The sequence below is a fragment of the Parasaccharibacter sp. TMW2.1890 genome, assembly GCF_023337645.1.
In the GTDB taxonomy this organism is placed as follows: Bacteria; Pseudomonadota; Alphaproteobacteria; order Acetobacterales; family Acetobacteraceae; genus Bombella; species Bombella apis.
This window is the reverse complement of record NZ_NWUV01000003.1, coordinates 1-55,463: the sequence shown is the minus strand read 5'-3', so window position 1 is coordinate 55,463 and position 55,463 is coordinate 1. Positions and strand designations below refer to the sequence as shown.

The window sequence follows — 55,463 nt, the reverse complement described above, 5'->3', positions numbered from 1 at the left end:
CCATCCATCTCCAGGCCCGGCGAGAGCCTGATCGATCATGACTGCCAGATTGAGATGCAGCTCACCCAGAAGTGGTGCCTGTGGCAGAATGTCATCACAGACCAGCTCAAGAAGCTGAAAAGCCTCTGGGGAAAGATGTTTCCTCTGGCCCTGTTCCTGTTCCATTCTTTCGAGCAGGGCAGTGCGTGTCCGAGAGGATATGTGGTCTGACTGAAGAAAAGCGGGCAGGGTTCTGGTCATGAAAGGTTTCCTGCTGGAAAAGTGAAAAGACAAAGAGAAGGCTTTACCCTATAGCCTCATAGGGAGATATAAGGCTAATGAGAGGCCGGGTCTCTTCCGGGAGGTGGGAGGCCGGGACCATGTTTCAAGTTCTGGAAGGACAGGAGTCACGATGACGGTTGAGATTAAAGTCCCTGTGCTTGGTGAAAGCCTGAAACAGGCAACCGTGATGCGTTGGCTCAGACAGTCTGGCGATTACGTGAAGGCTGGTGAGACGGTTCTTGAGCTGGAAACGGACAAGGTCACGCTGGATGTGCCGGCTCCGGCAGCCGGGGCACTGAGCCATGATCTGCCGGAAGGAACGGATGTTGAGGTCGGGCAGGTCATTGCATTCGTGGATGATCAGGCAGCAGCCCCTGCGGTTGAGGAAAGCAGGCAGCAGGACAGCCAGGACGTGGTGCAGGATGTGACGGACCATGGTCCAGCTGCTTCAGCAGAGGGAGAGCAGCCCGTGGTGACGGGAGGAGCTGTCACTCATCCGGCTCCTGCTGTGGCTGAACCGGTGGCCTCCCTTCCCGAAGACAGGGGAACGGGGGAGCGGCGTGTGCCGATGAGCCGCCTGCGTCAGACCATTGCCCGGAATCTCAAGGCAGCCCAGAACAGTGCCGCCATTCTGACAACGTTCAATGAAATTGACATGAGTGCCGTCAAGGCGCTGCGGAGCCAGTATCGGGAGCTGTTCGAGAAGAAGCATGAGGGGGCCCGTCTGGGTTTCATGTCGTTTTTTGCCCGTGCTGTCGTAGGGGCCCTGAAGGATTTTCCGGTGCTGAATGCCCGGATTGAAGGACATGAGATTGTTTATCAGGATCATGTCAATCTGGGCATTGCCGTGGGGACGGAACGGGGACTGGTCGTGCCCGTGCTGCGGAAGGCCGAGACACTTGGTTTTGCCGAGCTGGAGCGCCGCATTGCCGATTATGGCAAACGGGCTCGTAAGGGTGGCCTTGCCCTGAAAGAACTGGAAGGTGGCAGCTTTACCATCACCAATGGCGGGATTTTCGGGTCCCTGCTGTCCACGCCCATTCTCAATGCACCGCAGTCCGGTGTGCTGGGGATGCACGCCATCCAGGACCGGCCCGTGGCCCGGGATGGGCAGGTTGTCATCCGGCCCATGATGTATGTGGCCCTGTCCTATGATCATCGTCTGGTGGATGGACGGGAAGCGGTCAGTTTTCTTGTGAGGCTCAAGGAGCTGATCGAGGACCCCCGTCGTCTGCTGCTGGATATCTGACAGGTATCAGGTACGAAAAAACCCCTCCGCCCATGATTTGGACGGAGGGGTTTTTCATCTGGTCAGTTACAGGGATACCGACCAGATATGGACTCAGTGGCCCCAGCCAGCAGGGATCTTGCCGCCATTGTTGGCAAGCTCGGTATAGACCTGCTTGATGAGCCAGACATTCATCGTGGCCGTGTCGTTCTTGTCCCCGGTATAGTGCAGATCGTCAGCAAGGCTCTGACGGGCCTGCAGGGAGCTGTCGAGGCCCAGGAGCTTGAGCAGATCGACGATGGATTCCTTGTAGTTCAGAGGCTGGCCAGCCTTGGCGGCCAGTTCCTTCAGAACGGCATCCACATCCACCTGTGCGATGGACGGAGCCGCAGCACCGGCAGCTGGCTGTGCCGTATCCGCCGCCTTGGCAGAAGAGCCGAACAGGCTCGTGGCGAAGCTGGAAACCTTGGAAACGATGTCGTTGAAAAGACCCATGATATGTTCCTTCCCTGAAAGCAGGAATGACTGGTCGGTTATGACCCTGCCATCGGAAATGATGGCAGGGAACAGTGACAGAAAGGATCAGTAACGGTACAGGTCGTGCTTGAACGGCCCGTTGGGGGACACCCCGATATAATCCGCCTGAGCCTGTGTCATTCTGGAGAGCGTGGCGCCCACCTTTGCAAGATGGAGAGCGGCAACCTTTTCATCAAGGATTTTTGGCAGAGTATAAACTTTTCCTGCCTCATACTGGCCCGGTTTTGCATTCCAGAGTTCGATCTGTGCCAGCGTCTGGTTGGTGAAGGAGGCGGACATCACGAAGGACGGATGGCCTGTGGCGTTGCCCAGATTGACCAGACGGCCTTCGGAGAGAAGGATGAGGCGGCGGTTCGGGGCCAGCTCGATCTCATCAACCTGCGGCTTGATGTTGGTCCATTTGTGGTTGCGCAGGGCGGAGACCTGAATCTCGCTGTCAAAATGCCCGATATTGCAGACAATGGCCCGGTCCTTCATCTCACGCATATGTTCGATGGTGATGATGTCCTCGTTGCCGGTACAGGTCACGAAGATGTCGCCACGGGGAGCGGCATTTTCCATCGTGACGACCTCATAACCTTCCATGGCAGCCTGAAGGGCGCAGATCGGGTCAACTTCCGTCACCAGCACGCGGCAGCCTGCGCTGCGGAGGGAAGCGGCAGAGCCTTTGCCCACGTCACCATAACCGGCCACAACAGCCACCTTGCCGGCCATCATGACATCGGTGCCACGGCGGATGGCATCCACGAGGCTCTCACGGCAGCCATAGAGGTTGTCGAACTTGGACTTGGTCACGCTGTCATTGACATTGATGGCAGGAACCTTGAGCAGCCCCTTGCGCTCCATGTCCCAGAGGCGATGCACGCCCGTCGTGGTTTCCTCGGAAATGCCACGGACCTCCTTGAGGAGCTCGGGGTATTTCTCATGCATGAGGGTTGTCAGGTCACCACCATCATCAAGGATCATGTTGGGGGTCCAGCCATCCGGCCCCTTGATGGTCTGCTCGATGCACCAGATGAATTCTTCCTCGTTCATGCCCTTCCAGGCGAAAACGGGAATGTTGGCGGCGGCAATGGCGGCAGCTGCCTGGTCCTGGGTGGAGAATACGTTGCAGGAGGACCAGCGGACTGTGGCACCGAGGGCGATCAGCGTCTCGATCAGCACGGCGGTCTGGATGGTCATGTGCAGGCAGCCGGCAATCCGGGCGCCCTTCAGCGGCTGGCTGGCGCCATATTCCTCGCGGAGGGCCATCAGGCCCGGCATTTCGCCCTCGGCAATGGAGATTTCCTTGCGGCCCCAGTCGGCCAGGGACATGTCACGAACCTTGTAGTCCTGCGTAGCCATATGTGTTTCCTTGGTTTTTGGCAGTTGATGATCATGGATGGAACAGCAGGCAGGCGAGGCCTCCATGCGGTTCCTGCACCGGGAAACTATAGAGCCTTGCCGTAAGGCTGGAAAGAAGAACGGACCAACAGTTTTCCGTTACAAAATGGTGTCATCCATATTGCGTCCCATCGGGCAACGTGTCAGAGAACGGGCGGTATTCATGTGTCTGGAGCCTTGGCTCTTCCCGGTGCAAAGGGATGTCCTGCCGCCTTCAGTCCGGGCAGGAAAACTGTAATGGGGGGTGGCTGTGCCCGACAATACTGTTCCGAATTTTCCTTTTACAGTGCTTGACCCGTCCCTGAAGGAGGCCCACCCCATGGCCCGGATCAAGGGGCTTGTCTGGGCTGTCCGTGCCGTGCCGGGGCAGGGGATCATGCCGCTGGATGCCGAGGACGTGCAGCGTATCCTCCAGTCTCCCGGGGAAGAAGGCTATGAGGCGGCGTCCGGAGAGAATGGCTGGTGCTGGCTGCATTTCGATACGGTTCACAGTTCTGCCCGTACCCATGTGGGGCGGCTGCCGGGGATGCCGGAAGATGTGGGGACCATGCTGGCGGAAACGGATTACGGCATTGCCCTTGAAGCTGCCGATGATACGGTCTGGGGGGCCCTGCCCGCCTTTGACGATGCCCTGGCGGAGGAAGACCGGGAGATTTGTGCCTGGCGCTTTGCCATGCGGCAGAATATCCTGATCACGACACGGCGCACGCCCATTCCCGTACTGGGGTCGGCCTACCGGTCTCTCCAGACACAGGGGGTACCCCGCAATCCGGCTGGGGTGATAGACCGTGTCCTGCGGGATTTTACCGGAACGGTCCGCCGCCAGCTGGCCCAGCTTGATGACGAGCTGGACAGGGCGGAAGATGTTCTGCTGGCCATTGTCCACGGGTCCGATCTTGGGCATCTTGGTGGTATCGTGGGTAAGGTGAGGCGCCGCTCGACAGAGCTGCGGCGTGTTGTCATGCCGATCGACCGTGTCCTGCGGGATGAAGACCTCGAGCTGCCGGAATGGGCCGAGGATGACCTGCGGGACCGGGCTGAACGGCAGATTCACGCAGCCCTTGATGATCTCATTGCCTTGCAGGATCGGGCCCGTTCCCTACAGGATGAGCTGGCTTCCAGCCAGGCGGAAGAAACAAACCGCCGTCTGTGCATCGTGTCCATCGTGACGACCCTCATGCTGCCGGCCACGCTGGTCACGGGGTTCTTCGGCATGAATACGGGGGGCATGTTTCTGGCCTCTGGTGGGTTGGGGACCATTTTTGCTGGTGGGCTGTGTGTGGCTGCCATGGCCGTGACCTTCATTTTCATGAAAATGGCCCGACTGTTCTGAGGAAGCTGACTGGTCCTGCTGATGACTGAAATAAACAGGAATACGTTATTGCATATCATTCTCATAAACTGAGGTGATGTCTCTGTTCAATGACATTGATCAAATAGAACTTCACATTCTTTTTGAAGAAAGAGGGGATGGACACTGTCCGAAAACCTGCCTACTTTCCCTAATCGAGGGTTGATATCGGACTGGATCAGGACTGTTTATTAGTGAAACAGGATCAATCATTTTCCTTTTCCTCCGGATGTTACCTATTTTCCATGGTCAGATAAAAGGTAGGAGTCCTTGAATGTCTGATAAGAATATCATTCGCACGACCGCTGGTGCCCCTTGGGTCAGCAACCAGGACAGCAAGTCTGCCGGTCCTCGCGGACCGCTTCTGCTGGAAAACTATCAGCTGATAGAGAAGCTCGCTCATCAGAACCGTGAGCGCATCCCGGAGCGTACCGTGCACGCCAAGGGCGTTGGTGCTCATGGAACGCTGACCATCACCAAGGACATCACGAAGTACAGCTGCGCATCCATCTTCTCCGAGGTCGGCAAGAAGACGGACATGTTCCTGCGTGCATCCACCGTGGCCGGTGAGCGTGGTGCTGCCGATGCCGAGCGTGACGTGCGTGGCTGGGCCCTGAAGTTCTACACGGATGACGGCAACTGGGACCTGGTGGGCAACAACACCCCGGTCTTCTTCATCCGTGATCCCATCAAGTTCCCGGACTTCATCCATACGCAGAAGCGTCATCCCCGCACAAACCTGCGTTCCGCAACGGCAGCCTGGGACTTCTGGTCCCTCAGCCCGGAGAGCCTGCATCAGGTGACGATCCTGATGTCCGATCGTGGCATCCCCAAGGGCATCCGCAACATGAACGGGTATGGCAGCCACACCTATTCACTGTGGAATGCCAAGGGTGAGCGCTTCTGGGTGAAGTTCCACTTCAAGACCCAGCAGGGCCATGAGTTCTATACGACCGAGGAAGCTGCTGAGGTCGTGGCCAAAACCCGTGAGTCCACCCAGGAAGACCTGTACGAGAACATCGAGAAGGGGAACTTCCCCAAATGGACGTTCTACATCCAGGTGATGGAAGAGGAAGAGGCCGAGCGCGTCAACTTCAACCCGTTTGACGTGACCAAGGTCTGGTCTCACAAGGACTATCCGCTGATCGAAGTCGGTGAGCTGGAGCTGAACCGCAACCCGGATGATTATTTCTCCGAGGTTGAGCAGGCTTCCTTCTCCCCGTCCAACATCGTGCCGGGCATCGGTTTCTCTCCGGACAAGATGCTTCAGGGCCGTATCTTCGCCTATGCGGATGCTCACCGCTACCGTGTCGGCACACATTACGAGTCCCTGCCGATCAACCGTCCGAAGTTCAAGGTGAAGAACTATCATCTTGATGGTGCCATGCGCTTTGATGAGCCGAAGCGTGGCGATGGCGACTTCTACGAGCCGAACTCCTTCGGTGGTCCGGTTGAAGACAAGGCTGCGATGGAGCCGCCGCTGCGCGTGAGCGGGGACGCCACCTACTACGATCACCGTAGCGATGGTGATGACTTTGCACAGCCGCGTGCTCTGTATCATCTCTTCGATGATGCCCAGAAACAGCGCCTGTACAACAACATTGCCGGTGCCATGGCTGGCGTGCCGCAGAACATCGTCGAGCGTCAGCTGGGTCTCTTCGAAAAGGTTGACCCGGCCTATGCTGAAGGTGTCCGCAAGGCACTGAAGGGCTGAAACCGCTTTTCGCTTCCTCTTCCGGTATGACCGGAAGGGGAACAGTTAAAAGGCTCTCCGGATATCATGCCGGAGAGCCTTTTTTCATGTCGGATCAGTCTGCCCGGCGGAAGGTGAGATGGTCCTGCCCGAAGGAATGGGAGAGTTCCTGCCCTGGCGGAAGCCTGCCAAGCTGGATGAGCGTCTCCAGATGGTCAGCCAGACATGTCGTGATGGGGCCGAGTGCCAGCCCGTGAGGTTTTTCCGAAAGGAAGGAGGCTGGGCCGATCATCGTGCCATCAGCTGTCCGGACGCTGGCCAGGCCCCGGTCAAAGAGCATGGCAAGTCCGAGCAGGGCCTCACCTGTCAGAGGCAGGAAATACCCCAGTGGGGTCATTTTCGGTGCATCGAAATGAATCTCATGGAGATCGGTGCCAATGCTGATCCACCCCTGGTTGCCGTCTACGCAACGCAGGGCGATGCTGTCCTGCAATGTGGAGAAAACGTCAATTTCCGGCAGGGGAAAGGGCAGGGACGCCTGTTTCCTGAAACGGGCCCGGATGGGGGAGGAAGCATAATTGCGCCGTGTCAGGGGGGACTGTAGATGGAGGCTCAATCCTGGCACGGCCCGGGTATCAAAAAGCTGCCGGATGATCCTGTCATTGAGGGTATCATGGCCTAGCATCTGCCCTGTTGCATCCAGCAGCCACAGGGGCGGAGAGGTGGTCTGGTCCGTGTGATCAGTGTTCATGCAATGTGGCTCCCTGCCCGGATTCCCTACAGGCTTATATGTTTCACGGGAAACATGCCAGATGGAACATCCTTCTTTCCGGGCAGGGAGCTGTCAGATCATGATGTCGTATCTACCAGAATGATTTCCGAATCTTCCAGCGCTTCAAGCGTGATGGTGTCTTCCCCTGCAATGGCCGCTCCACTGCGTGCCGTGATGGTCTGCCCATTCAGCAGCAGGGTGCCTTTTGCAGGAACAAGATAACCCAGTCGGCCAGGTATGAAGGCGTAACTGGCCTGCTGTCCTTTCTGGAGGGAAAGCCCCAGAACACGGGCATCAGTATGGATGGGCAGGGCATCTTTGTCATCGGCATGACCAGACGCCAGAACGGTGAACTGGCCTGTCTGCTCTCCTTTGGGGAAACGCCGTGTCGCCCAGGATGGTCCGTGCCCTTTGTCTGTCGGGATGATCCATATCTGGAATATCTGTGTGGGGATGGGTTCATTATTGTATTCGCTGTGGAAAATGCCCGTTCCAGCGGACATGACCTGCACATCTCCAGCCTCGGTCCGCCCCGTGTTGCCGAGACTGTCCCGGTGCGTGATGGCGCCCTGGCGGACATAGGTGATGATCTCCATGTCCCGGTGGGGATGGGTGTCAAACCCGGTGCCGGGGGCGATGGTATCATCATTCCAGACACGCAGGCGCCCCCAGCCCATGCGGTCATGATCCAGATAATGGGCGAAAGAGAAATGGTGCCGGGCATCCAGCCACCCATGTGAGGCATGGCCGAGCTGGTCAAAGGGGCGAATATCAATCATGGTGTCATTCCTTGCTGGTTCAGCTCACCCACCATGTAAGGCGTGAAGAGAGCGGATCACACAGGCATGAAAGAAAGACATTCTTTCCATATTTTGCATCATGACCTGTCAGCAGCCAGAGGCTGGCAGGAGGGGACGGAATTATGAAATTGCCGGATTTCGAGGCGTGGGCCATTTTTTCCAGGGTGGCCGAGCATGGGTCTTTCTCGCAGGCTGCCAGGGAACTTCATCTTTCACCCCCCACTGTCTCAAAAGCGATCAGTCGGTTGGAGCAGTCTCTTGGTGTCGCCCTGTTCAGCCGCAATTCCCGGCATATGTCCCTTACACAGACAGGGCAGCTTGCGCTGGAGCGGGCCAATCGCATGTTCATGGAGGCGGAAGCGGCAGAGAATGAGGTGCGGGGTGGCCGTATCCGTCCTTCCGGTCTGATCCGGATGACGGCTCCAACTACCTTCGGGCTTCGGTATGTTTCCGCAGCTCTGCCATCTTTCCTGAGGGCCTACCCGGAGATTGATATTGCCATCACGTTTACGGACAGTTTCGTGGATCTCGTTTCAGAAGGTTATGATGTGGCGATCCGCATTGCGGCTCTGGAGGATTCGGCGCTCAGGGCCCGCAGGGTATGTACGGTACGACGCCTGCTTGTGGCCTCCCCGGACTATCTGGCCCAGCAGGGTGAGCCTGCCCATCCGCGGGAACTGGAGGGGAGGAAGAGCTTTGTCTATGTCAACGGGTCATCATGCGGGGCCATCCGGCTGATGGAAAAAGCGACAGGGGCAGTCCATACATTGTCCCAGACGGCACGACTCCAGTCCGACAATGCGGAAGGATTCCTGCCAGCGCTGGAGGCCGGGCTTGGCTTCGGACTGATGCCGGATTTCATGGTGAGTGAAGCCATGCAGGAGGGCCGGTTGCAGGAAATGATGCCGGGCTGGAGGGCGGACGACATTGCCCTTTATCTCGTCACATCCGCCACAAAGCTGCGGCCTCAGAGGGTGAGCCTGCTCATGGAGCATCTCATCCGCCAGTTCAGCACACCGCCATGGCGGCTGTCCGACTGAAAGCGGACTGATGAAATCCGAAAAGCATCCTTTCCCGATTTTCTATATCCAGTCTGGAAAGGTGGCGTTACCTCTTGTGAAGGTTTCAGTGTTCCCGGTAGCGGGAAAGACCGACAGATCAAGGATGTATCGTCATGTCAAAAGTGCTCGTGCTTTATTATTCATCTTACGGTCACGTGGAGACCATGGCCCACAGCATTGCCGAAGGTGTACGTGCAACGGGCGTAGAGGCCGTTGTGAAGCGTGTGCCAGAGCTGGTGCCGGAGGAGGCTGCCAGAGCGCATCACTTCAAGCTGGAACAGGACGCACCTGTTGCAACGCCGGCTGAGCTGGTCGAGTATGATGGTATCATCATCGGGGCTCCGACCCGTTTCGGGCGTCTGCCGGCACAGATGGCCAATTTCTGGGATCAGACCGGTGGTCTCTGGGCCAAAGGGGAGCTGATCGGCAAGGTGGGGGCTGTCTTCACCTCCACGGCAACCCAGCATGGTGGGCAGGAAACGACACTCTATTCCCTGATGTCCAACCTGCTGCATCATGGCATGGTCATCAGCGGTCTGCCCTACAGTTTCCAGGGGCAGATGCGTAATGACGAGATCGTAGGTGGCGCTCCTTATGGGGCCACAACCATTGCCAATGGTGACGGCTCCCGCCAGCCGAGCGAGACAGACCTGGAGGGGGCCCGTTTCCTTGGCAGGCATGTGGCCGGACTGGTCAGGAAGCTGGCCTGAGTTTTTCCGAAAGTCTTTATTCACGCACAGAAGAGACGGACATGGGGGCCGGGTTGCGGCCCCCATGTCTGTTTTCAGTGTTTCATGTGAAACATGATCAGCCCGGGACAGGCCTGTGCCGGTCGCCAACCAGCAGGCATTTCTTCATCACGCTGGAGAGAACTGCCTCCTTCAGGAAGCGGAACCGGCCATGCTTCGGAGGAATCGGATAATTGCTCTGTGCTGGTATCGTGCAGCCATAGATGCGGACAAGCAGCGTAAAATGGCTGAAGATGTGTTTGACCTCTCCACAATCTTCCCACTGTGCCTGCAAGGGGGCGTAGCGGGTAAAGGCCGTTTCGGCCAGCCGGGCAGGCGAAGGCGTGCTTTGGCTTTCGGACCATGGTGTGCCGGGAAGGTCGTCCGTTCCTCCCAGCAGACCTTCCGGCGGTCGTGAGCGGAGCAGGACACGGCCTTCCGGATCGATGACACGGAAAAGAATGGCATGACGGGTCGGGCGGGCTTTCTTCTTCTGTCGGGCAGGGAGAGCTTCAGCCATGTTGCGGGCTCGGGCGAGGCAATCGTCCCGCCATGGGCACGTCAGACAGGAGGGTGAGCGGGGCGAGCAGAGGCTCGCCCCAAGGTCGAACAGGGCCTGAGCAAAATCGGAAGGGCGGGCCTGTGCTGCCGGATCGTCATTCAGATGGCTGGCAAGACGGGCCAGCAGGGGGCGGGCAGCGGGCAGCGGGTCTTCCACGGCATTGAGGCGGGCCGTGATGCGCTCCACATTGCCATCAACCGGAACGGTCGGAATATTGAAGGCAATGGCGGCAATGGCCCGGGATGTATAGGCCCCGATTCCGGGGAGTGTCTGCAATCCTTCGACCGTACGGGGAAAGGCTCCCAGCTTATGAACGGCCTGAGCACAGGCATGAAGATTTCGTGCCCGTGCGTAATAGCCCAGCCCGGCCCAGAGCTGGAGCACCTCTTCCTGCGGCGCTTCCGCCAGAGCATCAACTGTCGGAAAGCGGGCCAGAAACCGCTGGTAATAGGGAATGACCGTCTGCACGACTGTCTGCTGGAGCATGATCTCGCTCAGCCAGACATGGTACGGGTCTGCCTGCTGGCCAGGTGCGGCACGCCAGGGCAGGGTACGGCGATGATGGTCATACCAATGGAGAAGGAGGGAAGCATCAGGTGTCACGCCGGTGTCTATGACGAAGAAACAGCATCGGGGCAAGGGCTGGCCTTGCTGAAACGTTTCCGTCTGCTCCCGTGATGATGGTATGGAGAGTCCGTACGCAGCATATTGGGATGGGTCGGATGGCAGATGAAACAGGAATGAAAAAAACTGCCCGTTCATCAGCATCGGGGCAGGACCGGAAAGCGGATGGCAAGGGCTGGAGCGATTACCGTCGAGGCAAGGGCCGGATGATCGGGGCCCTGCTGCCCCCCCTGACAAAACCCATTTTCCGCAAGAAATCACCGCTGTTCGTGCGTCTGCTCATGGAGTGGGAGACGCTGGTCGGTCCAGCGCTGGCGGAGGTGAGCGAACCCTGCCGCCTGCGGCCCGGCGTGTTGACCATACGCTGCTGTGGTCCGGCAGCGGTGGAGATGCAGTACGCAGCGCCCCGTCTTCTGGCCAACATCAATACAGCCTGTGGTCTTTATGGAGATGAAGCGCTGAAACAGATCAAGCTGTTACAGGATCGGCCTGTCCAGCGTAAACCGTCCCACAGGCCCCAGAAGAAATGGAAGGATGCGGCGCCAGTTTCCGTAAATGGTATCGAGGATGCCGGCTTGAAAGAAACGCTGGAGCGTCTTGGTGGGCATATCCGGGCCAAAAAACAGGGGACAAAAAAAGCCCGCCGCTTTTGAGGGCGGCAGGCCATGCCCGTGTCATTGGCCCGAGGCCGAAGACACGGGGACAATGGGAGGATATGTCAGTCGGTCACGATATCGGCAGCCGTGTAGCCCTGCGCAAAGAGGTGCGTCCGCATCCCGGTAAAGTTGACCTGCTGTTCAATCACCTGCCGGACATTCGGCTTGGCGTGATAGGCAATGCCAAGACCTGCTGCCTTGAGCATGGGGATGTCGTTGGCACCATCACCTGTTGTCAGGCTGGCAGAGAGCTTGACGCCCCGCTCGGCACAGATGGTCTCCAGATGTTCTTTCTTGGCATCCGGGCCGAGGATTTTGCCGATCAGCTGGCCGGTGATGATGCCGTCCCTGATCTCAAGCTGGTTGCCGTAATGTTCATCAAAGCCGAGCTTCCTGGCAGCCCGCTCGGTGAACCAGTCGAACCCACCGGAGATGAGGGCCGTGCGTGCGCCATTGGCCTTCATGGTCTGCACCAGCTCCCTGATACCATCAGTGAAAGGCAGATGTTCCAGAACATCCTTCAGCAGGGATTCAGGATGGCCCTTCAGGCCGATGGTGCGCTTGCGGAGGGATTCATCAAACTCCATCTCGCCATTCATGGCACGCTTGGTGATTTCGGCTACATAGTCGCCCGTGCCTGTTGCCTTGGCCAGATCATCCAGCGTTTCGCCATCGAAGATGGTGCTGTCCATGTCGGACACCAGCACGGCTTTGCGGCGGCCACGGGTCTTGGTGAGAATGGCATCAACCTTGTAGGGAGCCAGGGCGGCACGGATTGTTGCAGGCGTGGCATCGCCGGGCCCGGGTGTCGGGCAGAAAATGTCAACGGCCTCGCCTTCGGACAGAACGACCGGCGGCTCACCTTTGACAAGATTGCGGGCAATGTCGATCGCCTCTTTGGGAAGGGTCCCATGGCGGCGATTGGCAACAAGAGTCAGAACACAGGGAAGGGACATGACATCTCTCGCTAAAAGATCAGAAGATATGGCAGGATAGGTGTATGAACTCTTCTGAAAACGCCCTCATTGTGGCGGGACCGACCTGTTCGGGCAAGTCGGCTTTGGCCTTTCATTTGGCAGACCTGTATTGTGGTACGGTCATCAATGCAGATTCCATGCAGGTTTACAGGGAGCTGCGCATCCTCACTGCCCGCCCCGGGGAGGAAGAGGAAGCAGCCATTCCCCATCGTCTTTATGGGGTATTGCCCGCAGCCACACCCGGCAGTGTGGCCTGGTGGCGGGAGCAGGCCCTGGCAGAAATCGCCGCCTGCCGTAGCGCCGGGCGGCTGCCCATCCTCTGTGGTGGCACGGGCATGTATCTCCGTGCCCTGACGGATGGCCTCGTGGAGGTCCCCGACCCCGGAGAAGCAGCCCGGCAGGAGGCCCGGACCCTGCTGGAGGCGATTGGCCCGGAGGCCCTGCACGAAAAGTTGATGCAGGCTGATCCGCAGACAGCCTCCCGTCTTCATCCACAGGATTCCCAGCGTATCAGCCGGGCCTGGGAGGTTCTGGCAGGAACCGGGCGAGGGCTGGCCTCATGGCAGGAGGATAGGGCACTGCCAGCGGCACCCTGCCGTTTCATCTCACTTCAGCTTGATCCCCCCCGGGACGAGCTGCGGGTTTCCATTGTCCGGCGTTTTGATGACATGGTGGCTGCTGGTGCGCTGGATGAGGTGGCGGCCTTGCGGGAGCAGAATCTGCCCGCCAGCCTGCCCGCCATGCGTGCCCATGGTGTGCCGGAGCTGGGACAGGTGCTGGAGGGGCAGTGCAGCCTGGAGGATGCCCGGCTGGCTGCTACCCGTGCCATTGGCCGCTATACCCGTCGGCAGGCTACATGGTTCCGGCACCACAGGCTGAGCCGGGAGGGAGATGGCGAAATAATATTTCAAAGAACCAGTGGAAGAGAGTTCTTTTCGAGTAAAAAAATGCGTGAAATTGAATATTTTATATCATCCAGAATTGACGGACCCGCTCCGGAACGATAGAGCAGAAGCGTTGCGTTAAACGGCGAAAGGACAGACGCCATGCCTGCCAGCGAGACAGCTCCCATGATGGCAACAGGTGCTGAAGTCATTCTGCGTGTTCTTGAGGAAGAAGGCGTGGATGTCATTTTCGGGTATCCCGGCGGTGCGGTCCTTCCCATTTACGATGCTCTCTTCAAACAGAAGAAGATCCGGCACATTCTGGTCCGGCACGAGCAGGCGGCAACCCATGCGGCCGAGGCCTATGCCCGTTCCACCGGCAAGGTCGGTGTGGTGCTGGTGACATCCGGCCCTGGTGCGACCAATGCCGTGACCGGCCTGATGGATGCGAAGATGGATTCCATCCCGCTGGTCTGTCTGGCCGGACAGGTGCCCGTGCCGCTGATCGGCAAGGATGCGTTTCAGGAAGCGGACATGGTGGGCATCACCCGGCCTGCGACCAAGAAGAGTGTTCAGGTGCGGGAGGCCGAGGCTCTGGCCCCAACCATTCGGGAAGCTTTCGCTCTGGCCCGTTCCGGCCGTCCCGGTCCGGTTCTGGTGGACCTGCCCAAGAACATCACGGTGTCCGAAGCACCCCTGCCGCCCCGTCCAGCGGAAGTGGTAGAGGAAAAGGCGGCTCCGGCTCTGGATGCTCAGGCGGTCAGCCAGGCCGTCGAGGCCATGAAGAAGGCCCGCAAGCCTCTGCTTTATGTTGGTGGTGGTGTCATCAATGCCGGGCCGGAGGCGGCAAAGCTGCTGCGCCAGCTGGCAGAGAAGACCGGTTTCCCCGTGACATCCACCCTGATGGGGTTGGGTGCCTATCCGTCTTCCAGTGATCATTTTCTGGGGATGCTGGGCATGCATGGTGCCGTGGAAGCCAACATGGCGGCCCATGACTGCGACGTGCTGGTCGCCTTGGGTGCCCGGTTTGATGACCGGGTGACGGGCCGTGTTGACGGGTTCTCTCCCCATTCCTTCAAGATACAGGCGGACATTGATCCCCGGGAATTCGGCAAGATCATCAAGGTTGATGTGGCTCTGAAGGGGGATCTGAAGGCCACGCTGCACGCTCTTCTGGAAGGCTGGGGAGACAGTGCAGCCCCGGACCTGTCCGGCTGGTGGCAGGAGATCGACCAGTGGCGGGCTGTTGACGGTTTCGGGTTCGAGCAGGACAGGGCCGCCACGGCCACCATCAAGCCGCAATATGCCATCAGCCGCCTGTATGAGCAGGTGAAGGCCAGCGGGCGGGACTGCTTCGTTTCCACCGAGGTGGGGCAGCATCAGATGTGGGCCGCCCAGCATTTCGGGTTTGATGAGCCCAATCACTGGCTGACATCCGGTGGTCTGGGCACGATGGGTTACGGTCTGCCTGCTGCCGTGGGGGCACAGATCGCCCACCCTGACGGGCTGGTGATTGATATTGCCGGCGAGGCATCCACCCTGATGAATATTCAGGAGCTGGGAACCATTGCCCAGTACCGCCTGCCGGTGAAGATATTCATCCTGAACAACCAGTATATGGGCATGGTGCGGCAGTGGCAGGAGCTGGTGCATGATTCCCGTTATTCCCAGTCCTACAGTGCAGCCCTGCCGGATTTCGTGAAGCTGGCGGAATCGTTCGGCATCTGTGGTCTGCGGGTCGAGACGCTGGGCGGGCTGGATGAGGCCATCGAGACCATGCTGACCCATGAGGGACCGGTGCTGGTGGATGTGCATGTGGAGCAGGAAGAATGCTGCTTCCCGATGATCCCGTCCGGGGCCAGCCATGACCAGATGCTTCTGGGGCCGGGGCGTGTTTTCGGTGGGGCCGAGCTGACAGAAGAAGGCAAACGCCTCGTCTGAATGAAGTTTTGCCGGTCATCCTGCTCCTGTTCCGGGGCGGGAAGGCTGGATGGAGTGTTTCATGTCCGGGGAGTGTCTCCCCATCTGGGGCAGGATGATTGAGGGGCCTGCACCCGTTGTGAGGAAGGAAAAAAGTCATGCGTGTTTATTATGATCGTGATGCAGACATCAATCTGATCTGTGAAAAGAAGGTCGCCATCATCGGGTATGGCAGCCAGGGTCATGCCCATGCCAACAACCTGCGTGACAGCGGTGTGAAGGATATCGTTGTGGCGCTGCGCCCGGAATCCAAGGCAAAGGCCAAGGCGGAGGCAGCGGGTTTCCGTGTCGTTACCCCGGCCGAAGCCGCAGCCTGGGCTGATGTCGTGATGATCCTGACACCGGATGAAGGCCAGGCCGCCCTGTACAAGGAACAGCTGGCCCCGAACCTGAAGCCCGGCACGGCTCTGGTGTTTGCTCATGGTCTGGCCATCCATTTCCGTCTGATCGAGCCGAGCCCCGAGATGGACGTGTTCCTGATCGCTCCGAAGGGCCCTGGCCACACTGTGCGTTCTGAATACCAGCGTGGCGGTGGTGTGCCCTGCCTGGTGGCCGTGCATCAGGATGCTTCCGGCCAGGCCAAGGATGTAGCTCTGGCTTACGCTTCCGCTGTTGGCGGCGGCCGTGCTGGCGTGATTGAGACCAGCTTCCGTGAGGAAGTGGAAACAGACCTGTTTGGTGAGCAGGCTGTGCTGTGTGGTGGTACGATCGAGCTGATCAAGGCCGGGTTTGAGACACTGGTGGAAGCAGGCTACGCACCGGAGATGGCCTATTTCGAGTGTCTGCATGAGATGAAGCTGATCGTGGACCTGCTGTATGAGGGCGGCATTTCCAACGTCAACTACTCCATCTCCAATACGGCGGAGTATGGTGAGTATGTCAGCGGGCCGCGCGTTGTGACCCCGGCCGCCAAGGAGGCCATGCGTGAGGTGCTGAAGGACATCCAGAATGGAACCTTCGTGCGCAACTTCATTCTGGAGAACCAGTCCGGTAATGTGGGCTTCAAGGCGTCCCGTGCCCGTGATGAACAGCATCAGATTGAGCAGGTTGGCGCAAAACTGCGTGAGATGATGCCGTGGATCGCCAAGAACAAGCTGGTTGACAAGACCCGCAACTGAGGTTCGATGACCGGTCTTTACGAATGGGGAGGATTTTCCTCCCCATTTTTTATTGTGGCTTCATTTGGGCATTTTCTGTTCAGAAAGAAAGAATAGAGTTGCGTTGAGGGTTATATTCCCCTAGAGGTCAACCCTTCCGCTCCTTCATTGGGGGAGGATGCGGCAATCTGCTGGTTCAGGGGTACGTTATGGACGCACTTGCTCGACTGGGGATGGAATCGGACCTTCCGAGAGATATCCAGAATACTGAGGCAATCGATACAATCGCTGATTGTAAGGACTTTTTCATCAAGCGTGATGGGATCACCTACGCAGGGAACCATCTCCTCATCGATTTCTGGAATGCCAGAAATCTGGATGACCCCGATCAGATCGACGCCACTCTGAGGCGTGCTGCCGAGGCAGCCGGGGCGACCATTCTGCATGGTCATTTCCACCATTTCACACCCAATGGCGGTGTATCTGGTGTGCTGGTACTGGCCGAAAGCCATATTTCCATCCATACATGGCCCGAGCGTCATTTCGCCGCTGTCGACATTTTCATGTGCGGTGTGTGCGATCCCAACATGTCCGTCCCTGTCATGCAGGAGCTGTTTCAGGCAGGACGTGTGGAGATTGATGCTTTCAGGCGTGGACGTGTCAGCTCGACACGGCATACGGGCCGGTAAGCCGGATAGGGAAAGGCCAGGGGGTTTTTCCCTCAATTTCCAATGGATTCCATGGAGTGTTCCTGTTCGCTGGCCAGCGTCCATGCTGGAGGGGGAGCAGGGGTAAGGAGCGGCGTCTGTGCCGGCCTCCCCGTGATGGAGGGCGGCAGGCGTCGTTGATTGAAGAAAGGATGCCGCCATGACATCTGGCACGTCTTCCGGGACCTGGTTCAACGAGGCCCTCTATCCCGATTGGGGCCAGCGTTTCAGGGTTGTGAAAGAACTGGCCCACAGGAAGTCCCCGTTTCAGGACATCCGCATTTTCGAGAGCAGCAGCCATGGCCGTGTGCTGGTGCTGGACGGTATCGTGCAGATCACTGAGCGGGATGAGTTCATCTATCAGGAGATGCTGGCTCATGTGCCGCTCTTCATGCATCCGAACCCAAAACGTGTTCTCATCATCGGGGCCGGTGATGGTGGTGTGCTGCGTCGTGTTCTCCAGCACAGGACGGTCGAGAAAGCCGTCATGGTGGAAATTGATGGTGACGTGATCGAACTCTCCAAGCAGCACCTGCCGATGTTTGGCAAGGATGCGTGGAATGACCCGAGGGCTGAGGTCATCGTTGGGGACGGGATCGATTACGTCAAGAAATCTGGTGATGCAGCCTTTGATGTCATCATCGTGGACAGCACGGACCCGATCGGCGTGGGTGATGTGCTTTTCACGGATGATTTCTATGAGAACTGCGCCCGCATCCTTTCGGATGAAGGGATCATCGTCAATCAGTGTGGCGTGCCGTTCCAGCAGGCAGATGAGCTGCGGGAGACAACGGCCCGTCGTGCGAAATTCTTCCCGCATGTCACGGCCTATCTGGCTGCCGTGCCAACCTATGTTGGTGGGTTCATGACACTGGGCATGGCCAAGAAGGGGGCTCCGCCGCACCGTCCGGACGTGGTCGAGCTGGCCCGTCGTGCACAGGGCATTGCGGAAGGCTGCCAGTACTGGACGCCAGAGGTGCATGTTGCCTCTTTCAGCCTGCCCCCCTATATCGCCCAGAACCTTCCTCGTTCATGAGGCCATAGAGAAGGATCCCCACCATGCGCCGGACTACAATCGCAGACTTCCAGACCATGAAGGATGAGGGTCGGCGGATCGCCATGCTCACGGTCTATGATTACGCTTCGGCCCTGATTGCCGAGCAGGCGGGCGTGCCGGTCATTCTGGTGGGGGATTCTCTGGGCATGGTCATGCAGGGGCGGGATACGACCCTGCCCGTGCGTGTGGAGGACATGATCTATCATGCACGGATGGTCCGCCAGGGCAGCCATAAAGCCCTTATTGTGGTCGACCTGCCCTTCCTTTCCTATGCTACCGAGCAGGATGCCGTGGATGCAGCCCGCCGTGTGATGCAGGAGGGTGGTGGACAGGCCCTGAAGCTGGAAGGCGGCCGGGAGATTGTCCCGGTCGTGCGTCGGCTGACGGAAATGGGTGTGCCCGTCATGGGGCATCTGGGTCTGACACCGCAGTCCCAGCATCAGATCGGCCTGCGGGCGCAGGCAAAGCAGGTCGAGGCCGCCCGTAAACTTCTGGATGATGCCCGTGCGCTGGAGGAGGCCGGAGCTTTCGGTATTGTGCTGGAGGTCATTCCCGCCGAGCTGGCCGAGCTGGTTTCCAGAACCCTGACCATTCCGACCATCGGGATCGGAGCCGGGCCGGGTTGTGATGGGCAGGTCCAGGTCTGGCATGACGTGCTGGGTCTTTTCGAAGGCAAATCCCCTCGTCATGCCCATCGGTTTGCTGAAATCGGAGAGCAGATGGTTGGAGCCTTGTCCCATTATGTCCGGCAGGTTGAGGAAGGCTCTTTCCCGACACAGGCACAGAGCGTGAGCATGAAGTCGGATGTACTGGCCAGCCTGAAGGCGGGGGAATGACCAGCTCCCCCAGGTGGGGAACGTGGTGAAGCCTTGCCCGGGCCCGGATTGTCAGACGGGGATGAAGCTGGCAGAGTGGTGAACTTCCCCTGTATTTACAGGATAAAACAGAATGACGGATGAAACATTGAAGTCCAGCCCCCTTCAGGCGCTGCATGAAGAGCTGAAGGCCACGATGGGATGCTATGCAGGCTATGCCCTGCCCGAGCATTACCCTCTCGGCATGGAGGTGGAGCATCTTCATACCCGCAAGCAGGCGGGGCTGTTTGACATCTCCTTTCTGGGGCAGGTCCGTATCCGTGCAAAAGAGGATAATGCCGCTGTTGTTGCTGAGGCGCTCGAAGCCCTGATGCCTCTGGACATCATGGGGCTTGAGAAGAACCGGGTCCGTTATGGCCTGTTGACGACTGATCAGGGCGGCATCCGGGATGATCTGGCCATTTCCCGTCAGGAAGAAGAGTTCATCCTGACACTCAATGGCCAGAACAGGGAAGACAATGCTGATTATCTCGAAAATGCCATTGGCAATGATTGCAGGCTGATCCGGGAATTTGACCGGGCCATGCTGTCCCTTCAGGGCCCTCTGTCGGCCGAGGTTCTGGCCCGTGTGCTGGACCAGACGACCATCATGGGGATGCGGTATCGGGACAGTCTGGCCATGCAGTGGGAGGGTGGCAGCCTCATTGTATCCCGTTTCGGTTATACGGGTATGGAAGGGTTCGATCTTTCTCTGGAGGCCAGTCAGGCTGAAGCCTTTGCCCGCCGTCTGCTGGACGATCCCGATGTGGCTCCGGCCGGGCTGGAGACACGGAACAGCCTGCGGATGGAAGCCGGGCTGTGTCTGTATGGGGCGGACATCGACAAAACCACATCTCCGGTGGAGGCCGCTCTGGTCAGCAGCATAGCTGCCTGTCGCCGGGCCGGCGGAGCACGGGCGGGGGGGTACCCTGGTGCCGGGACGATCGAAGGGCAGATGGAACATGGCGTATACCGCCAGCGCGTTGGTCTGCGTCCTGAAGGGGACGTGCTGCTGGGTGGCGGTGTGGAACTCTTCTCGGATGAAGGAAGGACAGACCGGGTCGGGCGCATTACGTCTGGCTGTTTCAGTCCGACCCTGCGGGCCATGATTGCCATGGCGTATGTCACACCATCCCATGCAGCAGAGGGTACGGTGCTTTACGCCGCCGATGCGGACAGGCAGCTCCACAAGGTTTCTGTAACGGCTTTGCCCTTCGTCCCGCAGACGGCCCGCTGAGCAGAAGACACCTGAGTGAAAGTTTGTGAACAGGGCTTTACACGGCCCTGTTTTTTGGTGAGGCTCGCATTCATGCAGGGCTTGAGGCAGGCCTTGTCCGCCTTCTCCCACAGTGGGAGAGGACTGACAGGAATGTGTGTTGCCTCCGGCCATTTTTTTTGCTCAGCGTGGTTCCATCGGCAGCTGGGCGGGGCAACTCAGGGAGAGTCGAAATGAGCGAGAGCATCCATATTCTGGCACTGGTCACCATTGCTGAAGAGAAAGCCGCCCAGCTTGAGAAAGCCGTGCAGGTCTGTGCTGGTCATTCGCTGAAGGAAGAAGCCTGCCAGCGTTACGAAATTTCCCGTGATGCTGAGAAGAAGGGGCGTTTCATGGTCAGCGAGATCTGGGCCAGCAAGGACGGGTTCGAAACCCACCTTGCCAGCAAGCATTTTGGCGCTCTGGCCGGTTTCATCAAGGAGCATGGAGCCGAGCTGGAGGTCATCCGACAGCAGCCTCTGCATCCCGCATCGTAAGCTGGATTAAGGGAGAATCATCACATGGCTGATTATCGTCTTGGAATTGATTTTGGCGGCACGAAAATCGAAATTCTTGCTCTGGACCGCAGTGGCAAGGAAGTGCTGCGCGAGCGTATTCCCAACCCCGGGGTTTATGACAAGGCCATCGAGGCCATCCGGGACCTGGTGCTGAAGGCTGAGGACCAGATCGGCTGTGTGCCTGCCCATCGCATCACGGGGACTCAGCTGACATCCACTCTGGGCATCGGCATCCCCGGGTCCCTGTCCCCCGAGACAGGCCTGGTCCGCAACTCCAACGCTACATGGCTGAACAACAATGCCTTCAAGCGTGATGTGGAGGAGAGTCTTGGCCGTCCCGTGCGTGTTGAAAATGATGCCAACTGCTTCGCTTTGTCCGAAGCTGCTGATGGCGCTGGTGCCGGTTATTCCGTCGTTTTGGGCGTGATCATCGGGACAGGCATGGGCGGTGGCATCGTGGCCAATGCTCGGGTGCTCTCCGGTCATCATCACATCGCCGGTGAATGGGGTCATATCCCTCTGCCGTGGGCAAAGCCGGAAGACATGCCCATGCGGAAGTGTTTCTGTGGCAATGAGGGCTGTCAGGAGCGCTATCTCTGTGGCCCGGCACTGGCTGCGGAATGGAAGGGTGAAGGCAACCGCTCCCCGAACGGAATTGAAGAGGCGGCCCGTAATGGGGATGAAGCCGCTATCCGTGCGTTGGACCTCTACATGGACCGTTTCGCCCGGGCCTGTGCGCAGGCTGTCAATTTCCTTGATCCTGATGTGATCGTGCTGGGTGGTGGCGTGTCCAATCTTCCCAGCATCTACGAGCGTGTGCCCAAGCTGCTGCCCCGTTATGTAATTACATCGCCTTGCACGACACCGATCGTGCAGAACCGTCATGGTGACAGTTCTGGTGTGCGTGGGGCTGCCTGGCTGTGGGATGTAGCCGAAAATGGCATTTCCAAGAAAAATGCCTGATCCGGCATTGCCAGCCGCATGAGGCAAGGGCCTGCTCCTTCAGGGGGCAGGCCCTTTTTTCATGGGGCGGCCATCATGAAAAAAAAACCGCCTGCCCCTCATGGAAAGGCAGACGGTCTGTCCCGATGGTGCGCTGTCCAGCCCTTCCTGCCCCGGCTAGGAGCAGGAAGAACGGGGTGGCTCAGACGGAGTAGTACATCTCAAACTCAACCGGATGCGGTGTGTGCTCAAAGCGGTATACGTCCTGCATCTTCAGCGTGATGTAGCTTTCGATCTGGTCCTTGGTGAAGACATCACCTTCCAGAAGGAAGGCATGATCGGTCTTCAGGGCCTCCAGAGCTTCACGCAGGGAGCCGCAGACGGTTGGAATCATGTTCAGCTCTTCCTGCGGCAGCTCGTACAGGTCCTTGTCCATGGCTTCGCCCGGGTGGATCTTGTTGCGGATGCCGTCCAGACCAGCCATCAGCATGGCACTGAAGGCAAGGTAGGGGTTGGCTGTCGGGTCGGGGAAGCGGACCTCGACACGCTTTGCCTTCGGGCTTGTAGCGTAGGGGATACGACAGGATGCAGAGCGGTTGGCGGAGGAATAAGCCAGCAGCACAGGGGCTTCAAACCCCGGAATCAGCCGCTTGTAGGAGTTGGTGGAGGGATTGGTGAAGGCATTCAGTGCCTTGGCGTGTTTGATGATCCCGCCAATGTAGTACAGGGCCTCATCGGAAAGGTCAGCATAGCGCTTGCCAGCAAAGAGCGGCTTGCCGTCCTTCCAGACGGACTGATGTACATGCATGCCGGTGCCGTTGTCGCCATAGATGGGCTTCGGCATGAAGGTGGCCGTCTTGCCGTAGGAATGGGCGACATTGTGCACGCAGTATTTGTAGATCTGCATGAAGTCGGCTGACTTCACCAGTGTGGCGAAGGCCGTGCCCAGCTCGTGCTGGCTGCGGGCCACTTCATGGTGATGCTTCTCGATCGGCAGACCCATCTCGCCCATGGTAGCCAGCATCTCGGCGCGCAGGTCATGTTCGCTGTCCACCGGCGGAACAGGGAAATACCCACCCTTGCGGGCCGGGCGATGGCCCATGTTGCCTTCCGGGTAGTCCTTCAGGGCAGCTTCCGGCCCTTCGATGCTGTCGAGGTGGTAAGTGCCGTAATTCTCACCCGTGCCGAAGCGGACACTGTCGAAAATGAAGAACTCGGCTTCCGGGCCGAAGAACGCCGTATCACCCAGGCCACTCTTCTTCAGGTAGGCTTCGGCCTGTTTGGCTGTCGCACGGGGGTCACGATTGTAATAGCCGCCCGTTCTGGGGTCGATGATGTCGCAGATCAGGATGAGCTGCGGGCGGGCGGAGAAGGGGTCGACCACGGCTGTTTCCGGGTCCGGCAGCAGGACCATGTCGGACTCGTTGATGGCCTTCCACCCCTGGATGGAGGAGCCGTCAAACATGAAGCCTTCCGTGAAGGTGTCCTCTTCAATGGTGCGGACCGTCTGCGTGGTGTGCTGCCATTTGCCCTTCGTGTCGGTGAAGCGGAGATCAACGAACTCGATGCCGTGCTCTTCGATCAGCTCAAAAACGCGCTGGATGGCGGCTTTCTGAGGGGAAGGGCGTTGTGCGGAAGGAGAGGAAACTGCTTTTTTCGCCATGGCTGCGTGCCTCGCAATTTTTGGACTGATACCAAAACGATTAGGGGACAATTGGCCATCTGTCGAGTGCTTGCTCATAAACTTCATTTTATGAGACAGTGCTGCCTCAGTTTTTTATAATCCCCGGCATCTGTGCCGTATGGAAAATCCATCTGGTGGTCATGTCTGCGCCTTCCCCTGTAAAAATATCCGACGCCCTTTTTTTTCATGAGACCCTGCCATGGACACCTGATGACGTGAACCGTCAGCTTGCCAGCAGTCTTGCTGGCATGGATGACGGGGAGCTGTTTCTGGAATACCGGGAAGAAGAGACGCTGGGGCTGGAAAATGGCCTGCTGCGGACGGCTGGTTTCAACCGCTCTTCAGGGTTTGGCCTGCGGGGTGTCACGGGCAGCCAGACCATCTTTGCCCACTCGGATCTTCTGGGGATGGGGGCGTTGCGGCGTGCCGCCGAAGGGCTGGGCAGTGTAGAGCGCATGGCTCTCCGACCGGACCAGCAGGCCCCTTCCCGCCTGCAGGAGGCTGCGGCGGCAGATGGACGGGCCTCTCTTTATGGTGCAGCACATCCGCTTGAGGGGGGGGATTTCTCACAGCGTGCGGCGTTGCTGGGAGAGATTGAGGCCTATGGGCGAGGGTTGGACCACCGTGTCGTGCAGGTGAATGTGACCCTCAACACGCAGTGGCAGGTCGTGCGGATCATGCGTCCTGCGTTTCTTCAGGAGGGGCAGGCAGGGCCGCTGGTGGATGTCCGTCCGCTGGTCCGGCTCGATGTTTCCGTGGTGGTGGAACAGGGCGGACGGCGGGAGAGTGGCCGTGCCGGACAGGGAGGGCGGTATGCTCTGTCCCGCCTTATGGAGCCGTCCTGCTGGCAGGCCATGACACAAGAGGCCCTGCGGCAGGCCCTGGTGACGCTGGAGGCCGTGGCGGCTCCGGCAGGGGACATGCCGGTTGTGCTGGGGGCCGGCTGGCCCGGGATTCTGTTGCATGAGGCTGTCGGGCACGGGCTTGAGGGTGATTTCAACCGCAAGGGTACGTCCGTTTTTTCCGGGTGCGTGGGCCAGCGTATTGCTGCCCCGGGGGTGACTGTTCTGGATGACGGCACCTTGCCGGAGCGGCGTGGCTCCCTGAACATGGATGATGAGGGAACTCCCACCAGCCGGACCGTGCTGATTGAAGACGGGATATTGCAGGGATACATGCAGGACCGGCTGAATGCCCGCCTGACATCAGTAACGCCAACAGGGAATGGCCGCCGTCAGTCCTATGCCCATGCGCCGATGCCGCGCATGACCAATACCATCATGGCGGGGGGGCAGGCCTCGGAGGAGGAGATGATCCGCTCCACGAAGAAGGGCCTGTATGCCCGCAATTTTGGTGGCGGGCAGGTTGATATCACCTCTGGCAAATTCGTGTTTGCTGCTTCGGAAGCCTATCTGATTGAAGATGGCCGGGTTACGGCACCAGTGCGTGGGGCGACGCTGATTGGCAGTGGAGCAGCGGTGATGGAGCAGATCAGCATGATCGGCCCCGCCATGGAGCTGGACCCGGGCATAGGGACATGTGGCAAGGCCGGGCAGGGTGTGCCTGTTGGTGTGGGGCAGCCCATGCTGAAGGTGAGTGGCCTGACAGTTGGAGGGACAGCGTCCTGATGACTATCTGGAAACAGACCATTGGTCTGGTTTTCCCCGGGGCTGTCCCGGATAGATAAAACAAATGGAATATGTTTCAGATATAAATAATTTTTCATTTCTCTATTGCAAACTATCTTTTTGCTGTCGTAATGTTTTCTCATCACAACAATGGGATGATGGTTTATCGTGATGAAGACGTCCGTGCGTTACGCAGCCCTTCTGTCCAGTCTCTTTGCAGGTACTTTCGGTGCCTGTGCAGATGTGCATGCTGCGGAGACGGCTGTGGCGGCCAGTAACGGTAACGGAGCAGGTGACAGTTCGGCCCAGAAAACGGGCAAAGCTACCCAGCCGGCCAGCGCAGCTGCGGGGACGGCTGTTGCGGCTTCTTCCCATGAGGCTGCTGCCCAGAAGCCGGTCGTGTCCATTGCGGAGAAACCAGCCTCCAAGCCGTTGCCGGAGCAGTGGTATACGGGGTCCCTCTATTCTCCCTCACCAGCTCTGCCTGTCCCGGGCATGATTGCTGTGGAGCCTTATGTAGCGGCTGGCCTGCCTGCCGGTGCGTTTGATTCCAACGGGCATCTCAATACCCGGAAGGGAGCCGGGGGGCAGCATTCCATTTCCCAGTTTTCGCTGGCGAAATATGGTATTACGGACCATCTGTCCATCTATCTGCTGCCGACATACAGCTATAGCTGGGGGAATCATACCAAACATTCCGGCCTGAAGTTTAATGATCTGCCGGTGGAGTTCCAGTACCGTCTGACACCGCATTATACGCCGTCCATCACGCTTTATTTTGGTGTGAATACCCCGACAGGTGATTACAAGAACCTTTCCAATGCGTCAGAGGGGGTTGGCCAGGGTGTCTGGGCACTTCGCTATGGTGTGCACAGCCAGTTTGCCCTGCCGTTTTTTGACCATGCAATGCGTGTGCGTCTTTGGGCGCAGGTCCGCCATCCGGTGGCCAGTACGAAACTGCGCAACATCACCAGTTATGGGACAGAGAAAGGTTTCACCGGGCGTGGTCATGCCGGTCCCTATGGGAATGAGGGTGGTTCAGTCGAGCTGGGTATCACCAAGAAGTGGGTGTTTGCGCTGGACCTGTACCATACCTGGGCTACATCCAGTTCGGTCAATGGGTACAATGTTTATTCAAAGAAATACATCAACTCTCGGACGGGTTGGTCCGGTGCCTTCAATGTCGGGCCCGGGATTGAATATAACTGGACGTCGAGTGTTGGTGGGATTGTCGGTGTGATCCTGCCGGTGGCCGGGCACAATACGTCCCGGTCCATCTCACCGGAAGCCGCTGTGTTTGCCGTGTTCTGATCAGCTCTTCATCGGACAGGAAAAACCCCCACCTGATTTTCAGGCGGGGGTTTTTTTCGTTTCAGCCCTGTGGGAGGAAGAAGATTCTGAAAATGCTCTTCAGGATGAAGGGAATGCCATACTGAATGGCCAGGAGCAGGATGAGGGGGGAGAAGTCCATCATGCCTGTGTCTGGTAGAATATTGCGGATGGGTTGCAGAACGGGCTCCACAAGCCTTGCCAGTATCTCAAGAAGGCTACTCACGAAGCGGTTGGTCTGAGGGTTTATGACGCCAAAACCGATGGCCATGGAGGCAAGGCAGTAGGCAAGGATGATCCATGTATAAACATCCAGCACCACCATGAGGAGATTGATGACCTGGAGATAGATGATGGCAGCATGCACAGGCGGATATCCTTCCTGATGGCGTGAGGAGATGCAGACCCACACATGTAACAATCTTCTGCATGGCTGGCGAGACCAATTGCTGGGCAGTCACGACTTGACAGTTCATGGCGTGCATGGTGTCTTGAACGACAGATTGTGGGGCTATAGCTCAGTTGGGAGAGCGCCTCGTTCGCAATGAGGAGGCCAGGGGTTCGACTCCCCTTAGCTCCACCACGATTTTCCTGAAAAACAGTTTGGGATGGCATCGGGGAAGAGGGCTGGGACTGGTTCACTGTTTCAGTCCCGGGGGCCGTCTTGCTTTACGGTGTTGCTGGGATGGATCTGGAGATATGCTCCGCCAGCTGAATTACGAGTTTCCGCATTAGTGCGGCCGTATCGGCATCTGTCCTGACAGGCCCGTTGGCAGCGAGATGCGCAATGTTGCGGACCATCGGTTTGTGGCGATCATGCGGAACAATGGCCCAATGGGCGTTCAGTATGGCATGACCACTCACATCCACATCGAATTCGGAAATGGCAACCATGATCTGCATGTCGGCTGCCTGGGCCAGGGGCTGGTCCGTCACCAAGATGTCATGCTGGGAGGCAGCCACTTCGTTGGTGATCAGGTCCGTAATGCCAAGGGACAGGCGGGATGCCCAGCGGGAGTTGGGGCTGCGGCGGATTTCCTCCCCCTGACGGGTGATGATCTCCTGGCTGTCCAGATAGTCCGGCATGATGATCCGGCTGATCTGCACGATGGTTGTTTGCGGAGACACCTGGAGGGATTTCGTATCGGTATGGACAGGAATGCCGAGCGTATAGATGTGCAGCTGGGGAGATGCACAGCCTGCAAGCAGGGTGCAGCTTCCCAGAAGGGCAAGAACAGTACGGCGTGATGGAAACATCATGGGTGGCGTCCCATAAGCAGAAGTTGCGGATTGCGTTCCACATCGTTGGCGAACCCACGGAGAGAGGAAGCCGTTGCGGCAATATCCCGCAGCGCAGCATCCAGATTGGCTCGGTCCACGGAACGGGCGGAGAGAATGTCCTGCAGGGCCTCCAGTGTGGCTGTGGCGGAGAGGAGTGTCCTGTGGATATCCTTGCCACGCATTTCAAGCTGGTTGGTACCTGTATCAAACAGTCGGTCCAGTTTTGCCAGTGACCCATCCAGCTGGGTATGCAGGTCCCTGATGGTGGCAGTGGCAACCTGCATGGTTTCCTGCGACTGGTCGGATGTTCTCTTCAGGCTGGCAATGAGGCCGGGCAGGTCCTGGCGCAGGCCCTCGCTCAGCTCCGTGACGGATAGCAGGGCGGAATCAGCATGCTGGCTGATATCCTTGATGGGAATCTGCTCCAGTGTGTTTTTCAGCTTCTCCATGGTGGAGAGCCGGACAGGAATCTCCGGCAGTTTTGTGATGCGGGGATGCAGCGTGGCGGGAACGGATTTGTCGAAGTCCAGTTCGATGTTGGATTGCCCCGTCACGAGGCTCTGCAGGTTCAGCCCGGCGCGCAGGCCATTGTCAATCATTGTCTGGAAATTGACCTGCTTGCCCCCCGCATCGTCCTGGACAACATGCATCTGCCCGGTCTCCAGAGTAATGATGACCGGGATATAGGCTTTGTGGTCCTGTGGGTCGAAATGCAGGGTGATGCTCTGGACGGATCCGACCTTCACACCACGGAAATTGACTGGGGCCCCGACAGACAGGCCAGCAATGGAGTTCTGGAACACCACGGCAACGTCCCGTGTTTTGGAGAAGAGGCGGAGATGCCCGAATGTCATGATGATGAACAGTAGCAGCACGCCCCCAAGGACGACAAAGATGCCGATCTGGGTTTTTCTGTTGGTGGTTTCAGACATGCTGTTCGGCCTTCTGTTCTGTCTGGGAAGGGATGGAAGCAGAGCGGTGCATGAAGGCCGTCACCTCCGGGAGGGTACAGCTGTCATGCAGGGCACGGGGTGAGCCACTGGCAATGGGCCTGTGCGTGACAGCATCCAGAAAGATGCCATCATCAGCAATGGTGAAAAGGCTGGGCAGTTCGTGGCTGACAATGACGATCGTAGCCCCAAGTCCGTCACGCAGGGTGAGGATGAGGTCGTCCAGCCGGGCGGAGGTGATCGGGTCCAGCCCGGCGGAGGGTTCGTCAAAAAAGAGGATGTCCGGCTCCAGCGCAATGGCCCGGGCCAGTCCAGCCCGTTTTTTCATGCCGCCGGAAATCTCGTAGGGGAAGAGATCGATGGCATGCTCCATCCCCACCAGCCCCAGTTTCAGGCGGACGAGATGGTCTATGGCATCAGGCTTGAGGTCCGTGAACATCTCCAGCGGCAGGGCGACATTCTCGCCCACGGTCATGGAGCTCCACAGCGCACCACTCTGGAAGAGAACGCCATAACGGCGGTTGATGGCCGTGCGGTGGGCGTCATCCTGCTCCCAGTAATTCTCCCCACCCACCATGATGTGCCCTGCCGTGGGGCGCAGAAGACCGATCATGCTCCTCAGCAGGGTGCTTTTGCCGCAGCCGGAGCCCCCCATGACAGCAAAGATGGAGCCTTTTTTCAGGTCGAATGACACATTCTGCTGGATGATCTTGGGCCCGAAAGAGAGTTGCAGATCACGGACGGAAATGAGAGTTTCTCTATCAGACATCATCAGATTCCAGCGGCGTTGGCGAGGACGGCAAAAACGGCATCCAGAGCGATGACCCCGACAATCCCGATGACGACAGCCCGTGTGGCGGCAATGCCGACATCCGCAGCACTGCGGCCGGCTTTCAGGCCGATCCGGCAGGCAGCCAGAGCGATGAAGCCAGCAAAAAAGAGTGCCTTGATGAACCCGAAGGCAAACTGGCTCAGTTCCACGCCGTTGAAGGTGGAGAGCCAGTATCCGGTGGGAGAAATGTTCATCATGGTCATGGAGACGACAAAACCGCCGAAAATCGAGACCAGCGTGCCATAGAGATACAGCAGCGGCATCATGAGGATCAGCGAGAGAATGGAGGGGAGCAGGATATAGCCCGCCACGGAGATGCCAGTCACCTGAAGAGCGTCAATCTCTTCATTGCCCTGCATGGTGGAGATGCGGGCTGCATAGGCTCCGCCCGTACGTCCGGCCATGATGATGGCTGTCATGATGGCGGAGATTTCACGGGCGGAGGCAATGCCCACCAGATTGGTCACATAGATTTCAGCTGCGAATTTGCGTAATTCCAGCAGCCCCACGAAGGCCAGGATGGCCCCGATCAGAAAATTGACAATGCTGACGATGAGCAGTGCCGAGGGGCCAGCATTCCAGACATCCACAAGCAGGTCCTTGAGACGCATGGAGTTTTTGCCACGCAGCGTCCCGACAGCTCCCCGCATGACTTCCAGCAGCAGGGCGCTGGATGTGGCTGTCTCATGCAGGATGTCCAGCGTCTTTCCGCCAACACGGGCAAAGAAGCTTTCCCGGTCCTGCTGGTGGGGGGCGGGTTGTTCCACTTTTTCTGGCAGAAGAGCCAGAAGGCGCTGGGCGGAAGACGGCAGGGCGTGATCATCAAATGTCAGGGAGGCCTGGCAGGCGGCCTGCTTGACGGTCCACAGGAACATGATGAAGCAGGAATCCCAGCTGCCCAGTCCGTCCGGGTTGATGGACAATGTCTTCCCGCTCCCTGGGTGGGAGGAGGTGAGAGCAGTTGCCGGGAACTGCACCACATCATCCTGCAGGGCCTTCCAGTCCCCCCGGATGGTCAGGGACAGCCCGTTGGCCGTATCGTCAATGGACCATGAAGGCGGGGTGCTGTCTTTGGTGGGGGAGGGAACAGCCTGTTGTGTCATGAGGAGACGGTATGCCCTGCCACAGGCACGGGGGAAGTGAAATTCTGCAACATGGCCCTGCCCACAAAATATTCTGTCCGTTCATTCTATGTCAGTTTTTTAATGAAAGCGAGCCGCTTCTCTTCAGGGCGGCCATCAGGTCAAGGCATGAGTTTCCTTTTCAGCGGGTGGGTTTTTCACTGCTGGCATAGAGCCGCAGATGAAGCCTGTGACCGTTGGAGTAATTCAGTCCGTCAAACTGGTCATACAGAATGCTCGCCGTGCCAAGGCGGGCCAGTTCCTGCTGGAAGGCTGGGTCATCCTTCCTGTCCAGGAGAGCCAGATCGCAGCGTGCGTGGTCATGCAGTTCATGGGCTGCTTGCGATGGTGGCAGCAGTCTGGCCCGGCCCCCGGTAAGGAAGACAAGGCTGGGTTCCCTGTAGGAGGGGGAAATCAGGGCGCTGTCGGGACAGGGGCGGAGCTCCCGGAAGCTCTCGGCAATGCGGGGAGCAAGCTGGATGCTGGTCAGATGGGGAATGACGCAGAGGAAGATGCCCGTTTCGGTCAGCAGGGCGGCACCCATGGCGCAGAGTGCCCCGCCGGACCAGTTCTGTTTCCAGATGAGCCGGAGGCCTGCCAGAAGGAGTGGCAGGCTGCCCAAGGCAGGTATGAGCGCATCCGCAAAGAGGTGGCCTTCCATCCTGTAGAGCAGGACTGGCCCGACCAGGCAGAAGAGGAGTCCGGCCAATCCCCAGGCGAGGGCGTAGAGGGACACCCCCAGTTTCGTCCAGAGAGAACGTAGCGGTACGAGGGGCCAGACCGTCAGGCTGGCAGCCACCAGAATGGCAATGGCCGGGTAGGTTGGCAGGACATAATGAGGGAGCTTGGTGGCCAGACACTCAAAGATGAGCCAGTGTGGGATGATCCAGCAGAGAAGAAACAGGGTCTCTGGTTTGGCACGTCGCTGCCAGAGGGCTGGGAGAGAGCGTATGGCTGCCAGAGCCCCTGGCCAGAAAGCGAGCAGGAACAGGAGGAGATAATAGCCGGGGGGGAAGCCGTGTGTTTCCTGCGGGTGGGCAATTTTGCCAAGCAGATTGTGGCCTACGGCACGGCGGAAGAACTCACCATGACTGACCAGAGCAATGCCAAGACACCAGGGAAGGACGATGAGTACGCTGAGCAGCCAGCCCCACCCGGCCCGCAACTGTCGGATGAGTGCCGTACTGCGCAGACAGATGGAGAGTGAGATCAGGGTGCCCAGGGCGGGGATGAGAACAATGGGGCCTTTCAGCATCATCCCTACCCCGAGAGCGCTCCAGTAGAGGATGCTGGAACGGCATGGTGTCGTTCTGCCCTTCTGCATGTCGGTGAAATGGCAGAGCAGCAGGGCCTGAAGGCACAGAATATCCAGCAGCAGGGTGCTGTCGATGGTGGCCATCCGGCTCTCTGCGGCAAATAGCGGTGCCACCATGAGCAGGCCTGCCGCCAGCAGGCCTGTAGAAAATCCGAACAGACGGGTTCCGATCCAGGCTGTCAGGAGGATGCTGCAGACTGATGCCAGAAGGCTGGGGATACGGTAGGGCCAGCTTTCATGGCGTAGCGTTTCATCCTGTGTGATGATTTCGGAGGCCTTTACCGCTCCGGCTTCCAGCCAGTAGATGCCTGCTGGTTGCAGATAGCGGGGTTGGTCCTGGAAGCGTATGTCCAGGAAATTGCCGGAAGAGAGCATCTGGGCTGTGGCCTGCATGTAGCGTGGTTCATCCCTGTCCAGCGGGGGCAGGCTCATGCGCCCCGGCAAGGCAGCCAGAAACGCCAGAACGGCAAGCAGAGCGTAATGACGGAATTTTGGAGGCATGAAAACTCCGGTTCGCACTGGATGAACGGGCATGATGCCCGGATCGTCAGAAGGGTCGTCCGGTGCCGGGCGGGGAGAGAGGCTGCTGTCTTACAGTTCGTTCAGTGGTGGTGGCCGACGGGTGCGGTTCTGTAGCCAGAGAACCCCCAGCATGTCACGCACCCCCACGAGAGCCCGGTGCAGATTGGTATATTTGGAATGGCCATGAAGCCTGGCCCTGTGTCGTGTCTCGATGCAGATGAGGGGGGCGCCGTAGCTTTTCATCAAGGCGGGGATGAAACGGTGCAGCCCTTCAAACTGGGGCAGGGAGAGGAACAGGTCGCGTGGGAAGAGCTTGAGCGGCCCGCCCGTATCAGGGCAGTCATCCTTGAGCAGATGCTGGCGCAGACCATTGGCGAAACGGGTGGCAAACCTGCGGGAGAGCCTGTCCTGACGCTTGCGGCGGACGCCAACAACCAGAGGGCCGACAGCTCCTTCACCATGGTTCCATGCGGCTTCGACCATTGTTTTGATGAAGGCAGGGTCGTCCTGTCCGTCTCCATCCATTGTGGCGATCCATGGGGCACGGGCGGCCCTGATGGCCGTGCGCAGGGCCGTAGATTTACCCAGACAGGAGGGATGGGACAGAATACGCAACCCGGGCAGGATAGTGCTGCGGGCTTCCTGCAATTTCTGGAGGGTGTCGTCCGTACTGCCATCATCCACGAAGATGATCTCTGCCGGTGGCAGGCTCTCAAGAGCCGTGCGGATTTCTGCACAGACGGGAAGGATATTCTCGCCCTCATTGAGGACGGTAATCACGACAGCCAGCAAGGGACTGGTCATCTCACTGGCTGTCATGATGTCTTACGCAGCTTTGTCACCAAAGGCTTGCGGGAGTGCTTTCAGGCCATCATTGATGAGCCTGTTGGCAAGGTCGGGGTCTTCAGCCAGCTTTTTACCAAGAACGTCCTTTGTAGCTGCCAGGGCCAAGGCGGCCGCCTCACGGCGGATGTCGCGCAGGGCGATTTTTTCGGCAGCTTCAATACGCTCACGGGCCATTTTTTCGTGGCGGGCAACAATCTCTGCCGCATCACTTTCGGCTTGGGCACGCAGCTGCTGGGCCTCAGCATTGGACTTGGCAATCAGTGCCTGGGCCTCTTCCTGAGCCTGCTTGTGGTCACGTCTGGAATCTTCGAGCATCTGCTCGGCCTCACGGCGGAGACGTGTGGCCTCATCCAGATTTTTGCGGACCTCATCAGCCCGGTCATCCAGCTTGGATGTGACAACAGCCCATATCTTGCGACCGAAGATGACGAAGAACAGGACAAAAGCAAGTGCTGTCCAGAAGCGGGGTTCATGAAACATGCTTAGCTCCTCGCAGCATGGGCGTGTTCAACAGCAGCGGCAATGGCCTGCTGGTCGGCTGTACCAACAAGGCGCTCTGTCAGAACCGTAGCAGTGCTGGATGCGATCTCATTGATGCTGCCCAGCGCATTGCTGCGGGACAGAGCAATCTGCGCTTCAGCCTTCTTGATCTCTGCTTCCAGGCGGGCTGCTGTTTCTTCTGCCTGAACCCGGATTTTCTCCTTGGCCGTATCGCGGATGCCCTGGATGGTGGCGCGGGCCTCTTCCATGGCTTTCTCGCGGGCCTCGCAGAGTTCCTTCTGGGCCTGGTCGGCATCCTTGCGGGCGCGGCGGGCAACGTCCAGATCGTTCCGGACGCGGACTTCACGGGCCTTGATGACATCCGCCACCTTAGGCAGGGCGGAACGGCTCAGAAGCAGGTAGAAGACGATGAAAATGATGGCACCCCAGACCACCTGCCCCTGCAACAGGGGATCCTTGAAGTGGAGCTGGGGCATGCCTTCCGCCACGGCCCGGCCCGGTAAGGCCGCAAGGGGGGCGGCGGCAGACAGGAGGAAACGAGGCGTAAGGCGCATGGGTCCTGCCCTCAGACGAAGAGAATAAGGAAGGCAATCAGCAGGGCGAAGAGGGCAATGGCCTCCGTCAGGGCGAAGCCAAGCATGCCCAGACCGAACACATGCGGGCGGGAAGCCGGGTTGCGGGCGATGGAGTTCACCAAGGCGGCAAAGATGTTGCCGATACCAGCACCGACACCGGCGAGAGCAATCACGGCAAGACCAGCACCAATCTCACGGGCGGGATGAAGAAGATCCATGGTTCAGGTTCCTTTAAGACAGGGCGAAGGAAAACACGTGGAGGTATCGGTCACTCAGTGATCGACAGCCTCACGCAGGTAAATGCAGGTAAGGATGGCAAAGACATAGGCCTGTAGCAGCCCTACCAGCAGCTCAAGTGCCGTCAGTGCGATGTTGAGCACAAGCGGAGTGACAGCCAGCACATCGCCGACAACTCCGAGACCGGCAAGCATGATCGTGAAACTTGCGAAGACTTCCAGCAGCACATGCCCGGCCACCATGTTGGCAAACAGACGGATGGACAGGCTGATGGGGCGGGAGATGTAGGAAAGAATCTCGATGGGGATCAGGATGGGGCACAGGGCCACCGGAGCCCCCTCCGGCATGAAATGTTTCAGGAAGGCAATGCCCTGGAACCGCAGCGAGGTCAGGATGCAGAGAATGAATACCGTGATCGCCAGGGCGAAGGTCACGGCGATGTGGCTGGTAAATGTATAGGAGAATGGCAGCAGACCGATATAGTTGCCGGCCAGGATGAAGAAAAACAGGGCAAAGACGAAGGGAAAGAAGGCCGTGCCCTTCTCACCGATGGTATCGACAGCCAGGCCGTGCACGAACTCGTAACTGACCTCCGCCGCAGCCTGGAGACGACCGGGCACAACAGCCTTCGGCTTCATGCCGAGATAGAGGAACGCCAGCACGACAGCCACACTGATGACCATGTACAGCGGGGCTTGGGAGAGGCACAGGGCCTCACCAAAAGAACCAAAAATCGGATGCAGCTCAAACTGCCCGAGCGCGTCAATCGTCGATCCGCTGGCCACGCTGGCTTCTCCCGTTTTTCTGCGTCCCACTTTCGGGGACATCCATCACATTCACAACACGCCAGACATTCCTCAGGCCGGCTCCCATGCCAAGCATGGCGAACACAATTATAAACACAGGCCTGTATCCTGTCCATCGGTCAAGCTCATAGCCAATGCCCAGACCAACAGCAATACCGGCAATCATGTCACTGGCGATGCGGAAGGCCATGCCGAGGGAGGACTGTTCTGAGAGGGCTGACGGCTTCGCTTTCCCGGTCCGGGGAGCCACCTTCTGCTCCAGCCGGGCGAGACGGTCATCGAACGGCTCACGTCTGGCTGTATCGTGATCGATCATGCGCGTTCCCCCATAACTCCCCGCCGTATCTGGCGGGGCAGCGCTCCGTTCCTTTCGTGGCGTAGCGCCATCGGAAAGGAAGCCCGTGCTGGACAGGTCTAGCTAGACAGGCTGTTCAGTCACTGTCAATGATTTCCCGCCCTGCATTTCTGGCATGGCGCCTCAGCCGACGAGGCGCAGCTTCCTGTTCCGGGGGCGGGAGGATGGACCGTCCTGCTCCGGCCCGAAGGGCAGCATGGGGGCTTCATGCTGTTTTTCGCCGGACTCGGCAGGGGCATCAGGCATGCGCTGGCCCAGATAGGCCTCCGAAAGGGCGCGGAAGGCATAATCCAGCATGGATGTCGCATAGCTGGCCATTTCGTCCCCTTCCACCGTGCCGCAGGCTCCGAAGCGGGAATAGGCGAACTGCTCGACAAACACCTCCAGCGGCACGCCGAACTGGAGGCCGATGCTGACGGCCTGGCTGAAACATTCCATCAGCCCACGGGCCATGGGGCTTTCCCGAGGAGGGGTGAGGGACAGGGATGCCAGACTGCCATCTTCAAATTCACCGGTCCGCATGAAGAGACGGTGCCCGCCAATGGAGGTCCGCTGACTGAAGCCCCCCTGACGCATGGGCAGGGGACGACGGACGCCACGGCCCAGCTTCTCCTTGAGGTCGTCCGTTTCCGGCTCGGGCAGGGCCGGCAGATGGTCGCAGAAGGGCAGGACAGCGTCATGCATCAGGGCGTGTGCCTTGGCACCAGCTGGCTGGAGGGGTGTTTGTCCGTCCAGTGTCAGGGCGAGGGCGGCTTCCGGTGAGAGGCCCTTGTGGGCCAGACGCTCCAGAGTGGAAGGACGCAGCCCACCCTGACTGTTGACCAGCGAGAAAATTGGGCCGAGCCCGCAGGATTCCACATCCAGCAGGGCATCGACCGGCCCGGGGGAGGAGAACCCGGTCTCGATCGTGGCAAGGCCGGACAGGGACTGTGTGGCGGCGCTGATGGCAATGCTGGCCTGCTCTAGGTCTGGTGCCTGCGGGCAGGAGAAGGCTTTTTCCGGCGTTGCAGTACCGGCGTGGGCAACAAGCCGTGTGAAACGGGTGATGGCTGTGGCAATGGCCCGGCCTTCGTCACTGTCATAATCCAGCCCGAGGCCCGCCAGGCAGGCGTCCAGGTCTGTCAGCAGGACAATGCCGGCGGGACCGTCACTGTCGCCACGGGGGGCAGGGTCATCAAAAAGCGGAAGGTCGCCGCTGCGGTAGGGGCGCCGTGCGGCATCCAGCCGACGCAGGCTGTCGCAGGCCAGCTTCAGGCAGGCTGCGAAATGTTCCGTGGCGAAAATGCCATCCTGCACGAAACCGGAAAGCCGGATGATGAAGCCGGGCTGCCCGTCCGGCTCATTGCGCCAGAGAGCCGCGTTGGGTGCCATCTGCTGCATCAGCAGCAGGCAGGACAGGCCACGACCGACCGGCGGAGCATCCTGTGGGCTGTGTGGCAGGTGGGGGGTGGTGTCGATCATCTCCACCCAGCGGGCGGATTCACTGGCAAGGCGGACAGGCCCACCTTCTGCCGGGGTCAGCTGGACAAGCGCCTGGGCGGCGTCATCACTCCAGACAGAAGGAAGGGTGACCGCACGCAGGGCTGTGCTGTCGGGGTCGATGCTCGTCTGAAGCGTTCTCATGTGAACGCCATTCCAGTGAAGATGCGCTTTCATGCTGACGAGTCTAGTACTGAAGGGGGAATGATGAAACCATGACCGCAGGGGGAAAACGGGCATAAGCGGGCAGAAAAATGGGGATATGGGGGATAACTGCCAGCCTTGGGAGGAAAAAGAAAAAATGGCGTCCATCATGCAGGATGTTGGACGTGAAGGGCTGAGTCCGCTAGAGCGGTACGGCGTGACTGCATGATGGGTCAACAATGCTTGAATGAGGATGTGTTCATGGCTTCGGACAATGCCGGATATATCGCAGCAAGGCGGGCTGGCCGGGAGCGGATGGAATTGCTGGTCGGGCTGGTGGCCGCTGCTGCACTGGTGGTGCTTGTCGTGCTGGCTCTTGTCGGGCGGCAGCATCCGCAGGACAGTGGCTATCCCCTTCATGCGGCCTTTGGCCATGTTGACGGGCTGAGTGTGGGCTCGGATGTCCGGCTGGCAGGCGTAACTGTCGGGCATGTGCGGAGCATGCAGGTGGACCCACACACCTTCCAGGCCAATGTCGTTTTTTCCGTTGCTTCTGACATACACCTGCCAGTGGATAGCGGGGCCATCATCACGTCGGATTCCCTTCTTGGCGGGAAATATGTGGCGCTGACGCCGGGTGGCGATACGGCCATGCTGGCGCCTGACGGGACCATTGGTGAAACGCAGGGGGCCATCAGCCTTGAGCAGCTGCTGAGCAAGTTCATTTTTTCGGTCACGGACTCCCTTCAGAAGAAGGCTGCTCCGGCAGCGCAGCCGGCCGCCGCTTCTGCGGCCGTTCCGGAGCCGGCGCCTGGTGCAGGGCAGACATCACCGTGAGCCACGCCTCTGATGAGCAGACCTGGCTGGACAGGGAGGGGCAGCCCATAAGCTGCACGGGAAAGCTGCGTGTCCTGCGGGACAATGAAGTGGAACTGAGGCAGGTGCTGCGCGATGCCTGCGCCGATGCTTTGCTCATGGAGGTCGGGCCTGTCTTTCTGCGGCACCGCATGGAGCGGCTTCTGGCCGATGTGATGGTGGAAAGTGGTGTCGTCGAGGTGGTGGAAAAGGAAGGTGCGGAGTGAGGATCAGGAAGACAGTTCTGGCCCTGTCCTGTCTGGCGGGGCTGCTGGCCGCGGTGCCGGAGAACCTGCGGGCGGAAGGAGTCCGGGGTGTGGCCGCTCCGGCTGTTTATCCGGCCACGGCGTGGCAGGGGCGCAATGGAGCCGTGCTGCGGATCATGCGGCGCCTGGATTCCCATGTGGAACTCGTGCCGCTGCATGTGGGGGATGATGCTGTTTATGGGCCTCTTTCCCTCCGGCTGGAGCGGTGCCTTCAGAGGCCGGATGGTCTCCCGGCGCAGACGGCCATCCTGCTGAAGATTGAAGAGAAACAGGAATCCGGCAGTCCGCCCTTCGAGGGATGGATGTTCACGGACGATCCGGCCCTGGGGGCGTATGCAGGTGCCCTGTATGATGTGCAGGTCGTGTCCTGTGATGGGGACAGGGTAGACCCCATGGTTGGGCCGTTGCCAGCGCCTGTGCAGCCGCAGCTGCCCATGGCCATTGCCCCGCATGTGGAGGCGGATGAAGGACGGGGGCCGACCGTGCTGGCACCGCCTTCTTCTGGTGGTAGTGGTGGGCAGGGAGCCGCCTCATCCGGGCCGACATCCCTGTTGCCACCGGCGGCTCCATTGCCACCGCCGCAACCGGCGCAGGGTGTGGGCACCCAGCATTGAGGCTGGATGGATGAGACTGGGAGGATGAGGAGAATGCTGTTTACCGACAAGCGGCAGATCAGGGCCGTCTGGCATATTGGTGGGCTGTATGTCCTGGCCGCCCTGCTCGTGTTCCTGATCGTTTTCGTGGCGGAAACATTCCTGCACATGGTGCCGTGTGAGCTGTGCCTTTGGGAGCGGGGACCTTGGCGCGTGCTGCTGGGGCTGGGTGTGCTGGCTCTGGTCCTGTCCCCCCGTTATGCCCGCTGGGCGGCCGTGGCCGGGCTGGTCTGCCTGGCGGTCAGCGTCGGTCTGGGGGTTCTTCATGTCGGGGTGGAGCATGGGTTGTGGCCGAGCCCTGCGGCGGAATGTCACGTTGGCCTTGTGGAAGGGCATGATTTTGCGGACTGGATGGCCCATCTTCCTGCACGGCCCACGAAACCCTGTGACCTGCCGGATTATCCTTTCGGTCTGCCTGTCTCCATGACGACGCTTTCCGCCCTGTATGCCGTGCTGGTCTTTGGTCTGGCTGTCATGGAGACGCACCGTCTGTTCCGTTTTGTGCGGAATGGTCGGCTGGATGTGTGAGCCGTCAGGCTGAGAGGAGTCTCCAACGGGAGGAAGCCGCCATGACCATGGCTGATTTTCTGTGTCTTTACCGGCAGGGCTTTGCCCGTGTTGCGGCCTGTACCACGCCCATCACTCTGGGCGACCCCCGGCAGAATGGGAGGATCGTGCAGGAGTGGCTGGAGCGCTGCCATGAGCAGGGTGTTGCCGTGGCGGTTTTCCCTGAGCTGGGGCTGACAGGCTACACGCTGGAGGACCTTTTCTTCCAGCAGGTGGTGCTGGATGGGGCGCTGGAAGCTCTGCTGGCTCTGGTTGAGGCGACGGCAGGATGCATGACGGTTGGCATCGTTGGTCTGCCCGTTCGGCGGGGAGATGCCCTGTACAACTGTGCGGCCATTTTCCACCGGGGACGGATTCTCGGCATTGTCCCCAAAACGATGCTGCCCCGGTACCGGGAGTTTTATGAACCCCGGCATTTCACCAGTGGTCAGGGCTGCTCCGGAACCATCATGCTGGGAGGGCGTGCCGTGCCATTTGGGACGGACATCCTGTTTGAAGCCGAGGATGTTTCCGGTCTGGTGCTGGGGGTGGAAATATGTGAGGACCTCTGGGCTCCCCAGCCTCCCAGCGGAGCCCTGGCTGTGGCCGGGGCCACGGTGCTGGCCAATCTTTCAGCCTCGCCGGTGACGGTTGGACGGGCAGAGCACAGAACCCTGCTCTGCCGGGCACAGTCCATGCGGACCGTCAGCGCCTATCTTTATGCAGCAGCCAGCGAGGGTGAATCCACGACTGATCTGGCCTGGGATGGCCAGCTTCTCATCCATGAGGCCGGGGACTGCCTGGCCCGGTCGGAGCGTTTCCTCCAGCAGGGTGCCATGATCATGGCGGATATCGATCTCGACAGGTTGCGGCAGGAACGGCTTCAGATGGGCTATTTCGTCCCGGCCGATGATGATGGACTCCGTCATGTCCGTTTCACTCTGGCACCGGAGGTGAAGGACCGTGGGCTGATGAGGGATGTGCCCCGTTTTCCTTTCGTGCCCTCCCGCCCGGAGCAGTGCGAGCAGGATTGCCGGGAAGCGTGGAACATTCAGGTTCGGGCGCTGTGCCAGCGGCTGAAGGCAGCTCATGCCCGGACCATGGTCATTGGCGTGTCGGGCGGACTGGACAGTGCTTTGGCCCTTCTGGTGGCGGTCAAGGCGGCGGATTGCCTTGGCTGGGAGCGGAGCCGCATTCTGGCCAGAACCATGCCGGGCTTTGCGACGGGCAGTGCATCCCTTGCCATGGCCCATGGGTTGATGGAGAGCCTTGGTGTCAGCGCCGGGGAGCTGGACATCCGCCCCACGGCGAAAGCCATGCTGGTGGCCATCGACCATCCCTATGGGCGTGGGGAGCCTGTCCATGATGTGACCTTTGAGAATGTGCAGGCAGGGTTGCGGACGGATTTCCTTTTCCGTCTGGCCAACCATCATCAGGGGCTGGTGATCGGTACGGGAGACATGTCCGAGCTGGCGCTGGGCTGGTGCACCTATGGCGTCGGGGACCAGATGGCGCATTACAATGTCAATGCCGGGTTGCCAAAGACACTCATCCAGCATGTCATACGCTGGGCCGTGGGTCATGATGGGAGCTTCTCGGCATCGGTCCGTACTGTTCTGGAGAAGATTGTCTCGGCAGAGATTTCACCGGAGCTGGTGCCCGATCAGGGGCAGGGGGTGCAGAGTACCCAACAGATGATAGGCCCGTATCCCTTGCAGGATTTCACTCTCTATCATGTGCTGCGGTATGGCTTCCCGCCTGAAAAGATAGCGTTTCTCCAGTTTCATGCATGGCGGGATGCGGGAAGGGGGGATTGGCCCCTGAACTATCCGCAGCAGGACCGGGTCGCCTATGACCTGCCGGCCATCATTCACTGGATGCGCCTGTTCATGCGGCGTTTTTTTGCAACCAGCCAGTTCAAGAGGTCGGCCATGCCCAATGGGCCGAAAGTGGTGGCTGGGGGAAGTCTTTCCCCCCGTGGGGACTGGCGGGCGCCATCTGATGGGACAGCCACGCTCTGGCTGGCTGCTCTGGAGCGGCTCGAGTCCCGGTTGCAGTAAGGCGGGCTGTTCCGCAAATCCAGATTCGTAGTCTCGGCAGTTGATGGACGCCTTCCATGCGATTCTCATGGAAGGCGTCATGCGGTTTGCACCTGACGGGCGATTTGTTTAATAAAAAATAAATAAACATGTTGTAATTTTGAAGCTATATGTTTACTACTCATGAGTGAAAAGAGAGTCCTTGTCATGCCGTTCCTTAATTTGTGCTGAAGCGTAGGGTTTTGAGGGGGGTGTCACAGATATTCCTTAATTTGGACCCGAGGAGGCCATGAAAAATGTTGACCCTCAGAGCTCAAGGGGGAGGTGAGAAGGGCCGGTCGTTCCGTTTGTGGCGGCAGTTCTGCCTGTTGGCCCAGTTGAGTGTGACAACGCTGCATTGAGGTGAAGTTTCGTGGCTATTGTAACCGTCCCGGGAGGGCAGCAGCATCAGTATCCTGTAAGCATCCCCACGCAGGGGGCAGAGGACCTGAACAGACTGTTTTCAACCTCCTTTGCATCTCTGGTGTCTTCTTCAGGCTCTGGTGATGGCACGCCGCTGGCCCCGTCCGATGTCGTGGGCAATGGTTCAATTGATTTCCGCATGGGGAATGATGCGACCAGTCTGCCGCAGGCAACTGTGCTGGGTGGTCAGGATACGATCTCCGCTGCCGGGGATGGGACGCGGCTTTCCCTTGGTGGAACGCTGAGCTTCCTTGGTGGTGTGGGGTCCGGTACCCACTCTGTTGGTAACAATGCGACCATCTTCGGGACGGCCAATAGTGTCTATCACTATGCCCGCCAGGGAAGTGCTGGTCAGAGCGTCTTCAAGACGGATCATCAGAGTGATGCCCTGCATCCGGACAACATCCTGTTTGATGCATCCAAGTCCCATCAGTCTCTTCAGGCTTTTGCCGGAATTGGTGATACCATCAAGGGTGGTACAGCGTCCGACACGATCACCGTGCACAATACGGTCAGTGGTGGCACTGATGCCGGTGCTACGTTGAGTGGTGGCAGCGGGTCTGCCAATCTCTTCCAGTTCCTGAACAACAAGGGCGGTCATTACACGATTACCGACTTTGGCAAGGCTGCGGGCAACAAGGTTGGCCTCAAGGCGACGGACGAGCAGATCGGCCAGATGCTTGAGCATCAGACCGTCAAGGGTGGCAACACGACCATCGAGCTGCCGAATGATCAGGGCCAGATCACCTTCCTTGATCAGAACCAGCTTCACCCGAAGGACTTCCAGAAGTTCTGATGGGGTGTCTGCCCTTTCGTCAGGGAGGGCAGACAGCATCTGAGTGCAGCTACGGATGAAACGCCGTTTCCGAAGAGGGAGCGGCGTTTTTTCATGTTCTGATTTTCAGGGATGAAATACTGGCTGGGGCGGGAGGATTCGAACCTCCGCATGGCGGAATCAAAATCCGCTGCCTTACCGCTTGGCTACGCCCCAACGCAGACCCTTCTCTTATCCCGAACGGCCAGAAGGGTAAAGAGAGGGCCGCCATTTTTTGTAGGAGGGATCAGTCCAACACGTTGTTGTTACTGTTTTCCTCAGGGGCAACATGGTCGGGCAGTCCACCCTCTTCTGTAACCATGTCAGCCTGCCCAGAGGCGGAAGATTCCTTCAACAGGCCCATCCGTTCGGCACGGGCGAGCGTGCTGTCCAACACCTGCATCGTATCGGCAAGGTCTGGGGTTGAGTCTTTCTCCCAGCGTGCCAGCGTTCTGGACCATATGGCCAGCAGGCTGTTGAGGCGGATCATGCCACCAAGGCCGTGACGGTCCAGTGCTGCGGCATCAGCGACCCAGCGCAGGCTTTCCATCGTGGTTCCGGCGAGAAGCGCTGCCAGGGCAGGGTCTCGGGGGAGGGTGTGCATGATGGCGCAGATGCCGGAGCGGTAATCCTGCATGGCATCAAAACGCCGCATGAGCAGATCAAACAGCCGTTCACGAACAGTCGCACCGTAACTTTCCCCGCAGAGTGCGGCATCATCAATCTGGCTGTTCAGCCGGATCAGAATCATGGACTTGAACGGGAAACGCTGCCGGACCTGCTGGAGGGGCAGCCCCGCTTCACGTGAAGCATCAACAAGAGAGACACGCTGCCAGCCATGGCTCTGGGCGAGCTGGAGGGTGGCCTCAATCATGGTCCTGTCGAAAAGCGGGTCGTGATGGTCAAGAGTCATGATGGTTTTCCCTGTCCGTGCGGCTATGGTGATGCAGGCAGAGTGGTGTCTGCCTGCATCCGATGTCAGTCATCCAGCTCACGGGACCGTTTGATGGCGGCTTCGGCTGCCAGCGGGATCAGGCGGGGCCAGTTTTCTTCAGCCATGAAGACATTCAGGGCTGCGGCCGTTGTCCCGTTGGGGCTGGTGACGTTCCTGCGCAGGGTTTCGGCATCGTCCGGCAGTTCATGCAGCATCTTGCCCACACCGTAGATCATGCTGCGGACCAACGTACGGGCGGCCTGTTGTTCCAGCCCCAGGTCCTGCCCTGCTTTTTCCAGCAGTTCGGCCAGCAGGAAGACATAGGCGGGAGCAGAGCCGGCAATGGCGATGACAGACCGCAGGTCTTCCTCATGTGGAACGGGGACGACCGTACCAACCTGCTCCATCAGGCGGATGGCCAGCTCTTTCTGTTCCCTGCTGACATGCGGTGAGGCGTATAGCCCCGTGCTGCCTGCTCCAACGCTGGAAGGTGTGTTGGGCATGGTGCGGATGATGGGCATGTCCGCCCGGCCACACCATTCAGCCAGTTTTTCACAGTTCTTGCCTGCCATGACGGACAGCAGGGCGGCCTTGTCCATGCGGGCACCGAGGCTCTGTCGCAGGGCTTTGAGCACGGTTTCCGCACCGGCTGGTTTGACAGCCAGGACGATGATGTCCGGTGTCACGTCCGTAGTGATTTCTTCCGGTGTACGGAAGACGGTGCTGCCTGCCGGGGCGTCCTGGAGCTTCCTGTCCAGGATGAAGAGGCGTGGCGGGTTCGGGCTGTTGACCCAGCCCCGCATGAGGGCGCCGCCCATTTTGCCGCAACCGACGAGAAGAAGGGTGGGAGCTGTCATGATGGGAAGTCTCCGTTCATGTCCTGTGAAAAATCAGTGCTGTGAGGGTGGGGCTGTCAGGGCCTGTTCCAGCTCGTCCAGTCGTGCTTCGAGCTCCCTGAGGCGCTGTTCGGTCCGTTCCTGCTCGGCCCGGGCGCGGCTGGCCATTTCCTGCACGGCCTCGAATTCGTCCCGGCGGACAAGGTTGAGGGAGAACAGCATCTCGTTGATCTGGCTGCGGATCAGCGTATGGACCTCCTCCCGCAGGCCGGATGCGGCAGAAAACGCCGTTCCGGCAAGGCCGGTCAGATCATCGAGGAAACGGGGGCGAGAGACCATGGTGCTACTCCTGGACATTCAGCATTGAAAACGGACCGTCTTTTCCGCCACGACTCTTTCAGAACAGGAAGCCGGTCTGTCAACCGTCATCCCTGTTTCTGCGTTCTTTCTGTTGGAAGCCGCATCTGGCCAGACTATACAGGAAGAATGATTATCGTCACCGGCGGAGCCGGATTTATTGGTTCATGCGTGCAGCAGGCCCTGTTCCGGCAGGGCCGGCGGACTGTCATTGTGGATTATCTGCATGATCAGGGGAAGTGGCACAATCTTGCCAGCCATCCTCCCCACCAGATCATTCCCCCCCATGAACTTTCCGCTTTTCTGGCAACGGTGAGAGGGGTGGAGGCCGTCATCCACCTGGGGGCCATCAGTGAAACGACGGCCCGGGATGGAGACCTGGTCTGGCAGAGCAATGTCACCCTGTCCCAGCAGCTCTGGCGGTGGTGTGTGGAGCATGAGGTGCCGTTCCTTTATGCTTCTTCGGCAGCAACCTATGGGGCGGCAGACCGGCCAGAGCTGTTTGCAGACGGGTTGGACAGCATCGAGGGATTGCAGCCGCTCAATCTTTATGGCTGGTCCAAACAGGCGTTCGACCTCTGGGTGAAGCGGACGGTAGAGGCTGGGGAACCGACCCCACCACAATGGGCCGGTCTGAAGTTCTTCAATGTTTATGGCCCTAATGAGTATCACAAGGGGCGGATGATTTCGGTCATCAAGGTAAAATATGATGAGTTGATGGCCGGTAATCCCATCCGTCTGTTCCAGTCCGACCGGACTGATATTGCGGATGGGCAGCAGAAGCGTGATTTCATCTGGATCGGGGACGTGGTGAATGTCCTGCTCTGGCTGCTGGAACACCCTGCCGTCAGCGGGCTGTTCAATTGCGGGACAGGACAGGCCTGTACATACGAGGCTCTGGCCCGGGCTGTCTGTGCTGCGGCGGGACGGGCAGCAGAGATCGATTATGTTCCGATGCCAGAGAGCCTGAGGGGGCAGTACCAGTCCTTCACGCAGGCTGACATGAGGGCACTGCGGGCGGCTGGATATACGGCTCCTTTCACAACACCGGAGGACGGGATCAGCCATTACATCAAGGGGTATCTGGCATCAGGAAGGCCGTATCTGTGACACATCCGCTTATCTTCCCGGGGCTGGACCCCGTTGCTTTCCAGATCGGGCCGCTGGTGGTGCGCTGGTATGCTCTGGCCTATATTCTGGCTTTCATCATTGCCCTGCCCCTAGCCCGCAGGCTGGTCCAGCTTGGGCCGAAGGTGGCAACGAAGGTAGCCGTGGATGATTTCCTCGCCTATGCGGTGCTGGGTGTGTTGCTGGGGGGGCGGCTGGGTTATGTCCTGTTCTACCGGCCGCTTTTCTTTCTGTCCCATCCTCTGGAAATCTTCGCCACATGGAAGGGCGGCATGTCCTTTCATGGGGGAGCGGCAGGGGTCATCATTGCACTGGCCCTGTTCACATGGCGGCGGGGCCTGAACTTTCTGGCCTTTTCAGACCGGATCGTCGTGGTGGTGCCCATCGGGCTGGCTCTGGGGCGGTGTGCCAATTTCATCAACGGGGAACTCTGGGGACGGCCAGTGGCGAGTGCCGTGCCGTGGGCCATGATCTTTCCCGCTGTCGGGCCGGAGCCACGGCATCCGTCCGAACTTTATGAAGCCCTGACGGAGGGTGTCCTGCTACTGGTCGTGATGCTGCTGGCTGTCAGCCGCCCAGCCTTGCGGGCACGGGCCGGGTTCCTGTCCGGGCTGTTCCTGTTTGGCTATGCCTGTGCCCGGGCCTTCTGTGAGCTGTTCCGCCAGCCGGATGACAATATCGGCTTTCTGGCTGGGGGAATCACGATGGGGCAGCTCCTGTGCCTGCCCATGGCACTGGCCGGGATTGGCCTGATGGCTCATGCCTTCAGCCGTCCCGCCCGGCAGACGGACTGGATTGCAGAATGACACAGCCTGTCTTCTTACGGTCGCCGCTTCTGCCTGTCCGGCATGGCTTCTTTACCCGGGAGGGGGGCGTGTCTGTGGCTCCCTATGATACCCTCAATGGCGGGTTGGGGACGCAGGACCGGCTGGACAACGTGCAGGAGAACAGGCGGCGGATGGCGGCTGCCGTGGGTGTGGAGCTGGAGCGGTTTGCTGCGCTCCGGCAGGTTCACGGAGCGGATGTGCATGTGCTGCGCCAGGTTGATGAGGTCTGGTCTCATACGCAGGGCCACGAGGCCCTTCCGGCGGGTGATGCGCTGGTGACGGACTGCCCGGAGATTGCCCTGGGCGTAGCCACGGCGGACTGTGCCCCTGTGCTGCTGTCGTCGGACGATGGGCGGATTGTTGGTGCAGCCCATGCAGGTTGGCGTGGAGCTGTGGGAGGTGTGCTGGAAGAGACAGTCCGGCAGATGCGTCTGCTGGGGGCGGAGGGACTCCGTGCCGTGGTGGGGCCCTGCATCGGCCCTGTCTCCTATGAAGTGGGTGAGGACATGCGCCGGGCCGTTCTGGAACGGCACCCGGAGGGCGAGCGGTTTTTCAGCCAGGCAGCAAGAGCTGGGCATCATCAGTTTGATCTGCCCGCTTTCTGCCTGTTCCGTCTGGCAGAAGAGGGCGTGCAGGCAGAATGGACAGGCCATGATACGCTGGCGGAGGAGCGTTTTTTCAGCCATCGCCGGGCAACAGTGCATGGTGACGGGCGGACGGGCCGCCAGATTGCTGTCATCCGTGCGGGGCTGGACTGATAAAAAAATTGTCTTTTTCGCTTTTTTCCGCTAGGGCGGGGCAACCATCCGGCACCCCTGGAGGCCGGTTGGGCATGACAATTTCAGAACGCAGGAGCGTATAACGTGGCGAAAGTAACGACACTGGAGATCTCCCAGCGCGCCAAAGCAGGTAAGGGGGCAGCGCGCGCAACACGTCGTGAGGGCATGGTCCCGGGCGTGGTGTACGGTGGCAAGAAGGAGCCGGCTCTGGTCTCCATCGACCCCCGCATCATCATGAAAGAGCTGCACCGTGGTGCCTGGCAGTCCCGCCTGTACCAGTTCAGCATCGGTGGTGAGCAGGTCCATGCCCTGATCCGTGACATCCAGTTCCATCCGGTGTCCGATGCGCCGATCCATATCGACTTCCTGCGTCTGGTTCCTGGCCAGAGCGTGCATGTTCAGGTGGGCATCACCTTCACGGGTGAAGATGAGGCTCCGGGCATCAAGCGTGGCGGCGTGCTGAACATTGCCCGTCACTCCGTTGACGTGGAAGTTCCGGTCGAGAACATCCCTGAGCACTTCACGGTTGACCTCAGCAAGCTGGACATCAACGACAACGTGCGTTGGGACGACCTCCAGGGGACGGAGCACTCCACACCGACCCTGCATATCCCCAACTTCGTGATTGCCTCCATCGCTCCGCCGACGGTTGACGAGGAGCCGGAAGAGGCTTCTGAGGAAGCAGCTGAAGCCAAGTAAGGGGTATTGCGGTTGTGAAGCTCTGGGTCGGACTCGGTAATCCGGGCGCATCAATGAGCCGCAACCGGCACAATATCGGCTTCATGGCGGTCGATGCGATCGCTGCGCGCCACGGGTTCGGCCCGTGGCGCAAGCGCTTCCGTGGGGAAACGGCGGAAGGCATGGTCGGGCGGCAGAAGGTTCTTCTGCTCAAGCCGCTGACCTACATGAACCTGTCTGGTGACAGCGTGCAGCAGGCAGCGCGTTTCTATAAAATCCCACAGGATGAGATTACCGTCTTTCACGATGAGCTGGACCTGGCCTTCGGAAAGATGCGGGTCAAACGGGGCGGGGGAGCGGCCGGGCATAATGGCCTGCGCTCCATGGACAAGGCCCTGCCCGGCCCTGATTACTGGCGTGTGCGGCTGGGGATCGGCCATCCGGGCAGCCGGGAAAAGGTGCATGGCCATGTACTGGGGGATTTCTCCAGCACGGAACGGTCTGAGCTGGAGCTGTGGCTGGATGACATGGCCGATGCCACGCCACTTCTGGCGCAGGGTGAGCATGAGGCCTTCATGACGAAAACGGCCTTGCGGCGGAACTGAAAACAGAGAATCTAACAGGCCTGCGGTGGCGAGAGATGAGCCAGACCGGCAGGGCACAGAAAGGGGAGAGAGCGAATGGGGTTCAACTGCGGGATCGTCGGCCTCCCCAATGTCGGCAAATCCACCCTGTTCAATGCGTTGACACAGACAGCGTCGGCACAGTCTGCCAATTATCCGTTCTGCACCATCGAGCCGAACACGGGGCGGGTGGCCGTGCCGGATGAACGGCTGGAGGTTCTGGCCAAGGCTGGCAATTCCCAGCGCATCGTGCCGACAAGCCTCGAGTTTGTGGATATTGCCGGGCTGGTCCGTGGGGCTTCCAAGGGGGAAGGGCTGGGCAACCAGTTTCTCGCCAACATCCGTGAGGTGGATGCCATCATCCACGTCCTGCGCTGCTTTGATGATGATGACATCACCCATGTCGAGGGCGGCGTGGACCCCGTGCGGGATGCGGACATCATCGAGACGGAACTGATGCTGGCCGATCTGGACAGTCTGGAGCGCCGCAAGGTCGGGCTGGAAAAGCGTGCCCGTGGCAATGACCGTGAGGCCAAGGAACAGCTGGAACTCATGGAGCCGCTGCTGGCCGCCCTGCGTGAGGGCAAACCGGCCCGTACGGCCGTTCCTGAGGGGAAAGAAGTAGAGGCTGCCCGCCTCCAGCTGATGACGACCAAGCCCGTCCTTTATGTCTGCAACGTGGAAGAATCGGCGGCTTCGACTGGCAATGCCTATTCCGAGCAGGTGCGGAAGAGGGCCGAGGCGGAAGGTGCCGGGGCTGTCATCGTCTCTGCGGCCATCGAGGCGGAGGTCAGCCAGCTTGAGGCTGAGGAACGGACCGAGTTTCTGGATGGCCTCGGCCTGAAGGACAGCGGTCTGGACCGTGTGATTGCTGCTGGTTATCGCCTTCTGGGCCTTCAGACCTACTTCACGGTAGGGCCGAAGGAGACCCGGGCCTGGACGATCACGGCAGGTACGAAGGCCCCGCAGGCGGCAGCCGTCATTCATAATGACTTTGAGCGTGGCTTCATCGCCTGCGAAACCATCGCCTATGATGACTATGTCACCTACAAGGGCGAGGCGGGTGCCCGTGAGGCCGGCAAGCTGCGTGTCGAGGGCAAGAACTACGTCGTGCAGGATGGTGACGTCCTGTTGTTCCGCTTCAACGTGTAAGACAGCCTCATGAAGGGGCCTCGTCCCGAAAGGCTCCCGGCGACTCCGCTGGGGGCTGCTGCATCCCGTTTCGGGGATGGCCGCCGGATGCGCATCGGCCTGCTGGGAGGGTCGTTCAATCCGGCGCATGAGGGGCACATCCAGCTGGCCCGCAAGGCTCTGGCAAGTCTGAAGCTGGATCAGGTCTGGCTGATGGTGTCTCCGGGGAATCCCCTCAAGCCCCGCAAGGGAATGGCGCCGTTCTCCCGGCGGCTGGCAACGGCACAGGCTCTGGCAGATGGACGGCGCATCATCGCCACGGACATAGAGCAGAAGCTGGGGCAGCGTTACACGGTCCGGACCGTGGCCATGCTCCGGCAGCGTTTCCCACAGTGCCGTTTTGTCTGGCTCATGGGGTCAGACGGGCTGGCCCAGTTTTCCCGTTGGCGGTCATGGCGGCGGCTGGCGCAGATGGTGCCGATTGCTGTCCTGCCTCGCCCCGGAAGCATCATACCGGCCCTCAAGGGGCGGGCCAGTTCCGTCCTGCGGCATCATCGTCGTGATGGAAGGGCGGCGTCTCTTCTGCTAGAAAAAGGAAGTGGGCCGGGCTGGACATTCCTTTCGGCACCTCAGAATGACATATCTTCGACCGCTTTGCGTCAAAAGGGGCTGTTCTGCCCGTCTGTCGATCAGGAGTGAGAACCATCATCAACGCGACTGAAACCCCCGCTTCCGCCCCTCATAGTGATGAGGAAGGGCTGGCCCGTCTTCTGTCTGTCATTACGGACAGTCTGGATGAAGACAAAGCCGAGAACATTGTCGTGCTGGACCTGACAGGTCGTGCCGGATTCGCTGAGCGCATGGTCATTGCTTCCGGTCTTTCCGAGCGTCAGATTTCTGCCATGGCCCAGCATCTGGAACGTCGCCTGAAGGAAGAAAATCTTGCCCGCCCGCAGATTGAAGGGGACCAGGGCAGTGACTGGGTTCTGATGGATGCAGGAGATGTGGTTGTCCATCTCTTCATGCCGGAAAGCCGTGAGCTTTATGCGCTGGAACGCATGTGGGGTGGTGACTTTGATGCGGCTGCGGAAGAAATTGCCGTTGAATGAGGTGGTGGCTGGCGAGAGGGCTTTCTGATGAAGCTCATCGCCGTAGGAAAGCTGAAGGCCGGCCCGGAACGGGAGCTGCTGGAGCGGTACTGTACCCGGTTGCGCCCGAAGCTGGAGATTGTGGAAGTGGCCCAGGGCCGGGGTGCTCCTGCCGAACTGAAACGGCGGGAGGCCGATTCCCTTCTGGCTGCCTGTCCTGACAATGCGTTTCTTGTGGCGATGGATGAAGGGGGCCGTCTGCTGGATAGCCCGGCCTTTTCGTCCCGATTGCAGACGTGGCAGGAGAGTGGCCGCCCTGTCTGTTTCATGATTGGGGGAGCCGAAGGGTTTGATGCCGCCATTCTTCAGCGGGCGGATGCTGTTTTTTCGCTGGGGAAGCTGACATGGCCACACATGCTGGTGCGGGTCATGCTGGCGGAGCAGCTCTTCCGGGCACAGTCCATCCAGACAGGTCATCCATACCACAAAGCCGGACGTCCCTGAGGGAACGGTCCGGCTTTGTGGGATTACGGTCGTGAGGTCCAGTTCTTACTGGAGAGACCGGCTGGGAGCTTCGTCTCCGAAGAAGCTGGCATCAGCCGGAACGGAGGCTGTTTCCATGTCACTGGCCGTTCCTTTGGCAATGACATTGCGGTACCGTGTGGAAACAGGAGCAGAACCGTCCTGACGGTTGTAGATGAAGCCATGCGTCGGATAGATGCTGCCGAGACGTTCCCCATTGCCCGGGAGAGCCACACGGACAGCTGTCCAGTCATTCTCAGGAGACACGTCCACCACTTTCGTGTTGTGGCTGATGCCGTTGGAGGCCCAGTGTGCCTGGTCGATCATGATGGTCCGGCTGTCGATCTGCCGACGGACAACGGCAACATGCCCAAGTGGCATACGGCGTGTGGGACGGAAGCTGAGGACAGCACCGGGCTCGGGCTGCTGGCCACGGGCGTACATGCCTTCAGCATTGCGCCACCAGTCCCGTGCATTGCCACGGATGTGGAAGTCCGTGCTCTGGTGCACATAGGCAACGCACTGGATGACATGGGCATGACCATAGTGGCGGTAATGCCTGTGCAGGAAGTGGCTGCTTCTGATCAAACGGCTTGAATGGCGGACATGGTGCCTCGCTTCGGCCTTGGGAGCGCAGAATGCTGCCGCAGATAATACCAGACATGATAAAAATAACCGTTTCCCGGCACGGCGCATGATACATCTTCCCGTTCTGTTTGACCGAAGTGGACCTCATTCTTTCAGTAGTTCCGGGAAACTATCAGAAGAAGCCTGTGAATGACAAGACAAATAATGGCATGAAATGGGCAGAGAAACCTGAATAAGATTTAACATTAGGAAATATATACCAATTAGAAATATGTTTCAGGCTGATCATACTCATTTGGCAAGGCAAAGCCCGCAAGAGGCATGGCCCTCCGGAAAGGTAAAGGAGAAATGGCTCCAGAAACTGTATTTAGATCCGAATCTTCTATTCGTCTACTCTGCTTTTCTTGCTGCAGTATTTTATTTCATGGGTGTGGAGTGTGGGGAAGTGGTGGTTTCTTGTCGGGTAGGGGTATGACGTTGTAGATCATTTCTTGTTTGATGCCCGGAAATGGAAGCCCGTCATGAAATTAACCTTGCGGAAAGTGACCGTGACACCGATTCGTCAGAACTGCACGATTCTGTCGGACCAGATGGGGCGGGCGATTGTTGTCGACCCTGGCGGAGAAAGTGTGCGGCTGGCCCGGGAAGCCGAGGGGCTGCATGTCGAGGCCATCCTGCTGACACATGGTCATCTTGATCATGCCGGAGGTGCTGCCGACCTCAAGAAACTGCTGACGGACCGGCAGGGGGGTGACGTGCCTGTCATCGGGCCGTTGCGGGAGGACCTGTTTCTGCTGTCGAGAATCGAGCAGCAGGCGGCTGCTTTCGGGCTGGATGGCATGAAAAGCGTCACACCGGACCGTTTTTCCAGCGACGGGGATATACTGTTCTTTCTTGGGCATGACATTGAGGTTGCTCATGTTCCCGGTCATACGCCCGGTCATGTCGTGTTCATCCTGCGGCAGGCAGGGCTGGTGATTGCCGGTGATACGCTGTTCCGTGGTACGGTGGGGCGGACAGACTTCCCCTATGGCAATGAAAGACAGCTGCTGGAGGGGATCCGCAGCAGACTGTTCACTCTTCCGGCCGATACCATCGTCCTGCCGGGTCATGGCCTGCCGACCACGATAGGGGAAGAGCGGCAGCATAATCCGGCATTTCAGCACTGATCGGCATGGTGGTGCAGATAAGGAGAGGGATGATGAAAAGAGTTTATCAGTGGGGTCTTTTGGCAGGTGGACTCGTCCTGGCGGGTCTGGCTGCTGCTGGTGGCATGGTTCGGGCTGAAGAAACGGTTACGGAGGCACAGCCACCATTACCCGAAGTTGCCTTGACCATTACCGATCAGACCGGGCGCAGCCATGCCTTCAGGGTGGAAGTGGCCAGCACGCCACGCCAGCAGGAAGTGGGTGAGATGTTCCGCAAGGAGATAAAGCCGGATCATGGCATGCTGTTTGTCTGGCCTGCCCCGCAGGAATCCGCCATGTGGATGCGCAACACCTTCATCTCGCTGGACATGATCTTCATTGATGATCAGAACCGCATTCACGCCATTGAGGAACATACAACACCCCTGAGTGAGGGAATCATCAGCAGTCATGGGCCTGTCCGGGCTGTTCTGGAGCTTCCTGCCGGAACGGCGGAAAGGCTGGGGCTGGTGGTGGGGAACCGCATCGTGTCCGATGCTCTGCCTGGTGGGGCACACTGAATGTGTCCCGCACGGTTTTCATAACAGGGGTTGCTGGGTTCATCGGGTCTCATGTGGCCCGTGTCCTGCTGGCTCGTGGATGGCGTGTCATCGGGCTTGATAGTGAGCAGTCCACTCCGGCCATGGCGCCTTTGCGGCTTGCTGCACTGCATGGGCAGTCTGGCTTTCATTATGTCAGGGCCAATGTGCGTGATCAGGCTGCCCTGGCAGGTCTGTTCGCACAGTATCCTGACATTGATACGGTTCTGCATCTCGCTGCCCGGGCGGGGGTCAGGCAGTCCCGGCTCAAGCCCCATGCCTATATAGAGGACAACATTGCTGGTCAGGTCAGTCTGTTGGAAGCCTGCCGGACCCTGTCCCGGTTGCGGCAGATTCTCTATGCCTCGTCCTCCGCCGTGTATGGGCCTTCGGCGGCCCTTCCTTTCTCCGAATCCGTTCCTGTTGGGGCGCAGGCATCTTTTTATGCCACGACCAAAAGGATGAACGAGCTTACGGCGCAGACCTACAGTCATCTTTACGGGTTTGCCCAGACCGGTCTGCGTTTCTTTACGGTATATGGCCCGATGGGGCGCCCGGACATGGCCTGTTATGGTTTTGCCAGAGCGATTCAGGCGGGGCATCCTTTGACCCTCTGGGATGCCGAAGGGCTGGCAAGGGATTTCACGTATATTGATGATGTCGTAGAGGCGATTCTGCATCTGATGGATGCGCCGCCGAGTGCAGGAGAAAGCCGACTCTTCAACGTGGGATATGGGCAGCCTCGTCTTGTGAGGGATCTGATCCGGTGTCTTGAAACATCTCTGGAACGACAGGCCATTATCCAGAAAGCTCCCAGACCTGCGGAGGATATGCTGGAGACATGGGCTGATACGACCGCTCTGAAGGCAGTGATTCCATGGGAACCGCAGGTGTCTCTGGAGGAAGGAATCAGCCGGTTTGTGGCGTGGCTCTGCGGAAATTCAGAATATTTTAACTTTTTTTGAAGTTTTTTTGATTTTTTTGGTGTGATGGGGTTGTGCGGTGAGGGGGATCTGCGTATAAGCCCATTCACCGGCGGCGCTGGAGCGGAAGTTTCGGGGCGGCTGGGGTGGTCATTG

At 59.2% G+C, this 55,463-nt stretch carries 60 protein-coding genes and 2 tRNA genes (1 of these 62 running past the window's edge); 36 read left to right on the top strand and 26 right to left on the bottom strand.

Annotated features, from left to right (window positions below; genetic code table 11):
* Positions 1-240: the 5' end (the start) of a gluconate 2-dehydrogenase subunit 3 family protein gene (locus tag CPA54_RS06925; protein WP_249085927.1), read on the bottom strand. The gene continues 387 nt to the left of window position 1, outside the view; only the first 240 of its 627 coding nucleotides appear in the window; the start codon lies at positions 238-240; its stop codon lies off the left edge, out of view.
* A gap of 151 nt (positions 241-391) precedes the next feature.
* On the opposite strand from CPA54_RS06925, the gene sucB reads away from it, so the two are divergent.
* The gene (gene sucB, locus CPA54_RS06920) at positions 392-1,510 is read left to right on the top strand and encodes a dihydrolipoyllysine-residue succinyltransferase (RefSeq protein WP_249085925.1); all 1,119 of its coding nucleotides are present in this window, start codon (positions 392-394) and stop codon (positions 1,508-1,510) included.
* Positions 1,511-1,603: 93 nt separating this feature from the next.
* On the opposite strand, the gene CPA54_RS06915 is transcribed toward sucB, so the two are convergent.
* Together CPA54_RS06915 and ahcY are read right to left on the bottom strand one after the other, a co-directional pair.
* Positions 1,604-1,984: a DUF3597 domain-containing protein gene (locus CPA54_RS06915; protein ID WP_086431613.1), complete on the bottom strand. Its 381-nt coding sequence runs from the start codon at positions 1,982-1,984 to the stop codon at positions 1,604-1,606.
* A gap of 87 nt (positions 1,985-2,071) precedes the next feature.
* Positions 2,072-3,370 carry an adenosylhomocysteinase gene (ahcY, locus tag CPA54_RS06910; RefSeq protein WP_043559515.1) on the bottom strand — a complete coding sequence of 433 codons (1,299 nt, stop codon included), beginning with the start codon at positions 3,368-3,370 and terminating at the stop codon, positions 2,072-2,074.
* A gap of 358 nt (positions 3,371-3,728) precedes the next feature.
* Between ahcY and CPA54_RS06905 the strand changes: the two genes are divergently transcribed.
* Both CPA54_RS06905 and CPA54_RS06900 read left to right on the top strand, forming a co-directional pair.
* A complete protein-coding gene (locus tag CPA54_RS06905; RefSeq protein WP_166651596.1) occupies positions 3,729-4,742 on the top strand; it encodes a CorA family divalent cation transporter in 1,014 nt (337 codons plus the stop codon).
* Positions 4,743-5,034: 292 nt separating this feature from the next.
* Positions 5,035-6,474, top strand: a complete 1,440-nt coding sequence (locus CPA54_RS06900; protein ID WP_043559164.1) for a catalase — start codon at positions 5,035-5,037, stop codon at positions 6,472-6,474.
* A 94-nt stretch (positions 6,475-6,568) separates the two neighbouring features.
* Here CPA54_RS06900 and CPA54_RS06895 read toward each other — a convergent pair whose 3' ends face one another.
* Entirely contained in the window at positions 6,569-7,204 is a 636-nt protein-coding gene (locus CPA54_RS06895) for a hypothetical protein (RefSeq protein WP_043559167.1), read from the bottom strand.
* 98 nt (positions 7,205-7,302) lie between these two features.
* A complete protein-coding gene (locus CPA54_RS06890; RefSeq protein ID WP_192848669.1) occupies positions 7,303-8,004 on the bottom strand; it encodes a pirin family protein in 702 nt (233 codons plus the stop codon).
* A gap of 143 nt (positions 8,005-8,147) precedes the next feature.
* Between CPA54_RS06890 and CPA54_RS06885 the strand changes: the two genes are divergently transcribed.
* Together CPA54_RS06885 and wrbA are read left to right on the top strand one after the other, a co-directional pair.
* Positions 8,148-9,065, top strand: a complete 918-nt coding sequence (locus CPA54_RS06885) for a LysR family transcriptional regulator (RefSeq protein WP_249085923.1) — start codon at positions 8,148-8,150, stop codon at positions 9,063-9,065.
* A gap of 134 nt (positions 9,066-9,199) precedes the next feature.
* Positions 9,200-9,796: an NAD(P)H:quinone oxidoreductase gene (gene wrbA, locus CPA54_RS06880; protein ID WP_154981079.1), complete on the top strand. Its 597-nt coding sequence runs from the start codon at positions 9,200-9,202 to the stop codon at positions 9,794-9,796.
* Between the two features lie 97 nt (positions 9,797-9,893).
* Here wrbA and CPA54_RS06875 read toward each other — a convergent pair whose 3' ends face one another.
* Complete coding sequence (locus tag CPA54_RS06875) at positions 9,894-10,979, bottom strand: A/G-specific adenine glycosylase (protein WP_081563333.1); 1,086 nt, start codon at positions 10,977-10,979, stop codon at positions 9,894-9,896.
* A 137-nt stretch (positions 10,980-11,116) separates the two neighbouring features.
* Between CPA54_RS06875 and CPA54_RS06870 the strand changes: the two genes are divergently transcribed.
* On the top strand, positions 11,117-11,653 hold the full coding sequence (locus CPA54_RS06870) for a DciA family protein (protein ID WP_249085921.1): 537 nt from the start codon (positions 11,117-11,119) through the stop codon (positions 11,651-11,653).
* 65 nt (positions 11,654-11,718) lie between these two features.
* On the opposite strand, the gene serB is transcribed toward CPA54_RS06870, so the two are convergent.
* Positions 11,719-12,612: a phosphoserine phosphatase SerB gene (serB, locus tag CPA54_RS06865; RefSeq protein WP_043559182.1), complete on the bottom strand. Its 894-nt coding sequence runs from the start codon at positions 12,610-12,612 to the stop codon at positions 11,719-11,721.
* Positions 12,613-12,656: 44 nt separating this feature from the next.
* On the opposite strand from serB, the gene miaA reads away from it, so the two are divergent.
* The 9 genes from miaA (at position 12,657) to CPA54_RS06820 (ending at position 21,948) form a co-directional block, all read left to right on the top strand.
* Positions 12,657-13,640, top strand: coding sequence for a tRNA (adenosine(37)-N6)-dimethylallyltransferase MiaA (gene miaA, locus CPA54_RS06860; protein ID WP_249085919.1), 984 nt, complete (start codon positions 12,657-12,659; stop codon positions 13,638-13,640).
* 39 nt (positions 13,641-13,679) lie between these two features.
* Positions 13,680-15,458: a biosynthetic-type acetolactate synthase large subunit gene (gene ilvB, locus CPA54_RS06855; RefSeq protein WP_249085917.1), complete on the top strand. Its 1,779-nt coding sequence runs from the start codon at positions 13,680-13,682 to the stop codon at positions 15,456-15,458.
* A 137-nt stretch (positions 15,459-15,595) separates the two neighbouring features.
* On the top strand, positions 15,596-16,615 hold the full coding sequence (gene ilvC, locus CPA54_RS06850) for a ketol-acid reductoisomerase (RefSeq protein WP_043559191.1): 1,020 nt from the start codon (positions 15,596-15,598) through the stop codon (positions 16,613-16,615).
* A gap of 188 nt (positions 16,616-16,803) precedes the next feature.
* On the top strand, positions 16,804-17,283 hold the full coding sequence (gene speD / locus CPA54_RS06845; RefSeq protein WP_043559194.1) for an adenosylmethionine decarboxylase: 480 nt from the start codon (positions 16,804-16,806) through the stop codon (positions 17,281-17,283).
* A 178-nt stretch (positions 17,284-17,461) separates the two neighbouring features.
* The gene (speE, locus tag CPA54_RS06840; protein ID WP_086441839.1) at positions 17,462-18,337 is read left to right on the top strand and encodes a polyamine aminopropyltransferase; all 876 of its coding nucleotides are present in this window, start codon (positions 17,462-17,464) and stop codon (positions 18,335-18,337) included.
* Between the two features lie 23 nt (positions 18,338-18,360).
* Entirely contained in the window at positions 18,361-19,194 is an 834-nt protein-coding gene (panB, locus tag CPA54_RS06835) for a 3-methyl-2-oxobutanoate hydroxymethyltransferase (RefSeq protein WP_249085915.1), read from the top strand.
* A gap of 112 nt (positions 19,195-19,306) precedes the next feature.
* Positions 19,307-20,449: a glycine cleavage T C-terminal barrel domain-containing protein gene (locus CPA54_RS06830; RefSeq protein WP_249085914.1), complete on the top strand. Its 1,143-nt coding sequence runs from the start codon at positions 19,307-19,309 to the stop codon at positions 20,447-20,449.
* A 212-nt stretch (positions 20,450-20,661) separates the two neighbouring features.
* The gene (locus CPA54_RS06825; RefSeq protein ID WP_043559206.1) at positions 20,662-20,964 is read left to right on the top strand and encodes a putative quinol monooxygenase; all 303 of its coding nucleotides are present in this window, start codon (positions 20,662-20,664) and stop codon (positions 20,962-20,964) included.
* Between the two features lie 24 nt (positions 20,965-20,988).
* On the top strand, positions 20,989-21,948 hold the full coding sequence (locus CPA54_RS06820; RefSeq protein ID WP_052348982.1) for an ROK family protein: 960 nt from the start codon (positions 20,989-20,991) through the stop codon (positions 21,946-21,948).
* A gap of 181 nt (positions 21,949-22,129) precedes the next feature.
* Here CPA54_RS06820 and glnA read toward each other — a convergent pair whose 3' ends face one another.
* Positions 22,130-23,590 (bottom strand): type I glutamate--ammonia ligase, encoded by a 1,461-nt coding sequence (gene glnA, locus CPA54_RS06815; RefSeq protein ID WP_043559209.1) that lies wholly within the window; start codon positions 23,588-23,590, stop codon positions 22,130-22,132.
* Positions 23,591-23,751: 161 nt separating this feature from the next.
* On the opposite strand from glnA, the gene tldD reads away from it, so the two are divergent.
* Together tldD and CPA54_RS06805 are read left to right on the top strand one after the other, a co-directional pair.
* Complete coding sequence (gene tldD / locus CPA54_RS06810; RefSeq protein ID WP_249085912.1) at positions 23,752-25,239, top strand: metalloprotease TldD; 1,488 nt, start codon at positions 23,752-23,754, stop codon at positions 25,237-25,239.
* A gap of 171 nt (positions 25,240-25,410) precedes the next feature.
* Entirely contained in the window at positions 25,411-26,550 is a 1,140-nt protein-coding gene (locus CPA54_RS06805) for a hypothetical protein (protein ID WP_052348983.1), read from the top strand.
* 61 nt (positions 26,551-26,611) lie between these two features.
* Here CPA54_RS06805 and CPA54_RS06800 read toward each other — a convergent pair whose 3' ends face one another.
* Entirely contained in the window at positions 26,612-26,935 is a 324-nt protein-coding gene (locus CPA54_RS06800; RefSeq protein ID WP_227431471.1) for a YggT family protein, read from the bottom strand.
* Positions 26,936-27,075: 140 nt separating this feature from the next.
* On the opposite strand from CPA54_RS06800, the gene CPA54_RS06795 reads away from it, so the two are divergent.
* Positions 27,076-27,151, top strand: a tRNA-Ala gene (locus CPA54_RS06795).
* Between the two features lie 86 nt (positions 27,152-27,237).
* Here CPA54_RS06795 and CPA54_RS06790 read toward each other — a convergent pair.
* From CPA54_RS06790 to CPA54_RS06735, 12 genes are all read right to left on the bottom strand, one after another.
* The gene (locus CPA54_RS06790) at positions 27,238-27,828 is read right to left on the bottom strand and encodes a membrane integrity-associated transporter subunit PqiC (RefSeq protein WP_086441836.1); all 591 of its coding nucleotides are present in this window, start codon (positions 27,826-27,828) and stop codon (positions 27,238-27,240) included.
* On the bottom strand, positions 27,825-28,781 hold the full coding sequence (locus CPA54_RS06785; protein ID WP_043559217.1) for an MlaD family protein: 957 nt from the start codon (positions 28,779-28,781) through the stop codon (positions 27,825-27,827). Before CPA54_RS06785 ends, CPA54_RS06790 begins: the two co-directional genes overlap by 4 nt.
* Entirely contained in the window at positions 28,774-29,568 is a 795-nt protein-coding gene (locus CPA54_RS06780) for an ABC transporter ATP-binding protein (RefSeq protein WP_373364560.1), read from the bottom strand. The genes CPA54_RS06785 and CPA54_RS06780 overlap by 8 nt, the downstream gene beginning before the upstream one ends.
* 2 nt (positions 29,569-29,570) lie before the next feature.
* The gene (locus CPA54_RS06775; RefSeq protein ID WP_249085910.1) at positions 29,571-30,734 is read right to left on the bottom strand and encodes an ABC transporter permease; all 1,164 of its coding nucleotides are present in this window, start codon (positions 30,732-30,734) and stop codon (positions 29,571-29,573) included.
* A gap of 160 nt (positions 30,735-30,894) precedes the next feature.
* On the bottom strand, positions 30,895-32,568 hold the full coding sequence (locus tag CPA54_RS06770) for a glycosyltransferase family 39 protein (RefSeq protein ID WP_249085908.1): 1,674 nt from the start codon (positions 32,566-32,568) through the stop codon (positions 30,895-30,897).
* Positions 32,569-32,658: 90 nt separating this feature from the next.
* On the bottom strand, positions 32,659-33,393 hold the full coding sequence (locus tag CPA54_RS06765; RefSeq protein ID WP_408610228.1) for a glycosyltransferase family 2 protein: 735 nt from the start codon (positions 33,391-33,393) through the stop codon (positions 32,659-32,661).
* A gap of 21 nt (positions 33,394-33,414) precedes the next feature.
* The gene (locus CPA54_RS06760) at positions 33,415-33,915 is read right to left on the bottom strand and encodes an ATP synthase F0 subunit B (RefSeq protein WP_081562458.1); all 501 of its coding nucleotides are present in this window, start codon (positions 33,913-33,915) and stop codon (positions 33,415-33,417) included.
* A 2-nt stretch (positions 33,916-33,917) separates the two neighbouring features.
* A complete protein-coding gene (locus CPA54_RS06755; RefSeq protein WP_081562459.1) occupies positions 33,918-34,490 on the bottom strand; it encodes a hypothetical protein in 573 nt (190 codons plus the stop codon).
* An 11-nt stretch (positions 34,491-34,501) separates the two neighbouring features.
* The gene (locus tag CPA54_RS06750) at positions 34,502-34,729 is read right to left on the bottom strand and encodes an ATP synthase subunit C family protein (protein WP_018979931.1); all 228 of its coding nucleotides are present in this window, start codon (positions 34,727-34,729) and stop codon (positions 34,502-34,504) included.
* Positions 34,730-34,783: 54 nt separating this feature from the next.
* Positions 34,784-35,533 carry a F0F1 ATP synthase subunit A gene (locus CPA54_RS06745; protein WP_043559242.1) on the bottom strand — a complete coding sequence of 250 codons (750 nt, stop codon included), beginning with the start codon at positions 35,531-35,533 and terminating at the stop codon, positions 34,784-34,786.
* Entirely contained in the window at positions 35,511-35,870 is a 360-nt protein-coding gene (locus CPA54_RS06740; RefSeq protein WP_043559245.1) for an AtpZ/AtpI family protein, read from the bottom strand. The genes CPA54_RS06745 and CPA54_RS06740 overlap by 23 nt, the downstream gene beginning before the upstream one ends.
* A 162-nt stretch (positions 35,871-36,032) precedes the next feature.
* Positions 36,033-37,565: a vitamin B12-dependent ribonucleotide reductase gene (locus CPA54_RS06735; protein WP_249085907.1), complete on the bottom strand. Its 1,533-nt coding sequence runs from the start codon at positions 37,563-37,565 to the stop codon at positions 36,033-36,035.
* Positions 37,566-37,793: 228 nt separating this feature from the next.
* Here CPA54_RS06735 and mlaD point away from each other — a divergent pair, with 228 nt between their 5' ends.
* The 6 genes from mlaD (at position 37,794) to CPA54_RS06705 (ending at position 43,149) form a co-directional block, all read left to right on the top strand.
* Positions 37,794-38,369 (top strand): outer membrane lipid asymmetry maintenance protein MlaD, encoded by a 576-nt coding sequence (mlaD, locus tag CPA54_RS06730; RefSeq protein WP_052349002.1) that lies wholly within the window; start codon positions 37,794-37,796, stop codon positions 38,367-38,369.
* Complete coding sequence (locus CPA54_RS06725; RefSeq protein ID WP_052348984.1) at positions 38,366-38,614, top strand: hypothetical protein; 249 nt, start codon at positions 38,366-38,368, stop codon at positions 38,612-38,614. The genes mlaD and CPA54_RS06725 overlap by 4 nt, the downstream gene beginning before the upstream one ends.
* Positions 38,611-39,267, top strand: a complete 657-nt coding sequence (locus tag CPA54_RS06720) for a DUF2155 domain-containing protein (protein WP_081562462.1) — start codon at positions 38,611-38,613, stop codon at positions 39,265-39,267. Before CPA54_RS06725 ends, CPA54_RS06720 begins: the two co-directional genes overlap by 4 nt.
* A gap of 33 nt (positions 39,268-39,300) precedes the next feature.
* Positions 39,301-39,834, top strand: coding sequence for a disulfide bond formation protein B (locus CPA54_RS06715; RefSeq protein ID WP_043559250.1), 534 nt, complete (start codon positions 39,301-39,303; stop codon positions 39,832-39,834).
* Positions 39,835-39,881: 47 nt separating this feature from the next.
* Entirely contained in the window at positions 39,882-41,912 is a 2,031-nt protein-coding gene (locus CPA54_RS06710; RefSeq protein WP_249085904.1) for an NAD(+) synthase, read from the top strand.
* 391 nt (positions 41,913-42,303) lie between these two features.
* Positions 42,304-43,149, top strand: coding sequence for a hypothetical protein (locus CPA54_RS06705; RefSeq protein WP_052348986.1), 846 nt, complete (start codon positions 42,304-42,306; stop codon positions 43,147-43,149).
* Positions 43,150-43,269: 120 nt separating this feature from the next.
* On the opposite strand, the gene CPA54_RS06700 is transcribed toward CPA54_RS06705, so the two are convergent.
* From CPA54_RS06700 to CPA54_RS06685, 4 genes are all read right to left on the bottom strand, one after another.
* Positions 43,270-43,344, bottom strand: a tRNA-Gln gene (locus CPA54_RS06700).
* A gap of 70 nt (positions 43,345-43,414) precedes the next feature.
* On the bottom strand, positions 43,415-44,080 hold the full coding sequence (locus CPA54_RS06695) for a TetR family transcriptional regulator (RefSeq protein ID WP_081562465.1): 666 nt from the start codon (positions 44,078-44,080) through the stop codon (positions 43,415-43,417).
* Between the two features lie 65 nt (positions 44,081-44,145).
* Complete coding sequence (proC, locus tag CPA54_RS06690; protein ID WP_043559257.1) at positions 44,146-44,958, bottom strand: pyrroline-5-carboxylate reductase; 813 nt, start codon at positions 44,956-44,958, stop codon at positions 44,146-44,148.
* Positions 44,959-44,991: 33 nt separating this feature from the next.
* The gene (locus CPA54_RS06685) at positions 44,992-45,276 is read right to left on the bottom strand and encodes an accessory factor UbiK family protein (RefSeq protein WP_086431625.1); all 285 of its coding nucleotides are present in this window, start codon (positions 45,274-45,276) and stop codon (positions 44,992-44,994) included.
* 147 nt (positions 45,277-45,423) lie between these two features.
* Between CPA54_RS06685 and rfaD the strand changes: the two genes are divergently transcribed.
* The 9 genes from rfaD (at position 45,424) to CPA54_RS06640 (ending at position 52,052) form a co-directional block, all read left to right on the top strand.
* Positions 45,424-46,404, top strand: coding sequence for an ADP-glyceromanno-heptose 6-epimerase (rfaD, locus tag CPA54_RS06680; protein WP_081563337.1), 981 nt, complete (start codon positions 45,424-45,426; stop codon positions 46,402-46,404).
* Positions 46,401-47,228, top strand: a complete 828-nt coding sequence (gene lgt, locus CPA54_RS06675; protein ID WP_249085902.1) for a prolipoprotein diacylglyceryl transferase — start codon at positions 46,401-46,403, stop codon at positions 47,226-47,228. Before rfaD ends, lgt begins: the two co-directional genes overlap by 4 nt.
* Positions 47,225-48,007: a peptidoglycan editing factor PgeF gene (pgeF, locus tag CPA54_RS06670; RefSeq protein ID WP_249085901.1), complete on the top strand. Its 783-nt coding sequence runs from the start codon at positions 47,225-47,227 to the stop codon at positions 48,005-48,007. The genes lgt and pgeF overlap by 4 nt, the downstream gene beginning before the upstream one ends.
* A 105-nt stretch (positions 48,008-48,112) precedes the next feature.
* A complete protein-coding gene (locus CPA54_RS06665; RefSeq protein WP_043559269.1) occupies positions 48,113-48,727 on the top strand; it encodes a 50S ribosomal protein L25/general stress protein Ctc in 615 nt (204 codons plus the stop codon).
* Between the two features lie 14 nt (positions 48,728-48,741).
* On the top strand, positions 48,742-49,311 hold the full coding sequence (gene pth / locus CPA54_RS06660) for an aminoacyl-tRNA hydrolase (protein ID WP_043559272.1): 570 nt from the start codon (positions 48,742-48,744) through the stop codon (positions 49,309-49,311).
* 75 nt (positions 49,312-49,386) lie between these two features.
* Entirely contained in the window at positions 49,387-50,481 is a 1,095-nt protein-coding gene (ychF, locus tag CPA54_RS06655) for a redox-regulated ATPase YchF (RefSeq protein WP_043559276.1), read from the top strand.
* 87 nt (positions 50,482-50,568) lie between these two features.
* Positions 50,569-51,159: a nicotinate-nucleotide adenylyltransferase gene (locus tag CPA54_RS06650; RefSeq protein ID WP_043559278.1), complete on the top strand. Its 591-nt coding sequence runs from the start codon at positions 50,569-50,571 to the stop codon at positions 51,157-51,159.
* Positions 51,160-51,164: 5 nt separating this feature from the next.
* Positions 51,165-51,569, top strand: a complete 405-nt coding sequence (gene rsfS, locus CPA54_RS06645) for a ribosome silencing factor (protein WP_373364561.1) — start codon at positions 51,165-51,167, stop codon at positions 51,567-51,569.
* Between the two features lie 27 nt (positions 51,570-51,596).
* Entirely contained in the window at positions 51,597-52,052 is a 456-nt protein-coding gene (locus CPA54_RS06640; RefSeq protein ID WP_249085899.1) for a 23S rRNA (pseudouridine(1915)-N(3))-methyltransferase RlmH, read from the top strand.
* Between the two features lie 45 nt (positions 52,053-52,097).
* Here the strand turns inward: CPA54_RS06640 and CPA54_RS06635 are convergent, their stop codons facing one another.
* Positions 52,098-52,658 carry a CHAP domain-containing protein gene (locus CPA54_RS06635; RefSeq protein ID WP_227449743.1) on the bottom strand — a complete coding sequence of 187 codons (561 nt, stop codon included), beginning with the start codon at positions 52,656-52,658 and terminating at the stop codon, positions 52,098-52,100.
* 521 nt (positions 52,659-53,179) lie between these two features.
* Here CPA54_RS06635 and CPA54_RS06630 point away from each other — a divergent pair.
* The 3 genes from CPA54_RS06630 to CPA54_RS06620 are packed head-to-tail and all read left to right on the top strand — an operon-like array spanning position 53,180 to position 55,349.
* Entirely contained in the window at positions 53,180-53,827 is a 648-nt protein-coding gene (locus CPA54_RS06630) for an MBL fold metallo-hydrolase (RefSeq protein WP_192848648.1), read from the top strand.
* 29 nt (positions 53,828-53,856) lie between these two features.
* Positions 53,857-54,366, top strand: coding sequence for a DUF192 domain-containing protein (locus CPA54_RS06625; RefSeq protein ID WP_052348988.1), 510 nt, complete (start codon positions 53,857-53,859; stop codon positions 54,364-54,366).
* A gap of 2 nt (positions 54,367-54,368) precedes the next feature.
* Positions 54,369-55,349, top strand: coding sequence for an NAD-dependent epimerase/dehydratase family protein (locus CPA54_RS06620; protein ID WP_249085897.1), 981 nt, complete (start codon positions 54,369-54,371; stop codon positions 55,347-55,349).
* Positions 55,350-55,463 lie beyond the last annotated feature (114 nt).

Excerpts from the sequence above, each read along its gene's own strand:
- speE (WP_086441839.1), top strand. The coding sequence starts at position 17,462 with ATGACATCTGGCACGTCTTCCGGGACCTGGTTCAACGAGGCCCTCTAT.
- CPA54_RS06775 (WP_249085910.1), bottom strand. The coding sequence starts at position 30,734 with ATGACACAACAGGCTGTTCCCTCCCCCACCAAAGACAGCACCCCGCCT.
- CPA54_RS06750 (WP_018979931.1), bottom strand. The coding sequence starts at position 34,729 with ATGGATCTTCTTCATCCCGCCCGTGAGATTGGTGCTGGTCTTGCCGTG.
- rfaD (WP_081563337.1), top strand. The coding sequence starts at position 45,424 with ATGATTATCGTCACCGGCGGAGCCGGATTTATTGGTTCATGCGTGCAG.
- miaA (WP_249085919.1), top strand. The coding sequence starts at position 12,657 with ATGAACTCTTCTGAAAACGCCCTCATTGTGGCGGGACCGACCTGTTCG.
- CPA54_RS06765 (WP_408610228.1), bottom strand. The coding sequence starts at position 33,393 with ATGACCAGTCCCTTGCTGGCTGTCGTGATTACCGTCCTCAATGAGGGC.
- CPA54_RS06885 (WP_249085923.1), top strand. The coding sequence starts at position 8,148 with ATGAAATTGCCGGATTTCGAGGCGTGGGCCATTTTTTCCAGGGTGGCC.
- proC (WP_043559257.1), bottom strand. The coding sequence starts at position 44,958 with ATGACAGCTCCCACCCTTCTTCTCGTCGGTTGCGGCAAAATGGGCGGC.
- CPA54_RS06790 (WP_086441836.1), bottom strand. The coding sequence starts at position 27,828 with ATGATGTTTCCATCACGCCGTACTGTTCTTGCCCTTCTGGGAAGCTGC.
- CPA54_RS06760 (WP_081562458.1), bottom strand. The coding sequence starts at position 33,915 with ATGTTTCATGAACCCCGCTTCTGGACAGCACTTGCTTTTGTCCTGTTC.
- CPA54_RS06905 (WP_166651596.1), top strand. The coding sequence starts at position 3,729 with ATGGCCCGGATCAAGGGGCTTGTCTGGGCTGTCCGTGCCGTGCCGGGG.
- CPA54_RS06695 (WP_081562465.1), bottom strand. The coding sequence starts at position 44,080 with ATGACTCTTGACCATCACGACCCGCTTTTCGACAGGACCATGATTGAG.
- CPA54_RS06755 (WP_081562459.1), bottom strand. The coding sequence starts at position 34,490 with ATGCGCCTTACGCCTCGTTTCCTCCTGTCTGCCGCCGCCCCCCTTGCG.
- CPA54_RS06825 (WP_043559206.1), top strand. The coding sequence starts at position 20,662 with ATGAGCGAGAGCATCCATATTCTGGCACTGGTCACCATTGCTGAAGAG.
- sucB (WP_249085925.1), top strand. The coding sequence starts at position 392 with ATGACGGTTGAGATTAAAGTCCCTGTGCTTGGTGAAAGCCTGAAACAG.
- pgeF (WP_249085901.1), top strand. The coding sequence starts at position 47,225 with ATGACACAGCCTGTCTTCTTACGGTCGCCGCTTCTGCCTGTCCGGCAT.
- speD (WP_043559194.1), top strand. The coding sequence starts at position 16,804 with ATGGACGCACTTGCTCGACTGGGGATGGAATCGGACCTTCCGAGAGAT.
- serB (WP_043559182.1), bottom strand. The coding sequence starts at position 12,612 with ATGTCCCTTCCCTGTGTTCTGACTCTTGTTGCCAATCGCCGCCATGGG.
- panB (WP_249085915.1), top strand. The coding sequence starts at position 18,361 with ATGCGCCGGACTACAATCGCAGACTTCCAGACCATGAAGGATGAGGGT.
- CPA54_RS06890 (WP_192848669.1), bottom strand. The coding sequence starts at position 8,004 with ATGATTGATATTCGCCCCTTTGACCAGCTCGGCCATGCCTCACATGGG.
- CPA54_RS06625 (WP_052348988.1), top strand. The coding sequence starts at position 53,857 with ATGATGAAAAGAGTTTATCAGTGGGGTCTTTTGGCAGGTGGACTCGTC.
- CPA54_RS06640 (WP_249085899.1), top strand. The coding sequence starts at position 51,597 with ATGAAGCTCATCGCCGTAGGAAAGCTGAAGGCCGGCCCGGAACGGGAG.
- CPA54_RS06830 (WP_249085914.1), top strand. The coding sequence starts at position 19,307 with ATGACGGATGAAACATTGAAGTCCAGCCCCCTTCAGGCGCTGCATGAA.
- CPA54_RS06740 (WP_043559245.1), bottom strand. The coding sequence starts at position 35,870 with ATGATCGATCACGATACAGCCAGACGTGAGCCGTTCGATGACCGTCTC.
- CPA54_RS06735 (WP_249085907.1), bottom strand. The coding sequence starts at position 37,565 with ATGAAAGCGCATCTTCACTGGAATGGCGTTCACATGAGAACGCTTCAG.
- CPA54_RS06820 (WP_052348982.1), top strand. The coding sequence starts at position 20,989 with ATGGCTGATTATCGTCTTGGAATTGATTTTGGCGGCACGAAAATCGAA.
- CPA54_RS06650 (WP_043559278.1), top strand. The coding sequence starts at position 50,569 with ATGCGCATCGGCCTGCTGGGAGGGTCGTTCAATCCGGCGCATGAGGGG.
- CPA54_RS06805 (WP_052348983.1), top strand. The coding sequence starts at position 25,411 with ATGAAGACGTCCGTGCGTTACGCAGCCCTTCTGTCCAGTCTCTTTGCA.
- glnA (WP_043559209.1), bottom strand. The coding sequence starts at position 23,590 with ATGGCGAAAAAAGCAGTTTCCTCTCCTTCCGCACAACGCCCTTCCCCT.
- CPA54_RS06900 (WP_043559164.1), top strand. The coding sequence starts at position 5,035 with ATGTCTGATAAGAATATCATTCGCACGACCGCTGGTGCCCCTTGGGTC.
- CPA54_RS06770 (WP_249085908.1), bottom strand. The coding sequence starts at position 32,568 with ATGCCTCCAAAATTCCGTCATTACGCTCTGCTTGCCGTTCTGGCGTTT.
- ychF (WP_043559276.1), top strand. The coding sequence starts at position 49,387 with ATGGGGTTCAACTGCGGGATCGTCGGCCTCCCCAATGTCGGCAAATCC.
- ilvB (WP_249085917.1), top strand. The coding sequence starts at position 13,680 with ATGCCTGCCAGCGAGACAGCTCCCATGATGGCAACAGGTGCTGAAGTC.
- CPA54_RS06915 (WP_086431613.1), bottom strand. The coding sequence starts at position 1,984 with ATGGGTCTTTTCAACGACATCGTTTCCAAGGTTTCCAGCTTCGCCACG.
- CPA54_RS06785 (WP_043559217.1), bottom strand. The coding sequence starts at position 28,781 with ATGTCTGAAACCACCAACAGAAAAACCCAGATCGGCATCTTTGTCGTC.
- ahcY (WP_043559515.1), bottom strand. The coding sequence starts at position 3,370 with ATGGCTACGCAGGACTACAAGGTTCGTGACATGTCCCTGGCCGACTGG.
- CPA54_RS06710 (WP_249085904.1), top strand. The coding sequence starts at position 39,882 with ATGGCTGATTTTCTGTGTCTTTACCGGCAGGGCTTTGCCCGTGTTGCG.
- CPA54_RS06630 (WP_192848648.1), top strand. The coding sequence starts at position 53,180 with ATGAAATTAACCTTGCGGAAAGTGACCGTGACACCGATTCGTCAGAAC.
- ilvC (WP_043559191.1), top strand. The coding sequence starts at position 15,596 with ATGCGTGTTTATTATGATCGTGATGCAGACATCAATCTGATCTGTGAA.
- mlaD (WP_052349002.1), top strand. The coding sequence starts at position 37,794 with ATGGCTTCGGACAATGCCGGATATATCGCAGCAAGGCGGGCTGGCCGG.
- wrbA (WP_154981079.1), top strand. The coding sequence starts at position 9,200 with ATGTCAAAAGTGCTCGTGCTTTATTATTCATCTTACGGTCACGTGGAG.
- CPA54_RS06780 (WP_373364560.1), bottom strand. The coding sequence starts at position 29,568 with ATGTCTGATAGAGAAACTCTCATTTCCGTCCGTGATCTGCAACTCTCT.
- CPA54_RS06685 (WP_086431625.1), bottom strand. The coding sequence starts at position 45,276 with ATGGTCTCTCGCCCCCGTTTCCTCGATGATCTGACCGGCCTTGCCGGA.
- CPA54_RS06895 (WP_043559167.1), bottom strand. The coding sequence starts at position 7,204 with ATGAACACTGATCACACGGACCAGACCACCTCTCCGCCCCTGTGGCTG.
- CPA54_RS06870 (WP_249085921.1), top strand. The coding sequence starts at position 11,117 with ATGAAAAAAACTGCCCGTTCATCAGCATCGGGGCAGGACCGGAAAGCG.
- CPA54_RS06715 (WP_043559250.1), top strand. The coding sequence starts at position 39,301 with ATGCTGTTTACCGACAAGCGGCAGATCAGGGCCGTCTGGCATATTGGT.
- tldD (WP_249085912.1), top strand. The coding sequence starts at position 23,752 with ATGTCTGCGCCTTCCCCTGTAAAAATATCCGACGCCCTTTTTTTTCAT.